Raw genomic sequence first — 57671 nt, forward strand, 5'->3', positions numbered from 1 at the left:
GCGTGCCGGAGGCGTGCAGCCGCCCGTCCGTCAGGGCGAGGACGTGGTCGGCGTACCGGGCGGCCAGGTTGAGGTCGTGGAGGACCATCACGACGGTGGTGCCGCGGGTGGCGTTCAGGTCGGTGAGGAGGTCCAGCACCTCGACCTGGTGGCTGGCGTCCAGGAACGTGGTCGGCTCGTCCAGCAGCAGGACGTCCGTGTGCTGCGCGAGCGCCATCGCGATCCACACCCGTTGCCGCTGCCCGCCGGAGAGTTCGTCCACGGGGCGGTCGGCGAGCGCGGTGGTGCCGGTGGCCTCCAGGGCGGCGGCCACGGCGGCGTCGTCCTCGGCCTTCCACCGGGAGAACATCCCCTGGTGGGGGTGGCGGCCCCGGCCGACCAGGTCGGAGACGACGATGCCCTCGGGCGCCACCGGCGACTGCGGCAGCAGGCCGAGGGTGCGCGCCAGCTGCCGGGCGGGTATCCGGTGCACCTCCTCGCCGTCGAGGAGGACGCGGCCCGAACGGGGCGCCAGCAGGCGGGACATGGAGCGCAGCAGTGTGGACTTGCCGCAGGCGTTGGCCCCGACGATGGCGGTGATCAGGCCGGGCGGTACGGCGAGGTCGAGGGAGTCGATGACGACGCGGTCGCCGTAGCCGAGGCTGAGCCCCTCGGCGGCGAGGGAGTGTGCGGTGGTCACAGGGAGCCTCCCGTCCGGTTGGTGCGGATGATCAGATGGATGAGGTAGGGGGCGCCGAGCACGCCGGTGACGACGCCGACCGGCAGCCGGGTGCCGAAGGCGTGCTGGCCCGCGAGGTCCGCGACGAGCACGAGCAGCGCGCCGACGAGTCCCGCGGGCACCAGGAGCGAGCCGCCGGGCCCGACGAGCCGCGCCGCGACGGGCCCGGACAGGAACGCGACGAACGCGATCGGCCCGGTCGCCGCCGTGGCGAAGGCGATCAGCCCGACGGCGGCGACGATCACCGTGAGGCGGGTGCGTTCGGTGCGTACGCCGAGGGCCGCCGCCGTGTCGTCCCCGAGCCGCATCGCGGACAGGTCGCGGGACCGGCCGAGGAGCACGGGGCCGAGCACGGCCAGGGCGACGAGGGTGGGCACGGTCTCGTCCCAGGCCGCGTTGTTGAGGCTGCCGGTGAGCCAGCGGGTCGCCTCCTGGAGGTCCCACTCGGCGGCCTGCGAGAGGACGTACGAGACGAGGCTGTCCAGCATGGCGGCGACGCCGATGCCGATGAGGACGAGCCGGGTCCCGGCGACGCCGTCCTTGAACGCGAGGACGTAGACGAGCAGTGCCACGCCCAGCGCGGCGGTGACCGCGAGGACCGACACCCCGGTCTCGTCGAGGGAGAGGGTGACGATGCCGAGGACGGCGGCGGCGCTGGCGCCGGAGCTGATGCCGATGACGTCGGGGCTGGCGAGCGGGTTGCGCAGCAGCGTCTGGAACGTGACGCCCGCCAGTCCGAAGCTGAACCCGGCGGCGGCGCCGAGCACCGCGCGCGGCAGCCGCAGCCGCCCGACGGTGAACGACGCGCCCGGCACCCGTTCGCCGAGGACGACGCGGCGGACCTCGTCGAACGGGTAGAAGGTGTCCCCGACCATCAGCGACGCGGTGAACACGGCGGCCACGAGCAGCGCCAGCACGGCGACGACCGTACGGCGGCGCCGCGCGCGCCGTACGCGCCCGCGGGCCACGGCCACGGTCGACGGGGGACGGGGGAGGACGTCGGTGGTCACAGCGCGCGTACTTTCTGCCGGCGGACGATCCAGATGAAGAAGGGGGCGCCGATCAGGGCCGTCACGATGCCGACGTCGACCTCCGCCGGGCGCGCCACGACCCGCCCGACCACGTCGGCCGCGGTGAGCAGCGCCGCGCCCAGCAGCGCGGAGAACGGCAGCAGCCACCGGTGGTCGACGCCGACGAGCAGGCGGCAGGTGTGCGGTACGACGAGACCGACGAACCCGATCGGCCCGGCGACCGCGGTGGCCGCGCCGCACAGCACGACGGCGCCGAGGGCGGCCGTACCGCGTGCCAGGGCGACGCGTTCACCGATCCCGGCGGCCAACTCGTCGCCCAGGGCGAGGGAGTTGAGCGAACGGGCCGACAGCAGGGAGATCGCGGAGCCGACCGCGAGGAACGGCGCCACCTGCCCGATCCGGTCGAACGAGGCGCCGCCCACGCCGCCGATCTGCCACAGCCGGAAGCCGCCCGCGATGTCGTTCCGGGGGAGGACGACGGCGGTCACCAGCGAGGCGAACGCGGCCGAGCTGGCGGCCCCCGCCAGCGCCAGCGTCAGCGGTGTCGCACCGCCGCGGCCGAGGGAGCCGACGGTGTGCACGAACGCGGCCGCGAGCGCGGCGCCGCCCATCGCCACCCAGATGTAGCCGGTGGGGGAGGTGAGCCCGAAGAACGCGACGGCCGTGACGACGGCGAGGGAGGCGCCCATGTTGACGCCGAGGATGCCGGGGTCGGCCAGCGGGTTGCGGGTGATGCCCTGCATGACGGCGCCCGCCAGCCCCAGCGCGGCACCGACGAGCACCGCCAGCACCGTACGGGGAACGCGCTTGCGCGCCGCCGCCTCGCCGAGGGTGGTGTCGGCGCCGCCGAGCGCGGCCCACACGTCGGCCCAGGGGATGTCCCGCGAGCCGTACGCGAGGGACACCAGCGCCAGGGCGGCGAGCACCGCGAGACCGGCGAGCAGCCACAGGGCCCGTGCGCGCGCCCGCTCCCGTACGGTGCCCCGCTCGCGTACGGGCTCGGGCCGGCGTACGGGACCGGCCGCGGGGGAGGGCGCGGCGCCGGGCGCCGGGTGGGCGTCGACCGGGGTCACGCGCGGTGTCACGTGACCTTGTCCGCGGCCTTCGCGAGCGCCGCGACGTAGTCGTCGAGGACCCACGGGATGGACAGCGGCGTCGGGTTGGCGGCGGTGGCCAGCGGCGAGGAGTCGCCGGGCAGCAGGTAGGCCGAACCGCGCTCGACGGCGGGCATCTTGGACAGCAGCTCGTCCTCGCGGAGGGTCTTGAGCAGCTTGCCGCTCTCGTCGCCGTAGCCGGTGACGATGTCGACGTCGTCGAAGGTGTCGATCCGTTCGGCGCTCTGCGTGAGCGCGAACTTGTCGGTGCCCGCGGACGCCTTCGCGACGCTGCCGGGCGACTTGAGCCCCAGGTCCGCCAGGAACCGCACGCGGGTGTCGTGCGTGGTGTAGTAGCCGACCTCGCTGACGTCGCCGGGGTCGACGTGCGTCATGAACATCGCGGACTTCCCCTTCAGACCGGGGTGGCGGGCGACGGACTCGCGGATGTCGGCCTCCAGCTTCCCGACGAGGGCGTCCCCTTCGGCGGCGAGGCCGATGGCCCGGCTGTTCATCCGGATCATCTCGCGCCACGGCGTCGACCACGGGGCGTCGGGGTAGGCGACGACGGGGGCGATCTCGCTGAGGGTCTCGTAGTCCTTCTTCGTCAGGCCGGAGTACGCGGCGAGGATGATGTCGGGACGGGAGTCCGCGACGGCCTCGAAGTCGATGCCGTCGGTCTCGTCGTACAGCGTCGGGGTCTTCGCCCCCAGCTCCTCGAGCCGCTTCTCGACCCAGGGCAGGACGCCGTCCCGGTCGTCGTCACCGAAGTCGGCGGAGGCCATGCCGACGGGGACGACGCCGAGGGCCAACGGGACCTCCTGGTTCGCCCAGTTGACGGTGGCGACCCGTTCGGGCTTCGACTCGACGGTCGTCTTCCCGAGCGCGTGCTCGACGGTGAGGGGGAACTCCGTCGAGGAGCCGCCGCCGTTCTTGGCGCTGCCCCGGTCGCCGCCGTCCTTCCCGTCGTCGGAGGACCCGCCGCCGCACGCGGTGAGGGTGAGGAGGGCGGCCGTGGCCGCCGCGGCCAGCCGTGGACGATGTGCACGCATGATTGTCGAACCCCATTTGTCCGGATGCCGGAGGTGCCGGTCCTCGCACGCCTGGTCCCGGGACTGCCGTCGTGGAGTGCGCACCGCGCGGGCAGCTGCTCGATCGCAGCTACTTAGGTAAGCCTTGCCTTTGCATCCTAGGCAAGGCGTACGGGTGTCGCAATCGCCCCCTTGAGACACCGGATGTAGCGATCGGGACACATGGCCCGGCCCGAAGCGGCCCCCGGGGCGCGGCGGTTGGCCGAAAAGCGCGCGGCTTTCCGGGGAGCGGGACCGGGAGGCGCGCGCGGGATCAGGAGGAGCGGAACGTCCCCGGCGTGAGCCCCGTCGTACGGCGGAAGGCCGCGCCGAACGCGCTCGCGGACCCGTAGCCGACCTCCTCGGCCACCGCCTCCACGTCCCAGCCGAGGGCGAGCAGCGCCACCGCGTGCTGGGCGCGTACCGCCGCGACCCAGCGCGCGAAGCTGGTGCCCGTCTCGGCGTTGAAGGCGCGCGTCACCGTACGGGCGCTCACGCCCAGTTCGGCGGCCCAGTCCGCGAGCGTCCGCCGGTCGCCCGGATCCGCCCGCAGCGCCTCGGCGACCGGGCGCAGGAACGCGGACGTGGGCGCCTGCACGAGCAGTTCGCGCGGGGACGGCTCGATCGCGTCGAGGACCATCGCCTCCGTGGTCGCGCGTGACGCGTCGGACAGCCCCGGCTCCCCGAGCCGTTCGAGCAGCAGCCGCAGCAGCGGCGTGATCTCGACGGTCACCGGCACGTCCGGTACGGACGGCGGGGTCCGGTCGAAGCCGAAGAACCCGGCCCGGAACCACGTCCCGGCCACCGCCGAACCCGAGTGCAGCGTCCCGGCGGGCATCCACAGCCCCAGCGACGGGGTGATCGTCCAGACGCGCGCGCCGACCACGGCGGTGGACGCGCCGCGCCCGTTCCAGAGCAGCTCGTGGAAGGCGTGCGAGTGCTCGCCCCAGGTGGTGTCGCGGGTGACGACCTCGTCGTAGCCGTGGATGCCGAACGGCGTCTCCACGGCGCCCGCGGCGACCACGGGCAGCGTACGGACCTCCCTCACCGCGCCCGCCCTCCCCTCGCCGCGTCGCGCGCTCCGACGGGACGATTATGCCCGGGTGCGCCCGTACGACCGCCGCCCGCGCCCCCGCCGCGGCCCGCCCGCGCCCCGCGTCAGGGCTCGATGAGTCCGGCGCGGATCGCGTAACGCGTCAGCTCCAGGCGGTCCTTGAGGCCCAGCTTGTGCAGCAGGTTCGCGCGGTGGCGCTCGACCGTCTTGACGCTGATCACGAGGAGGTCCGCGATGCCCTTCGACGTGTGGCCCTCCGCGACGAGCTTCAGCACCTCCTCCTCGCGGTCGGTGATCGCCTTCGCGGGCGGCGCGGAACCGTCCCGCGCCCGGTCCAGGTAGTTGCGGATGAGGGCGTCCACGGCGCCCGGGTAGAGGAACGGCTCGTCGCGCATGGCCGCGCGGCACGCCTCGACGAGGTCGCGGTCGGCGACGGACTTCAGCACGTAGCCGGACGCGCCCGCGCGCAGGGCCTCGAAGAGGAACTGCTCGTTGTCGTACATGGTGAGGATCAGGATGCGCACCTCCGGCAGCAGGCGGGCCAGTTCGCGCGCGGCCTGGAGGCCGGTGAGCCGGGGCATGGCGATGTCGAGGACGGCCAGGTCGGGGCGGACCGCGCGGGCCCGCTCGACGGCCTCGGCGCCGTCACCGGCCTCCGCGACGACGGTCAGGTCCGGCTCGTTGTCGAGGATGTAGCGGACGCCGCGCCGGACCAGCGCGTGGTCGTCCGCCAGCAGGATGCGCGTCCGCGGCGTCCCCCCGGCGTCCGCCGCCGTCCCCGCCGTCCGCTCGTGCTCCGCCATGTCAGCCCTCCCCGCCCCGTACGGGTACGGACAGCCGCACCTCCGTACCCCCGCCGGGCCCCGGCCCGACGGAGAGCCGCGCGCCGATCAGCAGCGCCCGTTCGCGCATGCCGCGGATGCCCGCGCCCTCGGGGGCGCCGCGCAGCCCCCGGCCGTCGTCGCGTACGCGCAGGTCGACGGTGTCCTCGCCGCGGTTCAGGGCGAGTTCGAGCCGGGTGGCGCGCGCGTGCCGTACGGCGTTGGTGAGGCTCTCCTGCGCGACGCGGTAGAGGACCAGCTCGGCCTCCTCGCCCAACGGGGGCAGGTCCGCCGCCAACTGCCGCCGAGTGGTGAGCCCGTCGTGCGCGGGGACCTCGTTCGTCAGCGAGGACAGGGCGCTGACCAGCCCCAACTCCTCCAGTACGCCCGGCCGCAGGCGGCGGGCGATCCGCCGGATCTCGTCCAGGCTGTCCCGGGTGCTCTCCTGCACGAGCCGCAGCTCGTCCCGTACGGGGGCGGGGGAGGCGTCCGCGACGCGCTTGAGTTCGAGGAGCACGGCGGTGAGCGTCTGCCCGATCTCGTCGTGCAACTCCTGCGCGATGCGCCGCCGTTCGGCCTCCTGCGCGGACAGGGCGCGCGCGGTGCTGGTGGCCCGCTCGGCCTCCAGCCGGTCGAGCATGCTGTTGAACGTGTGGATCAGGTCCGCGATCTCCCCGTGCCCCGCCGCCGCCGTACGCGGCCCGGGGCGCAGCAGGTCGGTGGTGGCCATGGCGCGGGTCAGGCGCTGCAACGGGGCGAGGCCGAGACGCAGCAGCGCCGCGTTCGCGATGATCATGACGGCGAGGCCGACGCTGAGGATCAGCGCCTCCGTCAGCAGCACCGGAGTCGACACGGTGACCGGCCCGAGCAGCAGCAGGGCCGCCGCGGCGCACAGCACCGCCGCGTTGAGCAGGAAGATCCGCCAGAACAGGGACACGGAAGTGCGGCCTCCTCGCTCACCGGCGCGGCGGTGCGCGCGTACGTACGGTCGTGCTTCCACCCTTACTGCCGGGCCCGCCGCCCCCGCGCGGCCACCGGCCGTACGCGCGCGGCGCGCCCTCCCGCCAGCCTGCCGTCCGCCGCCCGCCGCGTCCATCCGTGCCGACACCCATGTCCGGGGTGGGGGCGCGGCCCGCGTACGGGTCGGGTGACCGGGGAAATGGGTGCCGGTGCCGATGGCCGCGGCCGGGGCCCGGAGGCGAGGCTGGAGGCCGTACGGGGCGGGGTCCGGCGGCGTACGAGGGGGTCCGCCGCCGGGTCCCGCCGGAGCGGCGCGGCGGACACGGGCCGCGGGCCGGACCGTACGGGACGCCACGGAACGGGAGGAGAGCGATGCGCGACTTCGAGAACGACCGCGTCGGCGACGACGACCGCCTCGGCGACCTGGAGGAACGGCTGCGGCTCGACGACCCGCGCTTCGCCACCGCGCTCGCCGCCGGGGAGCCGACCAGCCCGCGCGAGTACCGGCACACCTCCGCCTGGTCGACGCTGGCGGTGGCCGGGGTCGTGCTCGGTACCGGCGTGCTGCTCTCCCACGGGCTGCTGCTGGCGACCGGGCTGGTGCTCGCCGGGGCCGCCGGGCACCTCTTCGACCCGCAGCGGCACGACGTACGCCGTCGCCCCCGCTCCCCGGTCTGACCCCCGTGGCGCGCGCACGCGCCGGGCCGGGCGGGCGCGCGTCCGTACACTGGGGCGGTGGAACGGGCGCGCACCGCCCGGCCGTACGGGGGAGGGGGCGCGCATGGCGGACGGGGTGCCCGCGCGTCAGCCGCTCCGGGAGAAGCCGCCGACCATCTGGGAGGTCGCCCGCCTCGCCGGGGTCTCCCACCAGACCGTCTCCCGCTTCCTGCGCAAGGACGCCGCCATGCGCCCCGAGACGGCCCGCAAGGTGGCGGCGGCCGTCGACGAACTGGGCTACCGGCCGAACCAGGCCGCCCGCACCATGCGCACCCGCCGGGCGAACCGGCTCACGGCCCTCCTCCCCGGCTCCACCGACCGCCTGTCGCCGGAACTGCTGCGCGGCGCCGCCGCCGAGGCCCACGAGGCGGGCTACACGCTGGACGTCGTGAGCCTGGAGGGCGACGCCGCCGCCCGCGCGGCCCGGCTCGAGGCGCTGCTCCAGCCGGAGAGCACCGACGGCATCCTGGCGTTCGCGTCCCTCGGGGAGACCGCCGGCGGCGTGACGCTCGCGGACGTCGAGGTGCCGTTCGTGACGGACGGCGTGTACGACGACAACATGCGCTCGCTCGGCGCGTTCGCGGACGCGTCACCCGCAGCCGTACTCGTACGGCACCTCGCGGACCTGGGCCACCGGCGGTTCGCGCACGTCGCCGGGCCGCCCGAGTGGGCGTCGGCGCGCGGGCGGCGCGCGGTGTACGAGGCGACCGTCGCGGAGCTGGGTCTGGAGTCGCGCGCCGTGGTCGAGGGCGACTGGAGCACCCGTTCCGGCTGGGAGGCGGCGACCCGGGTCGTCGGCGGGTCCGGGGCCACGGCGGTCGTCGCCGCCTCCGACCAGATCGCCTTCGGCGTGCTCACCGGCCTCCAGAGCCTTGGCCTCCGCACACCGGACGACGTGAGCGTCTGCGGCTGGGACGACTGGGAGGTCGGGCGCTACTTCCGGCCGACGCTCACCACCGTCGCCGTCGACCGCGAACTCCAGGGGCGGCACACCGTACGGCGGCTGCTGGCCCTGCTGCGCGGGGAGCCGCCGGTGGGGCCCGTCGCGGCGGCGGACCTCAACCGCGTCATCCTGCGCGAGTCGACGGGCCCGGCGCCGCGTCCGCCCGCCACCTGACCGCTCCGCGCCGCATCGCACCGGCCGGAGCCTTCAACCGCCCTCATGTGCGCGTTTGCGGCGATCGCCCGCCGTGCCGCCGTACGACAGCCGAACGGCCGCGCCACACGGACAGTAACCGCTTTCTTTCCCTGCGGGAAAAGCGGCGCAAAACCCTTGTGTGATCGATCACCCGAAACCTAGGGTCACGCACCACCGGCCCTCTCCGCCGTCGCGGACGCGAGCCGGGCGCCCGCGCGCAGGCACCCCCGTACGCGCGAGCACCGTCGTACCCGGGAGGAGATGGGCCTTATGTGTGCGAAGACGCTCCACGAGGCGGTGCGGGCGGCGCCGCCCGGCGGCCGGGACCGCGTCGGATGAGCGCGCTCGGGGAGTTCCGGACGCTCCGGCGGACGCGGGTGCGGCGGGGGTCCGGGGCGAAGCGTGAGGAGACGCCCGACAACAAGGCCGCCGCGCTGTTCCTCGCCCCCTGGCTGGTGGGCCTCGTCGCCATCACCGTCGGGCCGATGGCCGCGTCCCTCTACCTCGCGTTCACGGACTACAACCTGCTCCAGGACCCGCAGTTCACCGGCCTCGACAACATCCAGCGGATGCTGTCCGACGACCGGCTCGCGCAGTCCCTCCAGGTCACCTTCGTCTACGTGGTGGTGTCCGTCCCCCTGCAACTGGCCGTCGCCCTCGGCCTCGCCGTCCTGCTCGACCGCGGCGTACGCGGCCTCCCGCTCTACCGCTCGATCCTCTACCTGCCGTCGCTCCTCGGCACGAGCGTCGCCATCGCCATCCTGTGGCGGATGATCTTCGGCAACGAGGGGCTGGTCACCCGCTTCCTCGCCCACTTCGGCTACGACGGACCCGGCTGGGTCTCCGACCCGGACACGGCGCTGAGCACGCTGATCATCCTGCACGTGTGGACGTTCGGCGCCCCGATGGTGATCTTCCTGGCCGGGCTGCGTCAGCTGCCGCGCGAGCTGTACGAGGCGGCGTCCACCGAAGGGGCCTCCCGTACGCGCCAGTTCTTCTCCATCACGCTGCCGCTGCTCACGCCGATCATCTTCTTCAACCTGGTGCTCGGCATCATCGGCAGCTTCCAGTCGTTCACGCAGGCGTTCATCGTCTCGAACGGGATCGGCGGGCCGAGCGACTCGACGCTGTTCTTCTCCCTCTACCTCTACCAGGAGGGTTTCACGAGCTTCCGGATGGGCTACGCGTCGGCGCTCGCCTGGCTGCTGCTGATCATCATCGGCGCCTTCACCGCGCTCAACTTCTGGGCCTCGAAGTATTGGGTTTTCTACAATGACTGACGCCTCGCGGACCACGCCGCGTCCCGCGCCCCCGTCGCTGCCGGACCCCGCCCCCGCCTCCGACCCCGACCCCGTACGCCGTTCCGGGCGCTCCGCGCGCGGGCGCGTCTCCAGCGTCCTGAAGCACACCGGCCTGGTCGTCGTCTGCTTCCTGATGCTGTACCCGCTGCTGTGGATGGTGGCCAGCTCGTTCCGCCCGAACGACGACATCTTCACGGACTTCGGCCTCTTCGTCGACACGTTCGACTTCGACCACTACCCGACGGGCTGGGACGCGCTGGGCCACCCGTTCGACACGTACCTGGTGAACTCCCTGCTGGTCGTGCTCGGTTCGGTGATCGGCAACCTGGTGTCGTGCTCCATGGCGGCGTACGCGTTCGCGCGGATGCGCTTCCGGGCGAAGCCGGTCGCGTTCACGGTCATGCTGATCACGATCATGCTGCCGATCCACGTGCTGATCATCCCGCAGTACGTCGTGTACGCGCAGATCGGCTGGATCAACACGTATCTCCCGCTGATCGTGCCGAAGTTCCTGGCCACGGACGCGTTCTTCATCTTCCTGATGGTCCAGTTCATCCGCGGCATCCCGCGCGAGCTGGACGAGGCGGCCCGGATCGACGGGGCCGGGCACGGCCGGATCTTCGCGCAGATCATGCTGCCGCTGATGGTCCCGGCGCTGGCGACGACGGCCGTCTTCACGTTCCTGTGGACCTGGAACGACTTCTTCACGCAGCTGATCTTCGTCACCGATCCGGCGAAGTACACGGTGCCGGTGGCGCTGCGCTCGTTCATCGACGCGCAGATGACCTCGGACTTCGGCGCGATGTTCGCGATGAGCGTCGTCTCGCTGGTGCCGGTGTTCCTGGTGTTCCTGTTCGGGCAGCGGTTCCTGCTGCGCGGCATCGCCACGACGGGCGGGAAGTAGCCGTGCGGGGCGCGAGGGACGTACGGGGTGCGGCGGGCGTACGGGGCGGCGCGGCGCGTACGGGCGCGGGCGGACGGGCGGGACGAGAGAGCGGGAAAGGGACGACCATGACACTGCGTGTGCCACGGGCCGCGCGCGCGGCCACCGCCGCGCTGGCGGCCGGGCTCCTCGTCAGCGCCTGCGGCGTCGGCGCCGAGCCGGTGCGGAACCCGAAGCTGTCCGACGGCAAGGTCACGCTCACCATGAACTGGTGGGGCGCGGGCGAGCGGAACGAGCGGACGCTGAAGGCCGTCGAGCTGTTCGAGAAGGAGCATCCAAACATCGACGTCAAGCCCGTCTACGCCGACTGGAACGGCTACTGGGACCGGCTGGCGACCAGCACCGCGAGCGGCGACATGCCGGACGTCAACCAGTTCGACGAGGTGTACCTCGCCTCGTACGCCGACCGCGGCGCGCTCCTCGACCTGTCTACGGTCACCCGCTACCTGGACACCTCCGAGCTCGACGCGAAGATCCTCGACTCCGGCCGGGTGGGCGACACCCTGTACGCCGTCCCGGTGGGCGCGGCGCCCAACGCGATCCTCCTCAACACCTCGCTGTTCGAGAAGTACGGCGTCGAGGTGCCGGACACCTCCGACTGGACGTGGGAGGAGTTCGACGCCGCCGCGCAGCGCATGTCGAAGGCGTCGAAGGGCGAGGTGCGCGGCGTCGCGCCCTGGGGTGGCGACGCGTTCACGCTCAACGTGTGGGCGCGGCAGCACGGCGACGAACTCTTCGACAGGGACGGCGAGTTGACGCTGGACCCCGCGACGCTCGCGTCGTACTGGCAGCGCACCATGGACCAGGTGCGCAGCGGCGCCGCGGCCCCGCCGGAGCACCATCTGGAGATGCAGGGCGTGCCGTTGGACCAGATGGACGTCACCACGGGGAAGGCGGCGATGGGCTTCATCCCCGGCGGGCAGTTCACCGCCTTCCAGCAGGCGTCGCCCGACGACGAGTACGCCGTCGCCAACTGGCCGACGGACAGCCGCACGAAGAAGGGCTTCCAGTACCTGAAGCCCACCATGTACTGGTCGGGGGCCTCGACCTCCGCGCACCCGGCCGAGGCCGCCGTGCTCATCGACTTCCTGACGAACGACACCCGCGTCGCGAAGATCCTCGGCCTCGACCGGGGTGAACCCGCCAACCCGGCCGGGCGGGAGGCCGTACGGCCCACCCTGGACGAGAGCGGGAAGAAGGCGCTGGCCTTCACCGAGGCGGCGGCGCGGTACCTCGGCAGGCCCGCGCCGATCACGCCGAACGGCGCCAGCGACCTCCAGACCGTGGAAGTCCGCTACTACCAGCAGTTGCTCTCGGGCGAGACCTCGCCGAAGAAGGCGGCGGAGGACTTCCTCGCCGAGGTGGGCGACGCCATCAACGCGGCGGGCTGACGTCCGGAAACCGGGCGTCCGCACCGTCGTGAACCACCCCAAATGCCTTGTGTGATCGATCACTCCGACCTACAGTCGAAGACGCTGCAAGCGCTTTCCCCCCGCTGCGAGGAGCACCGCATGCCCCCTACGCCCGCCCGTCTGCGCGTCGCCGCCGTCGGTACCGGCGGCATCGCCAGCGGCGCCCATCTGGCCGCCCTGAGCGCGCACCCCGACCGCACGGAGCTGGTCGCGGCGGTCGACGTCGACGCCGCCCGGCTCGCCGCCTTCCAGGACGCCGCCGCTGCCGCCGACATGGCCGGGGTGGAGGGCTTCGCGGACCTCGGCGCGATGCTCGACGCCGTACGCCCCGACCTCGTGCTGGTCGCCACCCCGCCCGCGCTCCACCGCGAGCAGACCGTCCAGGCGTTGAAGGCGGGCGCCTGGGTGCTGTGCGAGAAGCCGCTGTGCCTGTCCCTGGAGGAGTACGACGAGGTCGCCGCCGCCGAGGAGGCCGCGCCCGGCTACGCGTCGGTCGTCTTCCAGCACCGCTACGGCTCGGGCGCCGTCCACGCCCGCGACCTGCTCACGGGCGGCGCGCTCGGCGCCCCGCTCGTCGCGCACTGCCAGACCACCTGGTACCGCGACGCGGACTACTACTCGGTGCCGTGGCGCGGCCGTTGGGCCACCGAGGGCGGCGGCCCGACCATGGGCCACGGCATCCACCAGTACGACCTCCTGCTGCACCTCCTCGGCGACTGGACGGAGATCCACGCCATGGCCGCGCGGCTCGTGCACGACGTGGAGAGCGAGGACGTGTCCACCGCGCTGGTCCGCTTCGCGAACGGCGCCGTGGCCACCGTGGTGAACAGCGTGCTGTCGCCCGACGAGGTCAGCCGCCTCCGGATCGACTGCGCCGACGCCACCGTCGAGTTGACCCACCTCTACGGGCACACCAACGACGCCTGGACGTACACCCCGCGCCCCGGCCTCGACGACGACGCCCGCGTCACCACGTGGCGCACCCCGGCGGCCGACCTGCCCAGTTCGCACGCCGCCCAGCTCGGCGCCGTCCTCGACGCGTACGAGCGCGGCGAACGGCCGCCCGGCAGCGGCGCCGACGCCCGGCGCACCCTCGAATTCGCCGCCGCCCTCTACAAGTCGGCGTTCACCGGCCGCCCCGTGCGCGCCGGGGAGATCACCGACGGCGACGCCTTCCACCGGTCCATGCACGGCGACCGGTCCGCCCCGGCCCTCGGGGGCCCGCAGACAGCCAAGGAGCCGCAGTGACCGCGCGTCTGACCACCGTCCACACCCTCGGCGACCGGATCGACGTCCGGGCGGGCGAGGCGCCCCTCCTGTCGTACGTCTACCGCCCGGACCCGGACGCGTTCGAGGCCCCGAAGCCGTACTTCCACCCCGTACGGACCCTCGCGGGGCGGCTCGTCAGCGGCTACCGGCCGAACGACCACCGTTGGCACAAGGGCCTCCAGATGACCGCGAGCCATCTGTCCGGCCAGAACTTCTGGGGCGGCGTCTGCTACCTCGGGCCCGAGCGCGGCTACGAGCGCGTGCCCGAGCGTGTCGGCTCCATGCGGCACGACGCGTTCACCACGGTGGCGGGCGCCGACGACCGGTTCGAGCTGGGCGAGCGGCTGACGTGGGTGGCGTACGGCGGCGAGGAGTGGGCCGCGGAGGAGCGCGGCGTCACGGTGCACTCCGTGGACACCGAGTCCGGGTCGTACGCGCTCGACTGGTCGATCCGGCTCACCAACCTCCGCGCCGAGCCGCTGCGTTTCGGCTCCCCGACCACGGCGGGCCGCGAGATGGCCGGGTACACCGGGCTCCAGTGGCGCGGCCCCCGCGACTTCACCGGCGGGCAGGTCCTCACCCCCGACGGGCCCGCCACCGACGAGGCGACGATGGGCACGGCCGCGGCCGACGCCCCGTGGCTCGGCTTCACCGCCGAGCACGACGACGTGGACGCGCACTCCACGCTGCTGTTCGCGCACGCCCCGGAGAACGGCGGCCCGGACGCGATCCACCCGTCGCACTGGTTCGTACGGTCCACGCCGATCCCGTCGGTGGCGTTCTCGTGGGCGTTCTTCGAGGAGTTCGCGCTGCCGCCGGGGGAGTCGTTCGCCTACCGGTACCGGATCGTCGTCGCCGACGGCGCCTGGGACCACGAGCGGGCGGCGGCCCACCTCGCGGGGCTCCCGTGGTGAGCGCCGACGGGCCGGGCGCGGGGGTGAGCCTGCCGCACCCGCTGCCGGGCGCGGTCGGCATGTCGCACCTGTCCGCGTACGACTGGGAGGCGGCGGACGGCGTCTGTGGCGGCAGCCCGCACCTGCACCTGGTGTGCACGGAGGCGTACGTCGTCACCGCGGGCCGGGGGGCGGTGCAGACGCTGTCCCCGGACGGCTACCGCGACATCCCGCTGGAGGCGGGCGCGCTCGCCTGGTTCACGCCGGGCACCGTGCACCGGATGGTGCAGGGCGGCGGATTGCGCGTCACCGTGCTGATGCAGAACAGCGGCCTGCCGGAGGCGGGCGACGCCGTCTTCACGTTCCCGCCGGAGGTGCTCGCCGACCCCGAGCGGTACGCGGCGGCGGCCCGCCTCCCCGCACGCGGCGGTCCGGAGGCGGAGGCCGCCGCCCGCAGGCGGCGCGACCTGGCCGTCGAGGGGTACCTGCCGCTGCGCGAGGCGCTGCGCGCCGGGGACGACGGGCCGCTGCGGGACTTCCAGCGGGCGGCGGCCGGACTCGTACGGTCGAGGGTGCCGCGCTTCCGCGAGCTGTGGGAGGCGGGCGCGCTGGCCGCCGCGCGGCGCACCGGGGAGCAGCTGGACGCGCTGGAGGCGGGCGACGCCGGGCACCTGGCGGACGCGACGGCGCGTACGGCCGGGCCCACGCACCACGGCGGGTACGGCATGTGCGGGCGCCGCGAGGAGTACGAACTGCCGGGCGCCACGCTGCCGTACGAGACGTCGGACCCGTCGGCCGCGACCGGGCCGCGCGGCGCGTAGGACCGCAGAGGAGGGCGCGGGCCGGGGACCTGGTCAGTCCCCGGCCCGCGCCGTACGCGCCCGTACGCCCGTGGGCGTGCGCGCGTGCTGGCAGGATGGCCGGATGCGCTACTCGCTGAACGTCCCCAACTTCGGTGAACTTCAGGACCCGCGCGTCGTCGCGGACCTCGCCCGTACCGCGGAACAGGCCGGGTGGGACGCGCTGTTCGTCTGGGACCACGTGCTGCACGTGCGCCGCGAGGAGCGCGAGATCGCGGACCCCTGGGTGTTGCTGACCGCCGCCGCCCTCGCCACGGAACGCATCCGGCTCGGCGCGATGGTCACGCCGGTGGCCCGCCGCCGACCGGCGAAGCTCGCCAAGGAGCTGACGACCCTCGACCGGCTCACCGGCGGGCGCATGGTGTGCGGCGCCGGTCTCGGGGCGCCGCTGGAGGACGAGTTCGCCCGCTTCGGCGACCCCTCCGACCCCCGCGTGGTGGCCGCCGCGCTCGACGAGGGGCTGGACGCGCTGGCGCTGCTGTGGTCGGGCGAGGCCGTGAGCTACCGGGGCGAACACGTCACCCTCGACGACGTACGCCTCCTGCCGCCGCCCGTGCAGCGCCCCCGCATCCCCGTCTGGGTCGCGGGCCGGTGGCCGAACAAGCCGCCGATGCGGCGCGCCGCCCGCTGGGACGGCGTGATCCCGCTGCTGCCCGGCACCGAGGAGGGGCGGCTGCCGGACGTCGCGGACGTACGGGACCTGGTGGCGTACGTGTCGGCGCGGCGGGCCGAGGCGGGCGTCGCGGAGCGGCCGTTCGACGTGGTGATCGGCGGGACGACGCCCGCGTCGCCCGCCGCCGCCGAGCAGGTGGCGACGTTCGGCGCGGCGGGCGCGACGTGGTGGGACGAGCGGATGCCCTTCGACGAGCGCCTGGACCGCGTGGGACCGATCCTGCGGCGCGCCGAGTACGGGCCGCCGCGCGCCTGAACCCGGCGGGCCGCGCGCCCGCCGCCCGCCTCCCGTTCCGTACGACCCGCTTCAGGAGCACCCGTGCACGACACCGCCCAGCCGGACCCGTACCCGCACCGCTACCCGTACCCCGACGCGTACGCGCCCGGCGGCACTCCCGCGCCGCACCCGCTGGTCGCGCCGCTGGCCGCGCTCCTCGGCACCTGGCGGGGGCGGGGGAGCGGCGGATACCCCACGCTGGACGGGGAGTTCGGCTACGAGCAGGAGGTCGTGTTCCGCCACGACGGGCGGCCGTTCCTCCACTACGAGGCGCGCGCCTGGCTGCTCGGCCCGGACGGCGCCCCGCTGCGGCCGTCGGCGCGCGAGAGCGGCTGGTGGCGGCTGCTGCCCGAGGGGCGCGTCGAGGCGCTGGTCACGCAGCCCACCGGGGTCGCGGAGATCGCGGTCGGCGGTGTCACGGCGGGCGACGGCACGGACGGGAGCGACGGGGACGGGGACGTGCTCTTCGTCGACCTCGTCACCGGGCACGTGGCACTCGCCCCCACCGCCAAGCAGGTCGACGCCACCCGCCGCCGCTACACGCTGACGGCTTCCGGCACCCTCGACTTCACGCACGACCTCGCGGCCGTCGGCCAGCCGCTCCAGCACCACCTCACGGCGCGGCTGCGGCGCGTGGGCGACGACGGCTGAGCACGTACGGCGGCTGCCGTACGGCCACCGGGCGCGCGACCGTACGTACCCGCCCGGCCGTCACGACTCCGGGCCGTGCTCCAGCAGTTGCCGTATGACCGAGTCCATGTCGAGGTGGTCGCCCTCCTGGCCCGGCGGCACGATGTGCTCGGTCCAGCGCAGGAACGCCTCCACGTCGGAGGTCTGCGCGCGCAGCAGCGCCGTGTCCGTCTCGCCGGAGTCGTCGTGCCCGGTGAGGAGGAGGTACGTGCTGTCGGCGTCGTCGCCGTGGCCCGGGTAGACGATCACGGCGCCCGCGCCCGCGCGGCGCGTGGTGCCCGCCGTGAGGAGTTCGCGGGACAGCTCCCAGGTGACGGGCGAGTCGCTGTCGGAGTGACTGTCGAGGTAGATCGCGTACGGGTCCTCGGCCGAGTACGCGAGGCAGGCCGGTACGGGGTAGCTGCGGCCCGCGGTGACCGCGTGCAGCATCAGGTGCGCGGTGCAGAGCCACGCGGTGGAGCGGAGCGGTGGGGTGGCGGCGGGTTCCTCGTGGCTCATCCGCGGCCCCGCCGCCGTTCCCGTACCGGGGCGGCGGACGGGGGAGCCGTACGGCAACTCGGCGCCGTACGCGGTGAGTCGGGTGTGTGGGGCTGCGTGGCGCCGCTGTGGCGGATCGTCATCCCGGGTGCCCCCTCCTGCTATCGGTCGTGCTGTGCGGTGGGTCGGCGCACGTGTCGAGCGGACATATGTGACGCGTCACGCGCATTCCAGCAGATAGTGGGTGACGCGTCAATCAAATCGCGTGACGCGTCACTGACGGGTCGTTAGAATCCGCCCGTGGACCCCGACACCCCCTGGCTGAGCACCGAACAGCAGCGCGTGTGGCGCAACTGGCTACGGATGAACACCGAGTTGTCGGCGGCGCTCCACCGTCGCCTCCAGGCCGACTCGGACCTCTCCCTGCCGGACTACGACGTGCTGGTCCAGCTCACCGACACCGCCGAGGCCCGCGTCCGCGTCCTGGACCTCGCGCGCGCCCTGCGCTGGGAGCGCAGCCGCCTGTCCCACCACGTCAAACGCATGGAGGGCCGCGGCCTCGTCCGCCGCGAGGAGGTCCCCGGGGACGGGCGCGGCGCGTACGTCGCCCTCACGTCCCACGGCCGTACGGTCATAGAGCGCGCCGCGCCCGCCCACGTACGGACCGTGCGGGGGCTCGTCGTGGACGCCGTCACCGACGCCGAACTGGCCGCGCTCGGCGCGGTCGTGGACAAGGTCCTCGCCCGGCTCGCGGCGGCCGAGGAGACCGCGCCACCCGAACGGTGCTGACGGGGTGGCGGGTTGACGCCGCCGCGCCCGTACGTCCCCAGCCGTCCCGCTCAGTCGTCGTCGGCGTCGAACCGGAAGCCGTCGCGCACGTGGTCGAAGACGCCCTTCTCCCGGTCCCAGTCGGCGCTCGGCGCCGAGAGGTAGATCGCGTACTCCTTCTCGCCCGGCTTCCCGAACCCCAGGTCCTGCGCGTGGAACTGCCGCGCCCGGCCCTCCCACGTGAACTCCCAGATGGCGGCGGGCATGCCGCGGTAGAGCGTGTCCTGCATCCGCAGCCGGTGGTAGCCGGGCAGCTTCCCCGCCTCCACCGACTCCTTCTCGTCCGTCCTCCACCGCTGCAACGGGTCCTTGCTGGCGAAGTCGAGGGCGGCCACGCGCAGGCTGACCATGCCCGCCGGGTCGATGTACGCGACGCCCTCCGCGTCGCCCTCCAACTCCTTGCGCGTCCAGTCCTCCGGCACGGGGAAGGCGACGCCGAACTCCTTCTCCCTGGCCAGGCGGTAGCCGTCCGGGACGGGGGAGGGCGAGGCCGTGGGGGCGGTGGGGCTGCCGGTCGGGCCGCCGCCGGAGCCGCCGCCCGTGTCGTCCCCGCCGTCGTGGCGGAGTCCGACGTACGCGCCGCCCGCCGCCAGCGCCGCCACGACGACCACGGCCGCCGCCCACAGCCCGGCCCGGCGGCCCCGGCGGGCGGAGGCGCCCTGGCCGGTGGGCGCGGTGGCGGTCGGGCCGGTCGGGCCGGTGGCGGCCGGGTGCGTCGCGGACACGGGCGCGGGGACCGCCGCTTCGGGCCCGCCCGGCGCCGCGGTGGCGCGCGGCGTCGTGGCGGGGGGCGTCGTGGTGTGCGCGGGGGCGGTCGGTGCCGCCGTGGCCGGTGTCGCGACCGGCCCGGGGACGGTGGGGCCCGTACGGGAGCCCGGCTCGTCGCGCTGCCCCGGCAGCCCGGTGACGACGCCGGTGTCCGCGATCTCCCGCAGACACCGCTCCACCTCGGCGGCCGAGGGCCGCGTCTCCGGCTCCTTGGCGAGGAGCCGCTCGATCAGCGGGCCCAACGGCCCGGCCGCGGTGGGCGGTTCGAGGGGATCGGCGGCTATGGAGTACGCCGTCTCCAGCGCGGTCGGCCGCCGGAACGGGGGGCGCCCCTCCACGGTCTGGTACAGCGTCGCGCCCAGCGCCCACAGGTCGGAAGCGGGCCCGGGGGTGCGGCCCTTGACGCGTTCCGGGGCGCAGAAGTCGATCGAGCCGATCATCTCTCCCGTACGGGTGAGCGTGGAGGCGTCGGTGAGGACCGCGATGCCGAAGTCCGTGAGGACGACGCGCCCGTCGGCGCCGAGGAGGACGTTGCCGGGCTTCACGTCGCGGTGCAGTACGCCCGCCGCGTGCGCGGCGGTCAGCGCGGCGAGCATGCCGACACCGACGCGGGCCGCCTCACCGGGAGTTCGCGGGCCGTCCTCCTTCAGGATCTCGTCGAGCGCCCGCGAGGGGACGTGCTCCATGACGATGCAGGGCACCGGGGTGCCGTCCACCAGGTCGTCCACGACGTCGTGGACCACGACGACGTTGGGGTGGGTGATACGGGCGGCGCTGCGGGCCTCACGCCGGGTGCGTTCGAAGAGGGTGGCGCGTTCGGCGTCCGGGAGGTGCGGGGGGAGGTGGAGCTTCTTGACCGCGACGTCCCGGCCCAGCACCTCGTCCGCGGCCTGCCAGACGGTGCCCATCCCGCCGCGGCCGACCCGCGCCAGCAGGCGGTAGCGCCCCGCGACCAGCCGTCCCGGCTCGTCGACCCCCGTGCCGTCCCACACTCCGCGCTCCTCACGCCGCGCCGCGCCCCGAACATGGTCTGTGTGTCGTGGCCTTGACACGATAGCCGCCGGAACCCGGTCCGCCGCAGGGGGCGTCGGCGGCTTCCGCCCCTCCGGAGCCGCGCGCGGCGGTACGGGGCGGGGCCGGAACGGGGTCGCGCCGCCGAACGCGGCGCCGCCGGGGCCGACTTGGGCCCCGGCGGCGCGTGCCCCCGCCCGGCGGACGTCAGCCGCCGGTGCCGCCGGTGCGCCGTACGCCGCCGGTGTCCTCCGCCGTGTCCGGCCGCCGCAGCTTCGGGGCGTCCGGCGGCGTCCCCCACGCGGTCTGCTTCAGCTCCATGCGGGCGGCTGGCGCGTCGGGGAGCGTCGTCCAGTACGGGTGCGTGGTGATCCGTACGGACAGCCGCAGCAGTTCGCGCCGCAGTACGGCGGTCTGCGTGCCGTGGGAGTCCGCGAGCCGGCGGTAGGTCGCGTACCAGTCGCGCTGGGCCTGTACGAGGTCGGCGGGGAAGGCGTGCGTCGTCATGCCTCCGATGATGCCACGTGTTCGAACGTGTGTGCGAGTCCCTTTCCGGTGGGCGTGCCGGACGCGCCGACCCCCGCGCGTTCCGCGCCCTCCGGACGGCCCGCGCCGCCCCCGGCGGCCGGTGGCCGCGCCCCGCCCGTGCCGCCGCCGGGTCGCAGCAGCAACGCCGAGACCAGCGCCGCGAGCAGCGTCAGACCGGCGGCCACCAGCAGACACGTACGCAGCCCGTCCAGGAACGAGTCCCCGACCGCGCCCAGCACCGGCCCCGTCGCCGCGCCCAGCCGCAGCTGCGCGACCGCGCCCAGCCCGCCCGCGTCCGCCGCCGCCACGACCTGCTCCCGCGTCGCCCCCGTCACCCCCGCGTCCGCGAGGTGGCCCGGCAGCGCGGCGACCGCCCGCGTGGTGAGCAGCGTGCCGAGCACTGCGGGCCCGAGCGCGCCCCCGACCTGCCGGAACGCGTTGCTCCCGGCGGCGGCCATGCCCGCCAGCGGGCGCGGTACGGACGCCACGGCCGTCGCGGTCATCGGCGTCACCACGGCGCCCATCCCCACCCCGAGCAGCGCCAGCCGCCAGGCCACGCCCGCGTACGACGTGTCCGCCTCCAGGCCCGTCAGCGCCAGCAGCGCCGCCGTCACGACGAGCAGCCCGCCGGTGATCATCACGCGCGCCGGGACGCGGTGCATCAGCAGCCCGACCGGCTGCCCGGCCACGATCGCCGCCACGGTGACCACGCACATCCGCTGCCCCGCCTCCAGCGTGGGCAACTGCTGCACCAGGCCGAAGTACAGGCTCAGCAGGAAGAAGAAGCCGATCAGCGCCAGGAACATGATCAGCGCCACGAGCGTCGTCGCGACGAACGCCGGGCTGCGGAACAGCGCCAGGTCCAGCATCGGACTCGTACTGCGCCGTTCCACCAGCACGAACGCGACACCGGTCACCACGGCCACGCACAGCGCCGCCACCACGGACGGCTCGGTGAACGAGTGCGCGCCGCCCTCGATCACCCCGTACACCAGCGTCGTGATCGCCAGCGTCGCGGTGATCTGACCCGGCCAGTCCAGCCGCTGACCCGGTACGGGCGCGGAGGCGGGCAGCAGCCGTACGGCGAGCGCGGCGGCGACCAGCGCGACCGGCACGGGAAGCGCGTATATCCAGCGCCAGTCGGCGTGTTCGAGGACCACCCCGGCGATCAGCGGGGCCACTGCCAGCGCCACGAGCAGCGACGTCGCCCACAGCCCGATGAACCGGCCGCGCTCCCGTACGTCCGGGACCACGTCGTTGATCAGCGCCAACGTCGTCGGCAGCAGCGTCGCCGCGCCCAGCCCGGCGACCGCCTGCCCGGCCCACAGGACCTGCACGGAGTGCGCCGACAGCGCGACGGCGGCGCCGGCGGCGGAGAAGAGCATGCCCGCCACGTACGTCCGCTTGCGCCCGTGGACGCTGCCGACGACCCCGGCGGTGAGGATCAGCGCGGCCATCGGCAGGATGAACGCGCTCTGGACCCAGGTGAGTTGGGACGTCGACGCGTCGAGCGCCGCCTGGATGGCGGGCAGGCTCGCGGCGACGCCGGTGACCGGCAGGTACGCGACGAAGACGCCGACGCAGGCCATGACGAGGGTGGCGGTCCGGCGGTCGCGGCCGAGGGGGCCGTTCGCCGGTGGGGTGACGTTCACGGGTGGCTCCTTCGCGGCACGTCGCGTGACGGCGTACCGCGTCCTGTACGGGTGTGCCGACCGGTGCGGTCGGCGCGGTGGTCTTCCGCCGCGCCCGGGGCGGTGCCACGGGCGGCGCGACGGGTTCGGCCCCGGCGGCTTCGTCGCCGTCGGTGGCCGGTGGCTCGTAGAGGGGTGGCGCGTTGCCGGGGGCTCGCCAGGGGGCGGCCCGCCGCCGGAGGCACCGCGTCGGGGACGCGGGTGGGAACGGCCGGGCACCAGCCTCTCCGACACCGCCAGCACCCACCAAGGCCACGGCCCGCAACCGTGCCAAACCTCCGGCGGGACGTGCGGGCTGGCACACTTCCCTCATGTTCGACGCCACCGACGCGCAGATCCTCCGCGCGCTCCAGTGCGCCCCGCGCGCCTCGTTCCGGCGGATCGGGGAGGTCGCCGGGGTGTCGGAACAGACCGCCGCCCGCCGCTACCACGCGCTCCACCGCGACGGCGTCCTCCGCGTCGTCGGCCTCGTCGACCCCGCCGTGCACGGGCAGGCCCGGTGGGTCGCCCGTATCCGCTGCCGACCCGACCGCGTACGCCCGCTCGCCGACACGCTCGCCCGCCGCCCGGACATCGCGTACGCCGCGCTCGTCTCGGGTGGCTCGGAGATCGTCTGCCTCGTACGCTCACCCGCGGACGCGGCGGGCGACGACATCCTGCTGCGGCGGCTGCCGCGCTCGGCGGCCGTCCTGGACGTACGGATCGACCTGCTCCTGCACGCGTTCGGCACCCCCGGCACCGACGACTGGACCGGCTACGGCGGGCACCTCACGCCCGCCCAGACGCGGCGGCTGACCGGCGACGACCCGCCGCCCGCACCCGCCGGACGACTCCCCGCCGGACGCCTGCTGCCGCCGACCGCCGAGGACGCGCCGCTGCTGGACGCCCTCGCGGAGGACGGCCGTACGACACACACGCGGCTCGCCGAACTCACCGGCTGGACCAAGCCGCGCGTCGCCCGCAGACTCGACGCCCTCGAACGCTCCGGCACCCTCTACTGGGACCTCGACCTGCTGCCCGAATCCCTCGGCTTCCACTTCAGCGCCACGCTCTGGCTCCGCGTCGCCCCGTCCCGCCTCGCGGACGTGGGGCGTGCGCTCGCCGGGCACCCGGAGATCCCCTTCGCGGGCGCCACCAGCGGCGACCACAACATCATGGCGAGCGTCACGTGCCGCGACACCGAGGACTTCTACCGCTACCTGACCACCCGCGTCGCCGCCGTACCGGGCATCGACGGCTACGAGGTCAGCATCCGCGTCCGCCGCCTGAAACAGGCGGCCTCGCTCATCTCGCGCGGTCGCCTCGTACACCCGGCGCTGGCGTAGGGCGTAGGGCGTACGGGGGCTGTCACGGGCTGGGGGTCGGCTGCGGGGTGGCGGCCCGCTGGAGTCGGAGCTGCCCGATCTCCGCGACGTTCTTCATGAGTTCGGCGTTCACCCAGGCCACCATGTGTGCGACGGTGTGCGCGGGGTCGTCCTGCCACGGGAACGGAGCGGTCGCCTCCAGATCGGCGGCGGTCAACCCGTCCAGGGCCGCCAGCCAGTCCCCGCGCAACGCGCGCAGCCACGCGACGGTCGGCTCCCCGGCACCGGGCCAGACCACGTCGTTCCGCCCCCGTGGCTCCCGCCCGTGCGCGTGGTCGGCGGCCACGCCCCACCACCAGCCGATGTGCCAGGTCAGCCACGCGGCGGTCGGCACGGGCACGGGATCGGGCTCGCTGTCGGCCCAGTCCGGCACCCACGTCCCGTCCTCGGCACGGCGTACGGTCCAGCAGAGCGCGGCGGGCTCCCACAGGAAGTCGTCGGGGCCGATCCGCTCCAGGTGGTACTCGAACAGCGACCAGGTCAGGTCGAACTGCCACCGCAGCAGACCGAGTTGCTGCGACGGCGGGCCGGATGCGTCTGGGGGCGTCTCCACGGGGCGACCCTGACACAGCCCCGCCGCACGCGGGTACCGGTTTTCCCCGAGCCCCGCACGGGCCACCGAGCTGGTGCGTACGCTTCGTGGGTCGTGGCGCGCGGGGGTGACCGGTTGGGGGTGGTGGGGAAATGTCCGAATCTCCAATAGTTGCTCAGAAGGCCCCCCGGCCCGCAAGAACGCGCAGGTCACCGAGACTGCTCCCCGCGCACGCGGGGATGGACCCGACTCGTACGTGCCGCTGAGCTTGGTGGAGGGCTGCTCCCCGCGCACGCGGGGATGGACCCTTCGGCTTCAGGCGGTTGTCGGCGACGGTCCCCTGCTCCCCGCGCACGCGGGGATGGACCCGAGCTCTTGCGCGGCGACAACAAGGCAGGCAACTGCTCCCCGCGCACGCGGGGATGGACCCGAGCTCTTGCGCGGCGACAACAAGGCAGGCAACTGCTCCCCGCGCACGCGGGGATGGACCCTGGGCTTGAGGGTGGGGGGTGTCGACCTCGATCTGCTCCCCGCGCACGCGGGGATGGACCCCTGGCCGCCGCCCTCGTCGAGCGGGGCCACAGCTGCTCCCCGCGCACGCGGGGCTTCAGGTCACGGACGGGTGGTCGTCGGTTGGGGCGGCCTACGGGGTTGCCCAGGCGTCGAAAGCGCTCACCCCCCGACCGTACGGCCGGGGGGTGAGACGAGGGGTGCTCTACGGGCTCAGGCGTTGGGGTCGAACGGGATGTCCGACGGCTTCGCCTTGGCCAGGTTGTCCGCGAAGTGGCTGTCCCGGATGGCCAGTTGGGCCGCGCCGAAGTCCGCGCCCATCAGCTTGTCGCGGATGCCCTCGGGGTAGCCGTCCCAGCTGACCAGCGCCGGGCGCTGCCACGCGCCCTTGTGGTTCTCCGGCGGCTCGTCCGCGCTGGCGAAGCGGAACGCGTGGGTGCTGATGCCGTCCTTGTGGTAGACGACCTTCGGGTGGGTCTCCTCCCACGCGATGTCGCCCGCGGCCTTCGTCTCGTAGCCCTTGTGCTGGGACACGGAGACGTACTTGGCCTCGCCCCCGTTCACCCACACCACGACGTGTTCCCAGTCGTGCTTGTGCCCGGCGGAGCCGGGCCCGAGGGCGGCCTGGTCCTTCTCGAAGTAGAGGCCGTACATGTACGCGCACCAGTCGTTGTTGCACTTGGAGCGGGAGTACGAGTTGGTGTTGTCGAGGTCGCTCTCGTCGTGGCAGTTGCCGTTGACGTCCCCGCCGAGGTTCAGGCCGGGGTTGAGGGTGCCGTCCGCCGAGATGGCGGGGGTGGGGTAGCAGCCGTCGCCGTCGTAGTCGAACGACGGCTGGAACGTGCCGTCCGGGTCGGTGACGTTGGACGGCAGCGCCGGGGGCGGGTCGGCCCAGGCGGGGGCGGCGGCGAGGCCGAGGACCGCGGTCCCGGCCAGGGCGGTGCTGAGCAGCAGGCGTCTGCCGGTACGCCGCTTGCGGGAACGGTTCGGCGCGCTGTCCGCCGGCGTCGTGGCCGACGTGCGCTCGTGGTCGTCCGTGTGGGGGGTGGGCACTGCGATCTCCTTCGTGGCCGGGGGTTGGGCCCGCCGGCCGGGGCGGCTCGCACAGGGGAGGGCCCGTCGCCGTCGACGGGCCGTTGTGGTGCCGGGGGAGTCGGAGAACTCCCGGACGGCTGCCTGAGGTTACACACGGCCGCTCCGCGCGGTCGAGATGCGGGTGCGCGCACCCCGCCCCCGTACGGTCGTCCCGCCCGCCCGCCGCCCCCTCCGCCCGGCGGACACGCGGCCGTTCCTCGGGGGAGACCCTTGCCCCTTCGGGTGTCGCGGCAGTAGAACGGCTGCTCGGGGCGTACGGAACCGGAGTACGGAGGGACGCGGGTGTCGGACTCGACGCGGGACCAGGGCAGGGGACAGGACGGCGGCGCGGCGCGCGCCGCAGCGGACGCCGTGGACGCGGTGGGCGCGACGGGCGCGCCGCCGAGCCGCCGCGCGGTGTCGGCGGCGCTCGTGTCCGGCCTGGTCGGTGCGGCGCTGGCGGCTGCCACGCCCTCGGCGTGGGCCGACGGCTGGGAGGCGCCGCGCCCGCGTCGCGGCCCGCGCGGTGCGCGCGGACCGGCGCACAACGACGCGCTGTTCGTGGGCGCTCATCCGGACGACGAGCACGGGAACTTCTCGACCTTCGGGCAGTGGCACGAGCGGTACGGGGTGAGCACCGGTGTCCTCACCGTGACCCGTGGCGAGGGCGGCGGCAACGCGGTCGGCCTGGAGGAGGGCGCCGAACTGGGCCTGATCCGGGAGGACGAGGAGCGGGCGGCCACCGCCCCCGCGGGCATCGACCACGTCTTCTACCTGGACAAGCCCGACTTCTGGTACACGCTGTCCGCGCCCCTGACCGCCGGGCTCTGGGACGAACGGGACACGCTGGAGCGGACCGTACGGCTGATCCGCGCCACCACGCCGTACACGGTGGTCACGATGGACCCGCGCCCGTTCAACCAGCACGGCGGCCACCAGCTGTCGGCGCGGCTGGCGATCGAGGCGTTCTTGCTGGCGGGCGACCCCGGCGCGTTCCCGCACCAGATCACCCGCGAGGGGTACCGGCCGTGGCGGCCGCGTCTGCTGCTCGCCCAGAACCACGCCTTCGCGGACCTGCTCGGCCCGGACGCGCCGCGCCGCCGCCGTACGGACCCGGACAGCGGGCTGCCCGTCTTCGGCGTGTGGTCGGGGGTGAAGTCACGTGAGCACGGCACGAGTTGGGCGCAGGTGGAGCGGAACGCCGCCCGGGAGTACCGCAGTCAGGGCTTCGGCGCGCTGCCGCCGGAGGTGCCGACGGACCCGGAGCAGCTCGGCTCGGACTGGTTCACGGTGCTGGCCGCCGACGGTCGCCCGGTACGGGCCCGGGTGCGGACGCAGCCCGAACTGCGGCCGTTGTACCGGGAGTTCCGCGACTGGGCCGCGCGCACCGGCATGCCCTGGCTGGCGAACGGCGCGCAGCCCGACTACCCGGAGGCGCCCACGACCACCGTCCCGGAGGTCGCCGAGGCGCCGGTGCTGGACGGGGTGGAGCGGGACGGCGAGTACCCGGGGCCCGAACTGCCCCTGCGCCACTGGGAGGGCGACGAGGCGGAGCCGGACGACGTGTCCGCCACGGCGAAGCTGGCCCGGCACGGCGAGGACCTGTACGTGCTGGTGCGCGTCACCGACGAGCGCCGGGGCGCGGCCCTCGGCGGCGGCGACCTGAAACGCCACTGGCGCACGGACGCCGTGGAGATCGCCCTCGACCCGCGCGGCACGGCCGACGACACCTCGGTCACGTTCAAGACCGGCATCTTCCCGTTCACGGCGGACGGCGGCCCGGCGGCCGAGCGCGACGGCGACAACCGGCAGGGCCCGGCGGAGGACACCGCGCCCGGCATGCGCGTCGCGGCGGTCGTCACCGAGCCGTACACGGGCTACGTCGTCGAGGCGCGCATCCCGCTGGGCGAACTCCCGGCGGCGGCCGACCCGGAGGCGTTCGCGCTCAACGTCCTCGTCTACGACTCCGACACCGACGACAAGACCGGCCAGACCCGGCTGGCGTGGTCGCCGTTCGGCAGCGCGCAGGCCGACCCGTACGTCTGGGGCACCGCCCGGCTCGACGGCTACACCCCGCCGCCCGACCGGCCCACCACCCCGGCCGAGCCGGAGATCCCGCACGAGGCGGCACGCAGCGCCGACTCGCCCGCGTCGGTGGCCCAGTCGCGGCGTACGGGCGTGCCGTTGGCGGTCGGGCCGCGCGAACGGCCGTAGCGCCGGGGGCGGTTGGCACCCGCGCGCCGGGGCTACGCCCAGCCCGGCGCGACCAGCACCAGCCACACGGCCGCCGGTACGACGGCGACCACGACACCGCCGTAGACCATCAACTCCCGGAAGAAACGGTCCCGGTCGACGTCCGTGGCGGCGGCGAGGACGAGTGCGCCGTTCGTCGAGAACGGGCTCACGTCGACCACCGTCGCGGACACCGCCAGCGCCGTCACCATGCCGACGGCGCCGATCTCGCCCTGCGCGAGGAACGGCACCGCCAGCGGGATCAGCGCGCCCATGATGCCGACGGAGGAGGCGAACGCGGAGATCAGCGCGCCGATGTAGCAGAGGACGACGGCGGCGAGCAGGGGCGCCCCGATGTCCCCGACGCGTTTGCCCGCCCACGTGATGGTGCCCATCTCCTCCAGCACGCCCACGTACGTGAGCACGCCGCAGATCAGCAGCACGGTCGGCCAGGCGATGGCGCCGACCGCCTGCCTGCTGTCGTCCGGCCAGCAGGCGCTGAGCAGCACGGCCAGGGTCATCGCGCACAGGCCCACGTCGAGGTCGAGGACGAGTACGGCGGCGACGAGCGCGACGAGGGCGGCGAGCGTCGCCGTACGGGCCGGGGTGAGGCGCCCGCTGTCCCCGTCGCTGTCACCGTCCTCGGCGTCGTCGTCCCCGCCGTCCTTCTCCGTGGCGGTCGTGCCGGTCGTGCCGGTTGTCGCGGCGGCGTCCCGGCCCCGCAGTCGGAGCCCGCCGAGGACGACGAAGAGGACGGCGGCGATGAGGAGGTTGACCAGGAGGGAGGCGAGGAAGAGGAAGACCTCGTTCCCGGCGAGGTCCTCGCGTTCCACGATGCCGTTGACGATCGAACCGTAGATGCTGATGGGCGAGAACCCGCCGCCCTGCGCGCCGTGCACGACCATGCCGCCCATCAGCAGCGGGCTGATGCCGTGCCGGGCCGCGAAGCTCAGCGCGATCGGCGCGACGATCGCCACGGCCGCCGGGCTCACCGCGCCGATGGCCGTGAGCGCGCAGGTCAGCGCGAACATCACCCAGGGGATGAGCACCACCCGGCCGCGTACGAGCCGGATCGAGGCGTGCACCAGCCAGTCGGTGGTGCCGTTGGCGCGGGCGAGGGCGAAGAGGTACGTCACGCCGACCAGCACCACGAACAGGTCGCCGGGGAAGCCCGCGAAGATGCCGTCCGCGTCGAGGTCCGCGACGAGTTCACCGACGGCGAAGGCGGCGGCGAACGCCAGGGCGCCCATGTTGATGGAGCGGGTGGTGGCGACGAGGAAGACCACCGCGAGGACGAGGATCGAGACCAGTTCTGCGGACACGGGCGGGCTCCCGTCCCTGGGACCGTGCGGGCGCGGTCGGTTGGGCGGCGGCAGCCGGGCGGCCACCGCCGGATGGCCGAGTGGCTGGGCCACCGGTGCGGTCCGGCGCCCAACAGACTCCGGCGTGCGCCCGTGGGCGTCAAGGGAACGGACGTGAACTGGCTCAGCCACTCGGCCGGTCCGATTGCTAGCCTTCGCACCCCGGGACCGCCCCCGGCGGCCGTACGGGCCCGCGCGGGGCGGCGGGTACGGGTACGGGGGAGGGGCGCGCGGCCCCGACGGGCCGCAGGGGGCAGGGGGCGGGGATGGGTGACGCGCTGCGACCGGTGGGCGGACGTACGCGGCTGCACGAGCGGGTGCTCGACCGGCTGCGCGCGTACGCCGTGGAGAACGGGCTGCGCGCGGGCGACCGGCTGCCCGCCGAACGCGAACTCGCCGCCCGGCTCGGTGTGTCCAGGGCGTCGGTCAAGCAGGCCGTCGTGGTCCTGGAGGTGCGGGGACTGGTCGAGGTGCGGCACGGCGGCGGCACGTACCTGCGCGGCGACAGCCTGGACGCCGAGCCCGTCGAACGGTTCGTGGAACGCCGCCGCCGACTCCCCGACGTACTCGACGCGCGTGAGGCCCTGGAGACCAAGCTCGCGGAACTCGCCGCCGCCCGCCGTACGGAGGACGACCTCGCCGCCCTCCGCGCCGCGTTGGACCACATGGAACGGGAGATCGCCGGTGGCGGCCACGGGGAGGAGGGCGACCGGCGCTTCCACGAGGCGGTGACGGCGGCGGCGGGCAGCGCGCTGCTCGCGGAGTTCATGCGGTCCCTCGCGGACCAGATCGCGGAGAGCCGTCACGAGTCGCTGCGGCAGCCGGGCCGTACGGGTCGCTCCCTCGCCCAGCACCGCGCGATCCTGGACGCGATCGAGGCCGGGCGGCCACGGGCCGCGTCGGCGGCGATGCGCCGCCACGTCCGCACGGTGGCGAAGGTCCGCCTCCTGGACCGGCCACCGGACCCGGACCCCGGGCGAGACCCCGGGCGAGACCCCGAGCCGGACCCCGAGCGGGACTGAGCCGCGAGGGGGGCGCGTACGGGGCCGGGGCGGGGCCGTCCACCGTTCCGGAGCGCCCGTTCCGGAGCGCGCCGCCCGCGTCGCGCGCCCCCTCCGCCGAGGGCGTGGGACGGCCCCGTGCCGCCGGTGTGCGTACGACCGGTGCACGACCCGGAGGTGGTCTGGAGGTTGTGCAACGAGTCTGTGTGCAGCAGGACTTGTGTGAAACGATGCGGTCAGTGATCGAACGTCAGCAGCTTGCGATCGCGATACGGTTCACCCTGCTCCGTCAGCGGGGCGCGTCGTCCGCCGGGGGCCGCGGACGCGCCCTCCCCTCTGCGTGCCGCGCGTACGCCGGAGCACCGTTCCGCGCGTGGCCGAGTGCGCGCGCGTACGGCCGCGCCTTCGCTCACCGCCCGCTCACCCCACCGTCATTGAGGAACGCCGATGCCCCCCGCCGGTACGTCCCCCGAGGTCCGGGTGCCCTCCACCGCGCCCACCTGGCTCGTCCCCCCGGCGTTGCTGGGCGCCGCCGCGACCGCGGCGCTCGTGCTCACGCCCGACGACGCCGCCGAGGCCGCCGCGTGGACCGGCGCGGGCGTCGGCGTGCTGACCGTCGGGTTCCTCGCGCGGCTGGCCGCGCGCCGCAGGGCCGAGACCCACGCGCTGCGCGCCCACCACGCCGAGCGGGAAGCGGAGTTGCGGCGGCGGCTGCGCGTGCAGGAGGCCGAGACCGTACGGCTCGCCGCCGAACTGCCCGTCGCCGTCACCCGGCTCCAGGAGGGCGCCCTCGTCGACGAGGCGCTCGCCGGACTCGCGACCGGTTCGGGTCTGACACCCGAACTGGAGGAGGCCCACCAGGTCGTGCTGCGCTCGGTGATCGAGGCGGTCGAGGCCGAGGAGGGGCTGCGCGACTCCGCGCAACGGGCCTTCGTGAACATCGCCCGCCGCGTGCAGGCCATCGTCCACCAGCAGTCCCAGGACCTGCGGGAGATGGAGGACAAGCACGGCGACGACCCGGACGTCTTCGGCGACCTCCTGCACCTCGACCACGGCACCGCGCTGATCGGCCGCCTCGCGGACAGCATCGCCGTCCTCGGCAGCGCCCGCCCGGGACGCCAGTGGCAGCAGGACGTACCGCTGTTCAACGTCCTGCGCGGCTCCATGTCCCGCATCCTCGACTACCGCCGGGTCGACCTGCACTCCGTCGCGGACGTCGCCGTCGTCGGCCCGGCCGTCGAGCCGCTCATCCACGCCGTCGCGGAACTCCTCGACAACGCCACCCGCTACTCGCCGCCGCAGACCCGCGTCCATCTCACCGCCGTCGAGGTGCAGTCGGGCGTCGCCGTCGAGGTCGAGGACGCCGGGATCGGCCTCACCGACGAGGCCCGCGGCCGCGCCGAACGCGCCCTCGCGCACGCCTCCGCCGGGCTCGACCTCGACGACCTCGGCGAGACGCCGCGCCTCGGCCTCGCCGTCGTCGGTCGGCTCGCGCAGGCGAACGGCTTCACGGTGTCGCTGCGCCCCTCCGCGTACGGCGGCATCCGCGCGGTGCTGACCGTCCCGCAGCGGCTGGTCACCGTCACCAGCGCGCCCGGCGGGCAGATCGCCAGGGCCGCCAGCCTCCCCCCGATCCGGCAGCGCCCGTGGCCCACGAGCAGCGACCCGGCCCCCGGGGCCGCGCCCGGCACCCGTACCGGCGCGGCACCCGTACCAGCCGCCGACCCGGACCTCCCCGCGCGCGCCCCGAAGCGGCCCACCGGGCCGCGCCCGTCGCCCGCGGAGGAGCCGTCGGCCGCCGACCTGCCGCGCGCCGCCAACGGGCTGCCGCAGCGCCGCCGCCACCCCAACGCGCAGCCGCCGCGCGGCATGCGGCCCGCGGCGCCGCCGCCCCCGTCGCCCGCGGCGTCGGACGGGCCCGCCGAACCACGAGTGGAGCCGGGGATCTGGCTCGCCGCTTTCCACAACGGCGTCTCGGGTGAGCCCGCTGCCGCCGATCCCAGTCGTCGTGGCGATGACGAGCCGTCGAGTGAAGGTGAGTAGGGACGTGTCCCAGCAACGACTCAACATGGACTGGATCCTCAAGGACCTGGCGGTCAGCGTCCCCCAGACGCGGCACGTGGTGGTGCTGTCGGCGGACGGCCTGTGCATGGCCCAGTACAGTCCCGACGGCAGCGACGACGGCGCCACCGACCGGCTCGCCGCGGCCTGCGCGGGGCTCCAGAGCCTGTCGGCCGCCATCGCCGGGGAGTTCCCGGACGGCGACGGGCAGATGCGGCTCGTCGTCATCGAGGTCACGGGCGGCTTCTTCTACCTGATGGCCGCCGGTTCCGGCGCCTATCTGGCGGTGCTCGCCGACAGCGGCGTGGACGCGGGGCTGATGGGGCAGTGCATGCGCGATCTGGTGGCGCGCATCGGTGAGCACCTCAGCACACCACCGCGTTCCGCCGAGCAGGACACGTGAGCGGACCCGACAACGTACGGCACCCCGGCTGGGCCGACGGCGTCGAGGGAGGCCCCGAGCGGCTGTACGTGGTCACCGCGGGCCGCAGCAGCTCGTCCGCCCCGGTGGTGCTGGACCTGGTCACGCTGATCGTCTCCCGTGGCCGCCCCGAACGCGCCACGCAGCCCGAGCACACCGCGATCCTCCGGATGTGCGCCAGCCCGCTGTCCGTGGCGGAGATCTCGGCGTACATGGGTCTCCCCGCCAGTACCGTCACCGTCCTGCTGGCGGACCTGGTGCACGGCGGGCACGTGGAGGCGCGGGCGCCCGTCCCGGTGGCCCAGCTACCCGATGTGGAACTTCTGGAAGCGGTGATGCATGGACTTCGCAAACTCTGAGGCGCAGGCCGGCCCTCAGGTCCAGGACGCCCTGCCCGCCTCGGCCAGATCGGCCGTGAAGGTCGTCGTCGTCGGCGGCTTCGGCGTCGGGAAGACGACGCTGGTCGGCTCGGTGAGCGAGATACGTCCGCTCACCACCGAGGAGACCATGACCCAGGCCGGCGCCGGGGTGGACAGCCTGGTCGGGGCGGAGAACAAGACCGAGACCACCGTCGCCATGGACTTCGGGCGCATCAGCATCGACGAGAACCTGGTGCTGTACCTCTTCGGCACGCCCGGTCAGGAGCGCTTCTGGTTCCTGTGGAAGGGGCTGTTCGAGGGCGCGCTCGGCGCGGTCGTGCTGATCGACACGCGGCGGCTGGAGGTCAGCTTCAGCGTGATCAACCGGCTGGAGGAGCGCGGCGTGCCGTTCGTCGTCGCGGTCAACGCCTTCCCGGACGCCCCCGTCCACCCGATGGAGGAGATCCGCTCCGCGCTGGACCTGCCCGACTACGTGCCGATGGTGCGCTGCGACGCCCGCGAGCGCGCCTCCAGCCGGGACACCCTCCTGGCGCTGATGAGCTACCTCCACTCCCTGACCACCGCGCCCGCCCCGGAGCGACCGTGACCGAGACGCCCCCCGCCGGAGCCCCGCGGCCCGGCCCCGTACCCGGCCCGGACCTCGGCGGCGCGCCCGGCCCCGTACCGGACCCCGGTCCCGTACCGGACCCCGACCCCGTACCCGCCGACGGGCCCGCCGCCGCGCCGCCGCCGGGCTGTCCCGCGCACGGCGCGGCCGCGCCCGGGACGGCGGGCGGTACGGACGAGGGGGCGGTCAACCTCTTCGCGCCCGAGTCCGTCGCGGACCCCATGGCCACGTACGAGCGGCTGCGGGCGCGTCACGGGCCGGTGGCACCCGTACGGCTCGCCGACGACATCGAGGCGTGGCTCGTGCTCGGCTACCGCGAGAACCTGGAGGTCGCCCGTACGCCCTCCCGGTTCAACCGCGACTCCCGCAACTGGCGGCCGTTCGTGGAGGACCGCGTACCGGCCGACTCGCCGCTGCGACCGCTGACCGAGTGGAAGCCGGTGTGCCGCTTCTTCGACGGCGAGGACCACCGGCGGGTCCGCTCGGCGCTCAACGACAGCATGGCCCGCTTCAACCGGCGCGGCATCCGCCGCCACGTCAGCCGGTACGCCGGGCGCCTCGTCGACGGCTTCGCGGGGCGCGGCGAGGCGGACCTCATCGGCGAGTTCGTCGAGCACCTGCCGATGCTCGTGATGACGCAGCTGTTCGGCCTGCCCGACGAGGAGGGCCCGCGGCTCGTCGCCGCCTGCAAGGACGTGATGGACGGCGCCGACACGGCCGTCGACAGCAACGCGTACATCGTGAAGGTGTTCCAGGAACTGGTCACGCGCAAGCGGGCCCAGCCCGGCAACGACCTGGCGTCCTGGCTGATCGGCCACGAGGAGGGGCTGAGCGACCTGGAGGTCGTGCAGCACCTGCGGGTCATCCTGGTCATCGCGAACGAGACCACGATCAGCCTGATCGCCAGCGCGCTGCGGATGGTGCTCACCGACGCGCGGTTCCGCGCGACGCTCGCGGGCGGCCACATGACGTTGCCCGACGCGGTGGAGCAGGTGCTGTGGGACGAGCCGCCGTTCCTGACGCTCGTCGGCCGCTGGGCCACGGGGGACACCGAGTTGGGCGGCCAGCGCATCCGGGCGGGCGACCTGATGCTGATGGGCATCGCGGCCGGGAACGCGGACCCCGCGATCCGGCCCGACCTGACCGTGCCGATGCTGGGCAACCGTTCGCACCTCGCGTTCGGCGGCGGCGCCCACGAGTGCCCCGGCCAGGACATCAGCCGCGCCATCGCGGACACCGGGGTGGACACGCTGCTGTCCCGCCTGCCGGACCTGCGGATGTCCGTGGCCGAGGACGAGCTGCACTGGAACAAGGCGTGGGTGACCCGCCATCTCGCCGCCCTGCCGGTGGAGTTCACGCCGGTGCGCCCCGCGTCCCGTACGGGTACGACCACGGGTACGGGCGCGGCCACGGGCCTGCTCCCGGAGGCCGCCGCGCGGGCCGGGGCCCCGGTACCGGGGCCGCAGCCCCAGCCCGAGCCGGTGGCACCGGCGCCGGAGCCCGCTCCGGCACCCGCCGCCCCGGCGGGCCTGCGGGGCCGGGTGCGGCGGCTGCTGCGCCGCTGAACGGCGGCGGCCCGCCGGGCCCGAGGGGCCACGGGGGCGACCGGAACGACGCGGCCCGCGCACGCAGCGCGCGGGCCACGGGTGCGTGACGCGCGCGCCGGGCATGCCGACGCGCGCCGAGCCGAGTCGAGGAGGAGGCAGGAAGATGGGACGCAAGGTCCACCTCGTGGGGAGCTTCCCTCCGGAGATCACCGACCGCGAGCCGCGTGCGGCGTGGGAGTGGGTGCGCGAACAGATAGGCCCCGACGCGGAGTTGACGGCACTGCCGTTCGACGGCGACCCGGACTGGCTGGTCCGCTACCTCCAGGGCCTGGGGGACAGCGGCGCCGTTCGGGCCATCCGGGAGGGGGACTGCTCCGACTACGACGCCGTCCCCATCTACCGGCTGTCCGGCGGCGCACCCGACCCGGCCGCGCTCCGCGACGGCGCGCGGGTCGATCGCGCCCGCGAACTCCTCGTGGCACGACGCGAGTTGGTCGACGAACGGGCGCCGCTGCAGCTGTCCCGGCCGAACCCGCTCGACGTGGGGCTGCTCAGCATGGTCGGGCGGCCCCAGTGGCGGCACCCGGTGCGCGTGGTGCGCGGAACGGTGCTGCTGGCGGGACAGTTGCGCACCCTCAGCCGCGCGGCGCGGGACGAGACGGCCGACGCGGCGCGGCTCGCCGCCGAGCAGGACGTGCCCGTGGTCTGGCAGTTGGAGACCCCGGCCGTGCTCTACGCGCTCAACCTGCTGCCCGCACCCCTGCGGCCGCTCGCCGCACGCCTGTTGGCGCGGCAGGTCGCGGCCGTACTGGCGCAGATCCCGGCCGGGGCGGCCGTACTGCACCTGTGCTACGGCGCGTTGGCCCGTACGGAGCTGATCGCGCCGCACGACACGCGTCCCGTCGTGCTGTTCCTCAACGCGCTCGCCGAGCGGCTGCGGCGGCGGGGCGCGGAGCTGCCGCCGGTGCACGTGCCGTTCGCGTACGGGACGCGGCCGCCGCCGGTCGACGAGGCGTACTACGCGCCGCTCGCCCGGCTCGACCCCGGGTGGCGGCTGATCGCGGGGGTGGCCGACGAGCGGGACGCCGAGGCGTCCCGGACCGCGCTCGCCCTGGTGGAACGTTCCGCCGTACGGCGCGCGGAGGGCGTCGCGACGGCGTGCGGCCTGGGGCGGCACGACACCGCCGCGGCGGCCCGCGCGCTGGCCCTGACGGCCGAACTGGCCTCGTCACCGGACCCGGGGAAGGACGCCGGTCCGGTGGGCGGCGACTGACCGGACTGCGGGACACGCCCGGCGGAACGATCCGGCGGAACCGCCCGGCGGGCCCAACAGGCCCCCGGGCGGGGCGGTTCGGCGGATTGGGCAACGCCTCGGAACGGGTCCCGGGGGGTGTACGGCATCATGCTGTAGGGAGAACCTTCGTGCGGGACCGGCGCGGGGGAGAGCGACGCGGGGAAGGGGGACGCGATGGCGGAGCGGCATGCGGGGAACGTGATCGCACCGGGCGGTACGGCGCTGGCGCGCGCGGGCACGGCGACCGGCGGCGGAGGCACGGGCACGGGAACGGGCGTCACGGGGACGGGGCGTACGGGCACGGGCGTCACCGTCGCGGGCGCGGCCGTGAGCGGCGCGGCCGTCCCCGGCGGCGCGTGGCAGCGATGAACGGACCCGGTCCCGACGCGGCGCCCCCCGGCGAGGGCGCGGCCGCCACCCCCCGCGACACCCCCTGGAACCTGCACGCCATCCTGTCCCGCAGCGCCGCCAACGGGCCCGGCCTGCGCTGCGTCATCTGGAGCCAGGGGTGCGCGCTGGCCTGCCCCGGCTGCTTCAACCCCGGCACCCACCCGGCGGGCGGCGCCCTCGGCGGCCCGGGGCACGTCCGTACCGCCGGTGACGTCGCCGACCAGGTGATCTCCGACGCCGAGGCGCTGGAGGGGGTCACGCTCACCGGTGGCGAACCCCTCGAACAGCCCGCCGCCACCGCCGCGTTCTGCGCGGAGCTGAAGGCGCGGACCCGTCTCGGCGTGATCCTGCTGACCGGCTTCACCCGCCGGGAGATCGAGACGGACCCGGCGCGCGCCGCGGCCGTCGCGCACGCCGACTCGGTGCTCGCCGGGCGCTACAACGAGCGGCTGCGTCTCGCGCGCGGCCTGCGCGGCTCGTCCAACAAGGACCACTGGTCGCGTACGGGGCGCTACTCCGCCCGGGACCTGTGCGAGGTGCCGGACCTGGAGTTCGCGCCCGCGTTCGGCGGGACGGTGCCGATCACCGGCGCGCCGTCGCGCCGGGGCGACTTCTGACCGTACGGTCCCGCACCGGGCCGTACGGTCCCGCCACCCGTCCCCGCCCCTGACCCGTGGCGACGTGCGCCCGGCCTATGCCATCGGCATGTTCACAGATATCCGCTGTCGACATCTGTTCAGCACGCGGGGACCGTGACTAGGCTCCAGTCTCGGTCGGAGGCAGTCGGACGGGGGTCCGTATGGACGACATGGCTGAGGTGTACGCCGAGGTCGACGCGGTGCGGCGGACGCTGGGCGAGCGCGCCTCGTTCCGCGAGCCGGGCACCCTGCGGGAGCTGACGCGGCGGATCGAGGGCACGACGGCGCTGCGGCGGACGCCCGCGGCCGAGGCGCTGCTGGCGGACCTCCGCGCGTACGAGCCGGGCAAGCGGTTCGACGCCACCAAGGCCCACATCAACGGCCGCCGGGACGGCCACGTCTTCTCCCTCTTCGACGCGAGCTACTTCCCGAAGCTCTCGCTCGACTACCTCGCGTACAGCGAACTGCCCGCCGACGCGCACCTCGTGGAGCGGTACGCCAGCCCCACCGTGCCCGTGACCCTGACGGGCCACTCCGCCGGCTTCGGCTCGCGGGTGGTGGTCGCGCTGTTCCCCGAGAACCACCTCGACGGCATCCAGCGCCCGGACGACCTGGTCTTCTACTTCATCGACAAGTTCGTGGAGCGCCACAACCGCGTCACCCGCCGGATGATCCCGGCGGTCACGGCACCGGGCAGCTTCCCGCTGATCGAGGGCGCCTCCGACGCGTGCGTACGGCAGGCGTCGTCCTGGTGGGTCAGGCTGCACGAATACCACCACCGGCAGGGCGACATGCCCATACCGGAATTCCTCCCGGCGAAGAAGTACAAGCCGCTCGCCGGACTGGAGGAACTCCGCGTCGACGTCTCCGCGATGCTGGCGCTCTTGCACGACGACGCGCTGCCGCGTGAAGAGGCGCGTACGGCGTACGAGTACGTGCTCGCCGAACGGCTGCTGCGCTACGCGGTGGAGGGAATTCCGCGACCGAATTACGACGCGGTCGCCTCTCAGCTCCTCTTCGGTTATCTGCGGGAGCACGAAGGCATACGCCTCAATGGTGACACGATCGAACTGTCCCCGGAAATCCCGGCCGTTCTCGCCGCGTTCCTGGAGGAGATCCGGCGTATCGAGCACCTGATCCACGAGGAACCCGTCGCGGAGGTCCGCCGCCATCTGATCGAATTCACCGACGCGTACACCGACTTCGACCCGGTGGCGCGCGACTACCGTTACCTGCCCTTCTTCGCCGACGTCAAGAAGAAACTGGGCGTCTAGGCGATGTCCCGGCCCCTGGAGTGAATCCCATGAGCGCACCCGACACCCGGACTCCCCTCTCCCCCCTGCCCGCGGTCGCCCGCGCCGAGCTGGACGCGCGGACGGAGCGCGAGATCGACCGCGCCCGGCTGCGCCGCGCCGACAACGGCTTCTTCCGCTCCGCGCGCGACGTGGAGTCCGTCTCCCCGGCGGACGGTCACGCCGTCGCGGTGTGGTGGCGGCAGATGACGAAGGCGTTCATGTTCACGACCCTCGCCGGGCTCGGCGCCCTCGCCCGCGACTACGCGCGCCGGGACGCCGACCGCGAGCTGCTGGGCGCGTTCCAGACGGTCTACCAGGTCATCGGGGACGACCTGGACAACGCCGCCCCCGAGTTCTCCGCCGTCGCGCCCACGGGACCGGCCGGTATCCACTACGTGTGGTGGGACGACACCATCGTCGCGCCGCTCGCCGCGCACGTCACCGAGGCGGACCGGCGGGCGGCGGAGGAACTGCCCGCGCCCGTACGGGAACTGCTCGCCGCCATGGACCGGCTGGCCGCCGAACCGCTCGGCTCCGCCGTGCAGTTGCGGGTCGTGGAGACGATCGCGCTGGACATCGCGGTCGGCTTCCGGCGCGTGTACGGCAAGGTGCTGGCGGGCGGGGAGCCGGTCTTCGGGGAGAAGGACCAGTTCGCCTGGATCGACGCGCACATCAAGGCCGAGACGGTGCACGCCGCGCAGGTCAGCGACGACGAGACGGGCATGACGGGGCTGGTCACGGACGCGGAGCGGGGCGAGGAGTTCGTGCGTCTCGTCGAGGAGTACGCGGGGCTGTGGTCCGCCGCGCTGGAGTGCTTCGGGGACCGACTCACGGGCGCGGAGGCCGCCGTGCCCGCCCCCGCCCCCGCGACCGCCTGACGGCGGCGCCGCGTTGGAGATCCAGGACCTGCACGGGCTCGCCGTCGCCCGCGTCACCCCGGCGGAACTGGCCGACGAGCCGTGGCTCCGTACCGACCGCCGGGTGGACGTCGTACGGCTGCCGGACCCGCCGGTGGCGCTCTGGGACGAGCTGGCTGCACGCGGCTTCGTACGCAAGCCCGCGCTGCTCACCTGGGTGGCGGAGCTGGGACCGGACGAGGACGCGTACCTCGCCGGGCTCGGCCGCATCGCCCGCCAGGACGTGCGGCGGGCCCAGCGGCACGCGGCGGACGCGGGACTGCGGGAGGTGGTGGAGGACCCCGTCTCGCCGGAGACGCTGGACCGCTTCCTCGCGCTGTACGCGGAACGGGTCGCCGGGATGCGCTTCGGCGTGCCGTTCGCGCTGGACCACCGGGAAGCGGTGCTGCACGGGCCGCGCCGCTTCTTCGGCGTGTTCGCGTACGAGCCGGGGGCGTACGAGCCGGGTGCGGGCCCGGTGTCGGGTGCCGGGCCGGGCGCGCTCGTCGGCGGCACGCTCGTGCTGGAGGCCCCCGCGGTGGACACCGTCGTGCTCCGCTTCTCCGCCGTCAGCGAGCGGTGGCGCCGCTCCAGCCTGGCCCGCCACCTCTACCTCGCCGCGCTCCGCGCGGGCCGGGCCCGCGGCTACGGGCGCGCGACCCTCGGCAACGAACCGAACCTGCTCGGCCACCTCACCCGCCCCGGCCTCCTCCGTTTCAAGGCGGGCCTGGGCTTCCGCGCGGTGCCGTCGCACGAGTGCGGCGACCCGCACGCCGCCGACGAGGCGGACCTGGTGCTGCGCCTCGACGCGCTCGACGACCCGACGCTCATCCTCGGCTACGCGGGCCGCGACCCGGTGGCGCGCGGACGGCTCGCGGGGCGGCTGATCAGCCGTACGCCGGTGGACACCGCGCCGTACGCCGTGCCGTTCCTGGAGTCGGTGACCGTACGGCCGCCCGCCCTCGACGCCCCCGGCACGGACGCCCGCGACGACCCGGAGCCCGACGACCCGGGCCCCGGCGGCCGTCTCACGGCACGGGAGTGACGGGTGGTACGACCCGCCCCGCGTCGCCGCCGAGCAGGGACTCCGCGACCAGCGCGGTGATCTCGTGCGGGCTGCCCGGCTCCACGGCGCTGGCCGCGTCCAGCCGGGCCAACTGCTCGTCGGTCAGGGTCAGTTCCAGCGCGGCCAGGCAGTCCGCCAACTGCTCCTCGCTGCGCGGCCCGAGGATCGGCACGTACGCCGTGGTGGCGCGGGCCGCGCGGGCGCGCAGCCAGGCGAGGGCCACACGGGTGGGCGGCACCCCGTACTCCTCCGCGACGGCGAGGACCTCGGTGACGACGGCGGCCACGCGGTCGGTGTCGTTCCGCGGGTGCCGCCGGTCCTCGCCGCTCACCCAACCGGCTTCCGTACGGCGGTACTTGCCCGTGAGCAACCCGCCGCCGAGCGGCGACCAGAGGGCGGCGCCGAGGCCGAGGGCCTCGGCCATGGGCAGCAGTTCGCGCTCGGCGGTGCGGTTGAGGAGGTTGTGCTCGGTCTGCACGCCGACCAGCGGCGCCCAGCCGCGCAGGTCCGCGAGGGTGGCGGCGCGGGAGACGCGCCAGGCGGGGAAGTTGGAGAGGCCCGCGTAGAGGATCTTGCCGCCGCGCACCAGGTGGTCGAGGCCGAGCATGATCTCCTCGGTGGGGGTCAGCGCGTCGGGGAAGTGCGCCCAGTACAGGTCGATGTGGTCCGTGCCGAGCCGCCGCAGGCTGTCCTCGACGGAACGGACCATGTTCTTACGGCTGTTGCCGGTGTCCGAGACGCCGGGGCGGGTGGAGGCGCTGTTGGTGTACTTCGTGGACAGCACGAAGTGGTCCCGGTCGGCTGCCACGAACTCGCCCACGAGCCGTTCGGCCTCCCCGAACTGCGCGCTGTCCGCCGTGTCCACGAACGTGCCGCCCGCCTCCGCGAACCGGTCGAACACCCGCCGCGCCTCGGCCCGTTCGGCGCCGTCGCCGCGTCTGCCCCACAGCAGCCGCTTCGCGTCCGGGCCGGAGCCCGTGCCCGCGCCGAAGTTGGAGGTGCCGAGCGCGAACTCGGACACGCGCAGTCCGGTGCGCCGCCCGAAGGCCGTGTACCGCATGGTCCTCCCCGCTGCCTGTCCCGTACGCGCACCCGTCGGCGTACGCGATCCCGTGCCGTGCCGTGCCGTGCCTGTCGCCGCGTCGTGTCCGGCGCCCGTCTCACGTGCCCGCCCGCGCCGCCGCCTCCGTCCTCTCCTCCACCCAGTCGAACACCCCGTCCAGCACCTGCCGGTGCTGCGCGCGGCCGAGGATGCTGAGGAAGCCGGGCACCTCGTTGACCTCCAGGATCTGGTAGCCGCCCGCGTGCGGGAGGATGTCCAGGCCCGCCAGGGTGAGGCCGAGCGCCCGGGTGGCGCGGACGGCCAGGTCCACCAGCTCGTCGGGCGCGTCCAGCCGTTCGAACGTGGCGCCCTCCAGCGTCTTGCAGCGCCAGGAGCCGGGCCGGGGCAGCTTGAGGATGTTGATCGGGGTGGCCTCGCCCGCGACCGTGATGCGGTACTCACCGCCGGACGTCGGGTAGTACGGCTGGCACAGCAGCCGGGGCGTCCGCGACAGCAACTCCGCCACCAGGCCCTTCTCGGCGGGGAAGTCGGCGATCCGCTCCACGTCCGTACCGGCGTAGCCGTGCGAGGGCTTGACGATCACGGTGCCCCACTCGGCGCACGCGGCGCCCACCTCGTCCACCGAACCGACCGAGCGGACCGGGGGAGTGGGCAGCCCCGCCTGGGCCAGCCGCTGCGCGGTGAGGAACTTGCTGCTCGCCGTCTGCCACGCGTCGGCGGGCGCGAAGACGGGGACGCCGGGCAGGGAGCTGAGCATGCGCATGCGCTCGACGCGTTCCTGCCCGTCCGGGCCGAAGACGCGGGAACGGTTGAGGAACGCGTCGAAAGAGGCGGCCCGTTCGCCTTTCAGCATCACCTCGACGCCGTCGCGTCCCGGCGCGTACCCGACTTCGTCGAGCGTCGCGAAAGTCATTTCGTGGCCGCGTTCCCGACCGTGTTCCACCAGACTGAATCCGTCCGGGTCGATCCCGGAGTAGTCCCACCCGAGCAGGCCGATCTTCACAGCGCCTCCAGAGACGTTCTCGCCGCCGGGCGCGAACCGGTGGCGATGGCGCAGCCTCGCCCTGTGGAGACTGGCTTGTCAAGAGGCGGAAAAGGCTTCAGGAAAAGTGTCATTAAGCTGCCAGGAGCGTCAATAACCGGGCCGCCGCGTTCCGTTACGAGTGCTCTCCGTGTGGTCGTCATCGACGAATCCGGGGTGTATCCGGACGCCTTCCCACCACTTCATTTCCGACCCCTGTCGCGACCTTCCGTCATCCTCTAGGCTCTGCTGCCGGATTCGCGCTCAAGTGCGGCAGGCATGTGCGGCAGGCAAGTGCGCGAGGCTCACGAGAGGCAGCGGTGCGTATGTGGGAGACGCTGGTCAGGCCGGAAGCGGACCGGGCCGCCGGGTTCCACGCCGGGGGATGGTGGCGGAATGCGACGTTCCTCGACGACCTGGCGGACGCCGCGCGGGAACGCCCCGACCACCCGGCGGTCATCGCGTACGAGGGACGGCGGCTCGCCCGCACCCTCACCTACGCCCAACTGGACCGGCTCGTCACCCGGTTCGCCGCCGCCCTCACCGAACTCGGCGTCGGCCCCGGCGACGACGTCGCCGCCTACCTGCCGAACCGCTGGCAGCTCACCCCGCTCTACCTCGCCTGCCACCGCGTCGGCGCCGTCGTCACCCCCGTCATCCCGGTGCTCGACGTGCGCGAACTGTCGTACGTGCTGCGCACCGCCCGTTCCAAGGTGTGCGTCACCGTAGACCGGATCGGCGACGCCGACTACGGCGCCCGCCTCGCCGAGGCCGCCCCCGACACCCTCGCCCACCGGCTGGTCATCGGGGACGCGGCGGCCAGCGGGGCGGTCGACTTCGACGAGTTCTTCGTCCGCACCCCCTGGGAGGAGACGCACACCGTCGACCCGTCGGCCGCGCTCGGCCCCGACGACCCGGCGCTGCTGCTCTACACCTCCGGCACCACCGGCCGCATGAAGGGCGTGGTGCACAGCCAGAACACGCTGTACGCGTCCGTGCTCGCGGTCAGCGGCCCGCACCGGCTCACCGCCGACGACGTCGTCTCCATCCCCAACTTCCACACCCACATGGCCGGTCTGGCCTACGCCTGCTACATGCCGCTGCTGCTCGGCGCGACCGACGTCGTGCAGGACGCCAACACGGACATGGAACTGCTCCTCGACCTCGTCGCCACCCACCGTGTCACCTGGGCGTACGCCTCACCCGCGTACCTCGTCGGGATGCTGGAGGCGCAGCGGAAGCAGCCGCGCGACACCTCCAGCGTGGCGCAGGTCGTGTCCGGGTCGGCGCCGATCCAGCCGAGCCTCATCACCGACATGCGCCAGGTCTTCGACCTGCCCGTACGCGCCCTGTGGGGCATGACGGAGAACGGCGCCGTCACCGTCACCCGGGCCGACGACCCCGAGGGCTGGGCGGGGCACAGCGACGGCCGCGCCGAGCCGTCCATGGAACTCCGCGTCGACGCGCCGCCCGGTGCCGACGAGGGGCGGCTGCTGGTGCGCGGCGCCTCGCAGTGCCTCGGCTACCTCGGCCAGCGCGACGTGTACGAGGCGTGCCTCGACGCGGACGGCTGGTTCGACACCAGCGACCTCGCCCGCGACGACGGCCGCGGCGGCATCCGGATCACCGGCCGCACCTCCGACCAGATCACCCGCGCCAGCGGCATGAAGGTGTCCACGCTCGACGTCGAGTCGGTGCTGACCCGGCACCCGGGAGTACGGGAGGTGGCCCTCGTCGGCTACCCCGACCCGCGCGTGCCCAGCGCCGAACTCGTCTGCGCCGTCGTCGTGTACGACGGCGAGCCGCCCACCCTGGAGGAGCTGCACGCGCACCTCGCCGGGGAACGCGTGGCGCGCACGCTGTGGCCGGACCGGCTCCAGTTCATGTGGCAGCTGCCGAAGAACTCGCTGGGCAAGGTGCTCCGGACGCCGCTGCGGGAGCGTCTGGAGACCGAGTTCGCCGAGGGCGCCCCGCACACATGACGGCCTCCTCGCAGCCGGCGGCGGAGTCCGCGGCACCGGGCCCGTCCACCGGGGGCGCGGGCCGACGGCGTGCCGTGGCGCTCGCCGTGCTCTCCGCCGCGCAGCTGATGTTCCTGCTGGACGCGACCATCGTGAACGTGGCGCTGCCCGCCGTGCAGCGCTCCCTGGAGCTGTCCGGCTCCGACCTGGAGTGGGTCGTCGCGTCGTACTCGATCGCGTTCGGCGGCCTGCTGCTGCTCGGCGGGCGCCTCGGTGACCTCCTCGGGCGGCGCCGCGTGTTCCTCGCCGGGCTGCTGCTGTTCACCGTGGCGTCGCTGCTCGGCGGCCTGGCGCAGGAGCCGTGGCTGCTCGTGGCGTGCCGTACGGCGCAGGGCGTCGGCGCCGCCGCCGCGTCCCCGGCGGCGCTGGCGCTGATCACGGTGACCTTCCCGGAGGGACCGGAACGGGAACGGGCCGTCGGCTGGTACACGGCGGTGGCCACCGCGGGCGGCGGCGTCGGGCTGCTCGCGGGCGGCCTGGTCACGGCGTACGCGTCGTGGCGCTGGGTGATGTTCGTCAACGTGCCGCTGGGCGTCCTGCTGCTCGCCGCCACGCCTCGCGTCCTGCCCGAAACCCCGCGCAGGCGCGGCGCGTTCGACACGGCGGGCGCCCTCACCGGCACGCTCGCGGCCCTGCTGCTGGTCGGCGCGCTGATCAACGGGTCAGGGGAGGACGGCAGTTGGACGGCGCCGCCCGTGCTCGCCGGGCTCGGCGGCGCGGCCGTGCTGCTGCCCGCGTTCGTCCTGGCCGAGCGGCGCGGCGCCCGACCACTGGTGCCGCTGCGGCTGTTCGCGGACCGCGCGCGGCTGGGCACGTACGCGACGCTGGCGCTGATCAGCACCGCGATGTTCGGCGTCTTCTTCTTCCTGACGCTGTTCCTGCAACGCGTCTGGGGCTACAGCGCCCTGGACACCGCGCTCGTCTACCTCCCGCTGACCTGCCTGCTCGTCGCCGGTGCCCGCTACGCCGCGCCGCTCGCCGCCGCGTTCGGCGCGCGCCGCCTGGTCTGCGCAGGGCTGCTGGTCGCCGCCGCCGGGATGCTGTGGCTCTCCGGCATCGACGGTTCCGGCGGCTGGGCCACCGGCATGTTCGTGCCGAGCGTCCTGGTGTACGCCGGACTCGGCGTCACCGGCGTGCCGTTGACGCTGGCCGCGCTGGCGGGAGTACGGGAGGAGGACTCCGGCGCCGCGTCCGGGCTGTTCAGCATGGCCCGGCAGATCGGCGGCGCCACCGGGCTCGCCGTGCTCGGCACCGTCGTCTGGTCGACGGTGCGCGCGGCGGACGGTACGGGTGGCGCGGACGCCACCGGCGGCGCGGAGGCGGCGCTCGCCGACGGCATCGGGCGCGGCCTGGTGGCCGCCACCGTCGTCACCCTCCTCGCGCTGCTCGTCGCGGCCGTCACCATGCCCGGCCGCCGGGCCGTGGCGGCCGCCGCCACGGGCACGGCCGCGCCACCGGGGAGACGGTGAACGGATGGGCGGCACGGGGGAGTTGCGGGAGTTCCTGGTCGTGGGCGGCGGTATCGCCGGGGCCTCGGCGGGCTGGCACCTGGCGCGCGCCGGGCACCGCGTCACGCTGCTGGAGGCCGAACGCGCCGTGGGCGCGCACGCCACGGGGCGTTCGTCGGCGCTGTTCTCCGAGTACTTCGGGAACGCCGCCGTACGCGCCCTGACCCGCGCCTCCCGCGCCTTCTACGCCACGCCGCCGCCCGGCTTCACCGGCACCGCCCTGCTCGCCCCGCGCGGGGTGCTCGCCCTCGAAACCCCCGGCACCGAGGCGGAGTTCGAGGCCGCGCGCGCGTCCGGCGCGGACGCGCCCGAACCCGCCGTCGAGGTCGACGCCGTACGCGCGCGGGAGCTGTGCCCGGCGCTGCGCCCCGACGCGTTCCGCCGCGCGCTCCACAAGCCGGGCGCCCGCGACATCGACGTGGACGCCGCCCACCAGGGCTTCCTCCGTGGGGTGCGCGCGGCGGGCGGCGCCGTTGTCACCGGCGCCCGCGTCGTCGCGCTGGCGCGACGCGGCGGCCGGTGGCACGCGACGGCGGCCGGGCCGCGCGGGCGCGCGGCCGGGGGCGGCGAACCGGCGGGCGCCGTACGGGAGTTCACCGCCGACGCGGTGGTGAACGCCGCCGGGGCCTGGGCCGACGAGGTCGCCGCCCTGGCCGGGGCGGGCCCCGCCGGGCTGGTGCCGCGCCGCCGTACGGCCGTGCTGGTCGCCGTACCGGAGATCGGCGGCGCCACGGGAGCCGGTACGGGCGGGGGTCCGCCCGGGGGTGCGTCCGGCGCCCCGCGCGGCGGCCCCCGCTCCGGCTTCCCGCCCGCCGCCGTCGCCCGCTGGCCCCTGGTCACCGACGTGGCCGACACCTTCTACGCCAAGCCCGAGTCCGGCGGCCTGCTGCTCTCCCCGGCGGACGCGGCGCCCGCCCCGCCCGGGGACGCCCGCCCCGACGACCTCGACGTGGCCCTCGCCGTCGCCCGCTTCGAGGCCGTGACCACCCTGCGCTTCCACGGCGTCCGCGCCCGCTGGGCCGGGCTCCGCACCTCCACCGCCGACGACACCCCCGTCATCGGCCCGGACCCCGAGGTGCCCGGCCTCCACTGGCTCGCCGGACTCGGCGGCTACGGCATCCAGACCGCGCCGGCGGCGGGCGCGCTCCTCGCCGCACGCGCCACCGGGGGCGGACCGCCCCACGGGCGCGACCCCGCTGACCCGGGCACCACCCCGCCCGGCGCGGCGCTCCCGTACCCACGCCACACCCGGACACCAGGGGAGAGTACGCAGACATGTCGGTAGCGACCTGGCAGTTCACCGGCGGCCGCGTCGACCACGGCCCGTACCGGCCGGTGGCCGCCCTCATCGAGCGGCAGACGGACCTGACCCCGGACCGGCCCGCGCTGACGCATCCCGGGGAGGGCGGCGGAGCCGGTACGACCCTCACGTACGCCGAGTTCGACGGCCTCGCCAACGGGCTGGCCGCCGAGCTGGCCGCCCGGGGTGTCGGCGCCGGTTCGGTGGTGCCCGTGGTGACGGGCAACAGCCTCGAACTGCCGCTGTGCATGGTCGCGTCGCTCAAGGTCGGCGCCGCCTTCACCCTCTGCGACCCGGCCTGGCCCGAGGAGCGGCTGCGGGCCGTGCTGTCCGGCGCGCCGCTGGTCCTCGCGGCCCGCCCGCTGCCGTACGCCGCCCGCCCTGCGCTGGTGGTGGCGGCGGGCGCGGTCGAGCCGCGCACCGTACGGCCCGGGGCCGCGCCCGGACCGGACGCGCCCGCGTACGGAGTGTTCACCTCCGGCAGCACCGGCACGCCCAAGTGCGCGCTGAACACGCACGGCGGGTTGGCCAACCGGCTGCGGTTCATGTCCCGTTGGTTCCGGGCGACCGGCGACGAGGTGGTGCTCCAGAACAGCAGGCACACGTTCGACTCCGCGATCTGGCAGCTGCTGTGGCCGCTCACCACCGGGGGCCGCGCCGTCGTACCCGAACAGGGCGAGTTCCTCGACCTGGAGCGCACCGTGGCGGCGATCCACCGCCACCGGGTCACCGTCACGGACTTCGTACCGGCGATCCTCGGCATGCTCGTCGCGCTGCTGGAGGCCGAACCCGCCGCCCTCGACCGGATCCGCTCCCTGCGGCACCTCGTCGTCGGCGGCGAGGAGATCATCCCGCACGCCGTGCACCGGCTGCGGGAGATGCTGCCGGGGCTGGAGATCACCAACGGCTACGGGCCGTCCGAGACCGCCATCGGCATGGTCTTCCACCGCGTCACCGGCACGGAGGGCGACCACATCCCGCTGGGCCGCCCCATCGACAACTGCTACGCCGTCATCGCCTCCGACGACCTGGGCCCGCTCCCCGCCGGGTCGGTCGGGGAGATACTCGTCGGCGGCGCCTGCCTCGGCGCCGGATACCTCGGCGACCCGGAGCGCACCGCCGAGGTGTTCGTGCCGAACCCCGTACCCGGCGTCCCCGGCGACCGGCTGTACCGCACCGGGGACCTCGGCTGGTACGACGCGGACGGCCTGTTGCGCTTCTCCGGGCGCCGCGACCGGCAGGCGCAGGTGGACGGCGTACGGATCGAACTGGCCGAGGTCGAGACCGCCGCCGAGAGCCGGGCGGGCGTCGTCCAGGCCAAGGCGCTGACGCTGCGGCGCGGCGGCCGTACCCGCCTGGTCCTCGCCGCGTCCGCCGAGGGGAACCTCGCGCCCGCCGCGCTCCGCGCCCACCTGGCGTCCGTGCTGCCGCGCCTCCAGGTGCCCTGGCAGTGCTTCGTCCTCCCGTCGCTCCCGCTGTCCGACAACGGCAAGGTCGACCTGCGCGAACTGCGGCGCCTCGTCGAGGAGAAGCTCGCCGCCGACGCCACCCGCCGTGCCCCACCGGCCCCGGCGGACGCCTCCCCGGCGGCGCGGATCGCGTACGAGATGGGGGCCGTCCTCGACCTGCCCGGCTTCGGCACCGGCGACGACTTCCTCGCCCGTGGCGGCGACTCGCTGGCCGCCGTGGCCGCCGCCATCCGCATCGGCCGGGTGACGGGCACCGGTGTCGGCATGTCCGACCTGTACCGGCACCGCACGCCCGCCGCGCTCGCCGCCGCCCTCCTGGAACGGCCCGCCGCCCACGGCGACGCCGCCGCCGAACGGGCCGCGCTGGAACGGGACTCCGCGCTCCCCGCCGAACTGGCGGCGCTCGCCGCCGGGGCCCGCCGCGCGGACGACGACCCGCGCACCCCGCCGTACGCGATGCCGGAGACCGTCCTCGTCACCGGCGCCACCGGCTTCGTCGGCGCCCGCGCCGTGCACCGGCTGCTCTCCGCCACGGGCGTCCGCGTCGTGTGCCTCGTACGGGCCCGCGACGACGACCACGCCCGGCACCGCGTGCTGCGCGTGCTCCGCGCGCAGGGCCTGTGGCGGGAGGCGTGGGCCGACCGGTTGGCGGCCGTCGGCGGCGACCTCGCGGCCCGCGACTTCGGCTGGCGGCGGCCGGTGTGGGAGGCGTACGCCCGCTCCTGCGACGCCGTCCTGCACGCGGGCGCCCTCGTCAACTTCCTCCTGGACTACGACGCGCACCGCCCCGCCAACGTGCTGGGCACCGCCGAGGTGCTGCGCTTCGCCCTCGCCGTACGGCCCAAGCACCTGCACCACGTCTCCACCCTCGGCGTCCTCGACCGGCACGCGGAGCACACCGGGCAGCGCCTCGACGAGGACGCCGATCCGGCGGCGGCCACCGTGCCCGCCAGCGGCTACAGCCGGTCGAAGTGGGTCGCGGAACGGCTGCTCGCCGCCGCCCGGCGGCTGGGCGCGCCCGTCACCGTGCACCGCCTCGGGGAGATGATGCCCGCCGCCGACAACGGCGTCCCCAACGAGAAGGCGCTGACGCACCTGCTGCTGACCGCGTTCGTACGGCTCGGCGTACGCCCCGACGTGCCCATGCCGTCGGACTGGACGCCTGTGGACGAGGCGGCCGCGCGGCTCGTCGCCGCCCTGGGCGAACCCCCGACGGGCGCCGTCTACCACGTGTACCGGCCCGGCAGCGTCGACTTCGCCGCCGTGGACGTGGGCGCGGGCCCCCGGCGGGTGCCCTGCGGAGACTTCCTGGCCGCCGTACGCGCCGGGGCCGAGGGCGCGGCCGGAGGCGGGACCGACCCGTCGGCCGCCGCGCTGCACGCCCTGCTGGCGGAGCTGCCGCCCACCGGGCCCGGCGGCCTCCCCGACCTGCGGCGGCTGCTCGCGGACAACCCGGCGCTGTTCACCCGCCGCCGCTGCGCCGCGCTCGACACCCGGCACGGCGTACGCGGCGGCCCCCTGGACGCGGCCGTCGCCGCCTACCGGGGGACACTCACCGGCAGCACACCCCGCGCGACCCGCACCACCCGTGCACCACGGCCGCGCGCCACGCGTACCTTCCGCGACCCCGCGCACCGCGACTGAGAGACGAGGACGACGTGCACTACCGAACGATGGGCCGGCTCGGCTGGCAGGTCAGCGAGATCGGCTACGGCATGTGGGGCATCGGCGGCGGCCCCGGCGGCTTCACCGGCTGGGACTACGGCACCGCCCCCGAGTGCCTGGACCTGGCCGTCGAGCAGGGCTGCACCTTCTTCGACACCGCCTGGGTCTACGGGCGCGGCGTCAGCGAGCGGATGCTCGGTGACCTGCTGCGCCGCCACCCGGGTCGGCGGCTGCGCGTCGCCACCAAGGTGCCGCCGCTGAACCGCGAGTGGCCGCCCGGCCCGAACGACACCCTCGACGACGTCTTCCCGCCCGGCCACATCCGGGAGTACGTGCGGCGCAGCCTGGAGAACCTGGGCGTGGAGCGGATCGACCTGCTCCAGTTCCACGTGTGGGAGGACCGCTGGGCCGCCGACCCCCGGTGGCAGCGCGCGGTGGAGGACCTCAAGTCGGACGGGATCATCGACGGCTTCGGCATCAGCGTGAACCGCTGGGAGCCCGCCAACTGCCTGCGCGCGCTGGACAGCGGCCTCGTCGACGCCGTCCAGGTCATCTACAACGTCTTCGACCAGGCCCCGGAGGACGAGCTGTTCGACCGGGCCGCCCAGGACGACGTCGCGATCATCGCCCGCGTCCCCTTCGACGAGGGCGGCCTCACCGGGAGCCTCACCCGCGACAGCGTCTTCCCCGAGGACGACTGGCGTGCCGTCTACTTCGGCCCGGAGAACCTGGGGCCGACCGTCGACCGCGCGGAGGCCCTGGCGAAGGCGCTGCCCGAGGGGATGTCCCTGCCCGAGGCGTCGCTGCGGTTCATCCTGCACCACCCCGCCGTGGCGTCCGTGATCCCCGGCATGCGCAAGCCGCACCACGTACGGGCCAACCTCGCCGTCTCCGACGGGAACGCGCTCGACGGCGACCTGCTGCGCGAACTGCGCGCGCACCGCTGGGACCGCGTCCCCACGGAGTGGTCGATGTGACCGTCATCGCCCTCTGGGCGCACCCGCGTTCGGTGTCGACCGCGTTCCTGCGGATGATGGTCGAACGCGGGGACGTCACGGTCGTCCACGAGCCGTTCGTCCTCCTCACCGACCACGGCGAGGTGACCCTCCCGCGCCCGGAGGGCGGCAGCGGCGCGGTCCGCACGCCCGGTGATCTCCTCGCGCGGCTCGCCGAACTCGGCGCCGCCGGGCCGGTGTTCTTCAAGGACACCCTGGAGTACCACCACCAGTACCTCTTCGACCACCCCGAGCGGATCGCGGGCCTCACCCACACCTTCATCGTCCGCGACCCGGCCCGCGCCCTCGCCTCGCACCACGCGGTGAAGCCCACCATGGAGTGCCGGGAGGCGGGCTACGAGCACCAGTGGGCGCTGTACGAACTCGTCCGGCGCGTCACGGGGGTCGACCCCGTGGTCGTCTCCGCCGAGCGGCTGCTCGCGGACCCGCCCGGCCAGGTCGCGGCGTACTGCGCGCGGGTCGGCCTGCCGTACCTCCCGGAGGCGCTGACCTGGGAGCCGGGGGAGCGCCCCGAGTGGCGCACGAACCGGCCCTGGCACCTGGACGCGAGCGCGAGCGCGACGTTCCGGGCGCCCGAGCGCGCGTACGAGGTGACCGTCGACAACGACGCGCGGCTGCGGCGCTTCCACGCGCACCATCTCCCGTTCTACGAGCGGCTGGTGGAGCACGCGATCTGACCCCGACCCGTACGCGCGGGGCCGCCGTACGCCCGTACCGTCCGCCACCCGACAGGAGGCACCCCCCATGACCGCCACCGACCCGGCCTTCGGGCCCGCCACGGCCGGACCGCCCGGCGCCACCGTCACCGCGCACGGGCCCACCCAGGGCGAGCGCTTCGCCGCGGCCTTCCAGGAGGACCCGGAGAAGGCCGAGGTGCACTTCGGCTTCACGCTCACCGACGCCTTCCAGGCGGGGAAGGACCGGCCGCGGCTCACGGCGCGGAACCTGTTCAAGAAGCGGCACGCGGAGGGCGACACCGTGCGCGGCTGGTCCGAGACCCGGCCACCGGACTCCGCCGCGCTCCCGGAGTCGGGGCTGCGCGAGGACGCGTACCGCTTCGGCACCGCCCTGCACCACGTCCGCCCGGTCACCGCGTGGGTGCGGATACCCGACGAACTCGCGGGCCACGAGGAGGCGTTGGCCGCGTTCGTCGACCACCGGCTGATGGTCCGCCTCGGCACCGCCGAGAACCGGGCCCTGACGTACGACGTGATCGACCACCCGGACGTGGCGCGACTGCCCTACCGGGGCGGGGCGTACGTACGCGGGCTGCTCGCCGCCTTCGACGAGATCGAGCAGTCCGGCGGCACCGGGCACGCCGTGATGGTCAACCCGCGCGACTACTACCGGGAACTCGTCGGCGCGGGCAGCCTGTTGGGCGATCTGGCGCGGGAGCGGGTGATGGTCTGCCGCCACCGCCAGGTGGCGCCCGGCTGCGCGCTCGTCGGGGACTTCGCCATGGCGGCCCGGTTGTTGGACGGCGCCCGTTCGGTCATCCGCGTCGGGGAACCGCCGGCGGGCGTGTGCGACGGGCCGGGCACGGCCGTCTCCGCGACGGTCCACGAGTCGGTGGCGGTGCAGCTGCCGACGCACTTCTTCCACGTGGTCCCGGGCTGAGGCGGTCGCCCGCCGGGGGCGGGGCGCGGGGTGGTACGTACGGTGCGCGCGTTTCGTACGGGAGTCGCCCGGCGATTCCGGTTACGGCCGTTCCCGCCGCCCGCCACGCTCGCCTCGCGCCGTCGGACGTCCGGCGGAGGGTCGGACTCCGGTGCGCGGCACGGCGATTCGGGGCGAAGGCGGACAACGGCGGAGGACCGCCCCGATTCGCTTCCGCGTGATTCACGCCACGCCGGTGCGGCCGTTCCGGACGGGACACCCCGCGTGTGGGATCGATTCCACTGTGTGCGAATCTGGCCTGAGCATGCCCAGTTGAGCAACTCGCTGGCGTAAACGAAGCCACGAGTGAGTTTCGGCTGGTAGAGGCAGTCAGATGTGATCAAAACGTTGCAAGATTCTGCATATTCGACGCTGAACTTGTCGCGCTGCACGCCAGGGGCCCCTAGCATTGGGCCCGCATCAGGAGGCCCACCGGTCACTTCCCTCACGTGGCCGAAGTCGGACCTCCTGTTTCCGACTAACCGATCTGCAAGACAGGTGTCTCCGTGTCGCAGAAACCCCGGCTCCGACCAAGCAGGGGACCACAGCAGGGCGCTCGTGCGGTAAGGATCACCCGCAGGCTGATCCTGCTCATCACGGTTCCGCTTGTGGTGGCCGTCGCCTTCGCGGCGCGCGCCCTCACTCCCGCAGCAAGTCAGGCCATCCAGGCCGACCGACTCACCACCATGGTGCAGGCCGCCGCGGCGGCCAGCGATCTGACGTACAAGCTCCAGAACGAACGCGCCGCCGCCGCCGTACTCATGGCCACGCAGGGAGACCCCGCGCAGCTCCAGTCGACGTCCAAGGACACCGACGAGAGCGTGCAGCGCTACAAGGAGCGCCGCGGCGAGCTGTCGAAAGTCCCCGCCAACACCGAGGCGACGCTCGACCGCATCGACCGCAGCCTCGACGAGCTGCCCTCGCTGCGCGCCCAGGCCCGTTCGGGCGCCAGCTCGCTCTCCTCGATGGCGTTCGGCTACCGCATCGTCGTCGCGGACCTCATCGCGTACCGCGACGGCATCTCCCAGGCCGACGGCGTGGAAGCGGACGTGGCCGACCACATCCGCGCCGCCGCCGCGCTCTCCCGGGCCACCGAGTACGTCGGGCAGCAGCAGGTGACGGTCGTCCGCGCGATGGCGGACGGCGGCTTCACCCCCGCCTCCCAGCGGTCGTTCGACGCCACCCTCCTCGGCTACACCGAGTCGACCGGCGTCGTCTCCGCCCTGGGCCCCGCCAGTTGGCGCTCGTGGCTGGACCAGACCCTCTCCGGGCCGCAGGCCCTCGCCGCCCAGCGGCTGGAGGACGAGGTCGGACGCAGCACCCCCGGCGAGTCCCTCGGCATCGAGCTGGACAAGTGGCAGAAGGTCACCGCCGACCGCATGACGCTGCTCCACTCCGTCGAGAAGCGCGTCGACGCCGACATCATCGGCAACGTGAAGGACGAGCGCACCACGAACATCTGGTGGGCCGTGGGCGAGCTGCTGATCGTGCTCCTCACCCTGGTCGGCGCGCTGTTCATCGCGCTCCGTCTCGGCCGCGTGATGATCCGGCGCCTGCACAACCTCCGCAACGTCGCCCACGAGGTCGCCCACGAGCGGCTGCCACAGGTGATGCGGACCCTCGCGGAGCCGGGCGCCGTCTCCGGGTCCACCCCGGACGAGATAGCCGAGCAGGCGGGCAAGCCCCTCGAATCGCTGGGCCAGGACGAGATCGGCGAGGTCGGTGAGGCGTTCAACGCCGTGCACTACGCGGCCGTACGGCTCGCCGCCGAACAGGCCGAGGCGCACGTACGGTTCGCCGAGACGCTCGTCGGCGTCGCCCGCCGAGGCGCGCAGCTGACCTCGGTCATGACCTCCGAACTCAGCACCGTGCAGCGCGAGGAGCTGGACCCGGAGCGGATGGAGGTCCTGTTCGCCCTGGACCACCTCGCCATCCGCATGGAGCGGAACGCCAACAACCTGCTCGTACTGGGCGGTTACGGCCGCGGCCGGGTCCGTACGGCCGACGCGCCCTGCACCTCCGTCATCTACGCGGCGGCCCAGCAGATCGAGCGCTTCGGCCGGGTCAGCCTCGGCCACGTCGACCCGAGCATCGGCGTCGCCGCGCGCGTCGTCGACGACGTCGCGCACCTCCTCGCGGAACTCCTCGACAACGCCACCCGCTTCTCGCCCCCCGAGACGCAGGTCGGCGTCGCCGCCTGGCACCTGTGGGACCGGGCCGTCGTGCAGATCGTCGACGAGGGCGTCGGCATGAGCGACGAGCGCCGCGACGAGCTGAACAAGAAGCTCGCGGAGCCGCAGACGGACGTCGGCGGTGTCCGCTCCATGGGTCTCCAGGTGGCGGCCCGGCTCGCCGCCCGCCACGGCATCGTGGTGGAGATGCGCGCCTCGTCCGGTCCGGGCACCATCGTCGAGGTCACGCTGCCGAGCAGCGCCCTCGCGACGCTGCCCAAGGACGACCTGCCGCTGCCCCCCGACGTACCGCGCGCGGTCACCCCGTCCGGTGTCGACAAGGCCGCGCAGCCGCAGCGTCCCACGCCGCCCGGCGACCCCGTACCCCCCGGGGGCGGCCGTCGTGCGGTCGCGCCGCCCGAGCCGCCCTCGCCCTCCGCGGGCACCCCGATGCGGCTCCGCGGACGCGGCACCGACGACCGGGTCGTCACGCAGAACGGCCACGACGGCCGCCGCTCCGCGTCCGCCAAGGGGGCCGCTCGGCCCGCGCCGGTGGACGAGGGTTCCGGGGCCAGCGAGCACGGTACGGAGCGGCGCGCGCCGAGTTGGGCCGCGCAGCCCCCGCCGGAGCCGCGCGTGGCCGGGATCAGCGCCGCGGGCCTGCCGGTCCGTCAGCGCCGCGGTGCCGGTGGTGCGGCCGGGGCCGACACCACGGAACACCGTCCCGGACCGAAGGCGAAGAAGGCGCCGAAGCGCCGTGACTCGCGGCAGGTCTCCGACGTGCTCGCCGCGTACGCCCAGGGCATCAACAGGAGCACCGGTAAGAGCGGTGGCCCCTCCTCCACAGCAACGACCGGACCCGCCGACGACAAGACACAACGGAGCACGTGATGAGCACCCCACCGTCCGCCGGTTCGCTGAGCTGGCTGCTGAGCGACTTCGCCCGACGCATGCCCGAGGTCACCCAGGTGATCGCGGTTTCCGTCGACGGCCTGGCACTGGCCTACGCGGGCATGGACCAGGACGACGCCGACCGCCTCGCGGCCATCGCGTCCGGTGTCGTCAACCTGCTGTCGGGTGCCGCCCAGTTGATCGAGGCCGACCCGGTGGAGCACAGCCTCACCGCCATGGAGGGCGGCTACCTGTTCTCCATGGCGGTCTCCAGCGGCGCGTCCCTGATCGTGGCCACGACGCGGGACGCGGACATCGGAGAGGTCAGCTACATGATGGCCGAGCTGATCAACCAGGTCGGTGACGCCCTGTCCCCGCAGAACCGCGACGCCGGCTCGCCGTTCGCCTCGCGTCCCCTCTAGACCGCGGCCGTACCCCGAGCCGCGTCCGGCCTCATGACCCGAGGCCCTGACAACCCCCCATATCGGTCGAAGCCCCCCGCACTGAGTATCCCACCAGGCAAGCCGCCACCCCGTTGGAGACCCCCGTGACTGAGAGCATACACACCGATCGTTTCCGTAAGCACCGGAGAAGGCGGGCGGTGGGAGCCGCGGCCGTCACCCTGGCCATGACCGCTGCCGCCGGGTGCGGCGGCGACAGCGACTCGGGCAGCGGCGACACCATCAAGGTCGGCCTGCTGGCCTCGCTCTCGGGCACGTACAAGCCGGTCGGCACCGAGCTGCGCAGCGGCTTCGAGCTGTATCTCGACACGCACGACAACAAGTTGGGCGGCAAGAAGGTCGAGTTCTCCGTCGGTGACGAGGGCGACGGCCCGCCCACCGCGGTGCCCGCCGCGACGAAGCTCATCAAGAAGGACAAGGTCGACGTCCTCACCGGCATCGTCGCCAACGGCTCGTACAACGCCGTCCTGCCGCTCGTCGAGAAGGCCAAGATCCCCCTGGTCTCCTCCAACGGCCGCCCCGAGGTGAAGAACGTCG

The 57671-nt window shown here is 74.5% G+C and carries 51 protein-coding genes and 1 CRISPR repeat array (2 of these 52 running past the window's edge); of the genes, 35 read left to right on the forward strand and 16 right to left on the reverse strand.

Going from position 1 to position 57671, the window contains the following annotated elements:
* The 7 genes from D7M15_RS25540 to D7M15_RS25570 form a co-directional block, all read right to left on the reverse strand.
* Positions 1-679, reverse strand: partial view of an ABC transporter ATP-binding protein gene (locus D7M15_RS25540; RefSeq protein WP_121519648.1) — the 5' portion only. 197 nt of this gene lie to the left of the window's left edge; the window shows 679 of its 876 coding nt (coding positions 1-679); its start codon is at positions 677-679; the stop codon falls past the left edge of the window.
* Positions 676-1728 carry an iron chelate uptake ABC transporter family permease subunit gene (locus tag D7M15_RS25545; RefSeq protein ID WP_121519649.1) on the reverse strand — a complete coding sequence of 351 codons (1053 nt, stop codon included), beginning with the start codon at positions 1726-1728 and terminating at the stop codon, positions 676-678. Before D7M15_RS25545 ends, D7M15_RS25540 begins: the two co-directional genes overlap by 4 nt.
* Positions 1725-2822, reverse strand: coding sequence for an iron ABC transporter permease (locus D7M15_RS25550; protein ID WP_121521385.1), 1098 nt, complete (start codon positions 2820-2822; stop codon positions 1725-1727). Before D7M15_RS25550 ends, D7M15_RS25545 begins: the two co-directional genes overlap by 4 nt.
* Before the next feature lie 8 nt (positions 2823-2830).
* On the reverse strand, positions 2831-3895 hold the full coding sequence (locus D7M15_RS25555; RefSeq protein ID WP_121519650.1) for an iron-siderophore ABC transporter substrate-binding protein: 1065 nt from the start codon (positions 3893-3895) through the stop codon (positions 2831-2833).
* 292 nt (positions 3896-4187) lie between these two features.
* Positions 4188-4961 carry an AraC family transcriptional regulator gene (locus D7M15_RS25560; protein WP_121519651.1) on the reverse strand — a complete coding sequence of 258 codons (774 nt, stop codon included), beginning with the start codon at positions 4959-4961 and terminating at the stop codon, positions 4188-4190.
* Positions 4962-5071: 110 nt separating this feature from the next.
* The gene (locus D7M15_RS25565) at positions 5072-5770 is read right to left on the reverse strand and encodes a response regulator transcription factor (protein WP_121519652.1); all 699 of its coding nucleotides are present in this window, start codon (positions 5768-5770) and stop codon (positions 5072-5074) included.
* A 1-nt stretch (position 5771) separates the two neighbouring features.
* Positions 5772-6725 carry a HAMP domain-containing sensor histidine kinase gene (locus D7M15_RS25570; RefSeq protein WP_121519653.1) on the reverse strand — a complete coding sequence of 318 codons (954 nt, stop codon included), beginning with the start codon at positions 6723-6725 and terminating at the stop codon, positions 5772-5774.
* 395 nt (positions 6726-7120) lie between these two features.
* On the opposite strand from D7M15_RS25570, the gene D7M15_RS25575 reads away from it, so the two are divergent.
* The 10 genes from D7M15_RS25575 (at position 7121) to D7M15_RS25620 (ending at position 16881) form a co-directional block, all read left to right on the forward strand.
* Positions 7121-7426: a DUF3040 domain-containing protein gene (locus D7M15_RS25575; RefSeq protein WP_121519654.1), complete on the forward strand. Its 306-nt coding sequence runs from the start codon at positions 7121-7123 to the stop codon at positions 7424-7426.
* Between the two features lie 103 nt (positions 7427-7529).
* Positions 7530-8582, forward strand: coding sequence for a LacI family DNA-binding transcriptional regulator (locus D7M15_RS25580; RefSeq protein WP_206337423.1), 1053 nt, complete (start codon positions 7530-7532; stop codon positions 8580-8582).
* Between the two features lie 356 nt (positions 8583-8938).
* Entirely contained in the window at positions 8939-9883 is a 945-nt protein-coding gene (locus D7M15_RS25585) for a sugar ABC transporter permease (protein ID WP_121519655.1), read from the forward strand.
* Entirely contained in the window at positions 9876-10808 is a 933-nt protein-coding gene (locus D7M15_RS25590; protein WP_121519656.1) for a carbohydrate ABC transporter permease, read from the forward strand. Before D7M15_RS25585 ends, D7M15_RS25590 begins: the two co-directional genes overlap by 8 nt.
* Before the next feature lie 107 nt (positions 10809-10915).
* Positions 10916-12238, forward strand: coding sequence for an extracellular solute-binding protein (locus D7M15_RS25595; RefSeq protein WP_121519657.1), 1323 nt, complete (start codon positions 10916-10918; stop codon positions 12236-12238).
* 120 nt (positions 12239-12358) lie between these two features.
* The gene (locus tag D7M15_RS25600) at positions 12359-13507 is read left to right on the forward strand and encodes a Gfo/Idh/MocA family oxidoreductase (RefSeq protein WP_121519658.1); all 1149 of its coding nucleotides are present in this window, start codon (positions 12359-12361) and stop codon (positions 13505-13507) included.
* A complete protein-coding gene (locus D7M15_RS25605) occupies positions 13504-14442 on the forward strand; it encodes a PmoA family protein (protein ID WP_121519659.1) in 939 nt (312 codons plus the stop codon). The genes D7M15_RS25600 and D7M15_RS25605 overlap by 4 nt, the downstream gene beginning before the upstream one ends.
* Positions 14443-14501: 59 nt before the next feature.
* Complete coding sequence (locus D7M15_RS25610) at positions 14502-15242, forward strand: cupin (RefSeq protein WP_121521389.1); 741 nt, start codon at positions 14502-14504, stop codon at positions 15240-15242.
* A gap of 103 nt (positions 15243-15345) precedes the next feature.
* On the forward strand, positions 15346-16209 hold the full coding sequence (locus D7M15_RS25615) for an LLM class flavin-dependent oxidoreductase (protein WP_121519660.1): 864 nt from the start codon (positions 15346-15348) through the stop codon (positions 16207-16209).
* A 63-nt stretch (positions 16210-16272) separates the two neighbouring features.
* A complete protein-coding gene (locus D7M15_RS25620) occupies positions 16273-16881 on the forward strand; it encodes an FABP family protein (protein ID WP_121519661.1) in 609 nt (202 codons plus the stop codon).
* Positions 16882-16941: 60 nt separating this feature from the next.
* Here the strand turns inward: D7M15_RS25620 and D7M15_RS25625 are convergent, their stop codons facing one another.
* Positions 16942-17418: an SsgA family sporulation/cell division regulator gene (locus D7M15_RS25625; protein ID WP_121519662.1), complete on the reverse strand. Its 477-nt coding sequence runs from the start codon at positions 17416-17418 to the stop codon at positions 16942-16944.
* Between the two features lie 279 nt (positions 17419-17697).
* On the opposite strand from D7M15_RS25625, the gene D7M15_RS25630 reads away from it, so the two are divergent.
* On the forward strand, positions 17698-18186 hold the full coding sequence (locus D7M15_RS25630) for a MarR family winged helix-turn-helix transcriptional regulator (RefSeq protein ID WP_240649484.1): 489 nt from the start codon (positions 17698-17700) through the stop codon (positions 18184-18186).
* A 50-nt stretch (positions 18187-18236) separates the two neighbouring features.
* On the opposite strand, the gene D7M15_RS25635 is transcribed toward D7M15_RS25630, so the two are convergent.
* From D7M15_RS25635 to D7M15_RS25645, 3 genes are all read right to left on the reverse strand, one after another.
* Positions 18237-19985 carry a serine/threonine-protein kinase gene (locus D7M15_RS25635; protein WP_276314475.1) on the reverse strand — a complete coding sequence of 583 codons (1749 nt, stop codon included), beginning with the start codon at positions 19983-19985 and terminating at the stop codon, positions 18237-18239.
* A gap of 226 nt (positions 19986-20211) precedes the next feature.
* Entirely contained in the window at positions 20212-20511 is a 300-nt protein-coding gene (locus tag D7M15_RS25640; protein WP_121519663.1) for a hypothetical protein, read from the reverse strand.
* Positions 20508-22184: an MFS transporter gene (locus tag D7M15_RS25645; RefSeq protein WP_240649485.1), complete on the reverse strand. Its 1677-nt coding sequence runs from the start codon at positions 22182-22184 to the stop codon at positions 20508-20510. The genes D7M15_RS25640 and D7M15_RS25645 overlap by 4 nt, the downstream gene beginning before the upstream one ends.
* Before the next feature lie 350 nt (positions 22185-22534).
* Between D7M15_RS25645 and D7M15_RS25650 the strand changes: the two genes are divergently transcribed.
* Complete coding sequence (locus D7M15_RS25650; protein ID WP_121519664.1) at positions 22535-23548, forward strand: Lrp/AsnC family transcriptional regulator; 1014 nt, start codon at positions 22535-22537, stop codon at positions 23546-23548.
* Between the two features lie 22 nt (positions 23549-23570).
* Here the strand turns inward: D7M15_RS25650 and D7M15_RS25655 are convergent, their stop codons facing one another.
* The gene (locus D7M15_RS25655; RefSeq protein ID WP_165906329.1) at positions 23571-24140 is read right to left on the reverse strand and encodes a DinB family protein; all 570 of its coding nucleotides are present in this window, start codon (positions 24138-24140) and stop codon (positions 23571-23573) included.
* Positions 24141-24337: 197 nt separating this feature from the next.
* A CRISPR array of direct repeats spans positions 24338-24732; the repeat unit is 29 nt; unit sequence CTGCTCCCCGCGCACGCGGGGATGGACCC.
* Positions 24733-24842: 110 nt separating this feature from the next.
* Complete coding sequence (locus D7M15_RS25660; protein ID WP_206337513.1) at positions 24843-25583, reverse strand: NPP1 family protein; 741 nt, start codon at positions 25581-25583, stop codon at positions 24843-24845.
* Positions 25584-26006: 423 nt separating this feature from the next.
* Here D7M15_RS25660 and D7M15_RS25665 point away from each other — a divergent pair, with 423 nt between their 5' ends.
* Positions 26007-27917 (forward strand): sugar-binding protein, encoded by a 1911-nt coding sequence (locus tag D7M15_RS25665; protein ID WP_240649486.1) that lies wholly within the window; start codon positions 26007-26009, stop codon positions 27915-27917.
* A gap of 32 nt (positions 27918-27949) precedes the next feature.
* Here the strand turns inward: D7M15_RS25665 and D7M15_RS25670 are convergent, their stop codons facing one another.
* Positions 27950-29257 (reverse strand): SLC13 family permease, encoded by a 1308-nt coding sequence (locus tag D7M15_RS25670; RefSeq protein WP_121519666.1) that lies wholly within the window; start codon positions 29255-29257, stop codon positions 27950-27952.
* A gap of 305 nt (positions 29258-29562) precedes the next feature.
* Here D7M15_RS25670 and D7M15_RS25675 point away from each other — a divergent pair, with 305 nt between their 5' ends.
* The 12 genes from D7M15_RS25675 to D7M15_RS25730 all read left to right on the forward strand — a co-directional run bounded on the left by D7M15_RS25675 (position 29563) and on the right by D7M15_RS25730 (position 40871).
* On the forward strand, positions 29563-30318 hold the full coding sequence (locus tag D7M15_RS25675) for a FadR/GntR family transcriptional regulator (RefSeq protein WP_121519667.1): 756 nt from the start codon (positions 29563-29565) through the stop codon (positions 30316-30318).
* Between the two features lie 426 nt (positions 30319-30744).
* Positions 30745-32340, forward strand: a complete 1596-nt coding sequence (locus D7M15_RS25680) for an ATP-binding protein (protein ID WP_121519668.1) — start codon at positions 30745-30747, stop codon at positions 32338-32340.
* Positions 32341-32365: 25 nt separating this feature from the next.
* Positions 32366-32761: a roadblock/LC7 domain-containing protein gene (locus D7M15_RS25685; RefSeq protein ID WP_121519669.1), complete on the forward strand. Its 396-nt coding sequence runs from the start codon at positions 32366-32368 to the stop codon at positions 32759-32761.
* Positions 32758-33138, forward strand: coding sequence for a DUF742 domain-containing protein (locus tag D7M15_RS25690; protein ID WP_121519670.1), 381 nt, complete (start codon positions 32758-32760; stop codon positions 33136-33138). The genes D7M15_RS25685 and D7M15_RS25690 overlap by 4 nt, the downstream gene beginning before the upstream one ends.
* Positions 33119-33745: an ATP/GTP-binding protein gene (locus D7M15_RS25695; RefSeq protein ID WP_121519671.1), complete on the forward strand. Its 627-nt coding sequence runs from the start codon at positions 33119-33121 to the stop codon at positions 33743-33745. The genes D7M15_RS25690 and D7M15_RS25695 overlap by 20 nt, the downstream gene beginning before the upstream one ends.
* 242 nt (positions 33746-33987) lie before the next feature.
* Positions 33988-35331 carry a cytochrome P450 gene (locus D7M15_RS25700; RefSeq protein ID WP_240649739.1) on the forward strand — a complete coding sequence of 448 codons (1344 nt, stop codon included), beginning with the start codon at positions 33988-33990 and terminating at the stop codon, positions 35329-35331.
* A 145-nt stretch (positions 35332-35476) separates the two neighbouring features.
* Positions 35477-36586, forward strand: a complete 1110-nt coding sequence (locus tag D7M15_RS25705; RefSeq protein ID WP_121519672.1) for a hypothetical protein — start codon at positions 35477-35479, stop codon at positions 36584-36586.
* 195 nt (positions 36587-36781) lie between these two features.
* Positions 36782-36976 carry a hypothetical protein gene (locus D7M15_RS25710; protein WP_121519673.1) on the forward strand — a complete coding sequence of 65 codons (195 nt, stop codon included), beginning with the start codon at positions 36782-36784 and terminating at the stop codon, positions 36974-36976.
* Complete coding sequence (locus tag D7M15_RS25715; protein WP_121519674.1) at positions 36973-37614, forward strand: 4Fe-4S cluster-binding domain-containing protein; 642 nt, start codon at positions 36973-36975, stop codon at positions 37612-37614. The genes D7M15_RS25710 and D7M15_RS25715 overlap by 4 nt, the downstream gene beginning before the upstream one ends.
* A 182-nt stretch (positions 37615-37796) precedes the next feature.
* A complete protein-coding gene (locus D7M15_RS25720) occupies positions 37797-38909 on the forward strand; it encodes a DUF6421 family protein (RefSeq protein ID WP_121519675.1) in 1113 nt (370 codons plus the stop codon).
* A 29-nt stretch (positions 38910-38938) separates the two neighbouring features.
* Positions 38939-39808, forward strand: coding sequence for a DUF6202 family protein (locus D7M15_RS25725; protein WP_121519676.1), 870 nt, complete (start codon positions 38939-38941; stop codon positions 39806-39808).
* Positions 39809-39821: 13 nt separating this feature from the next.
* Positions 39822-40871 (forward strand): hypothetical protein, encoded by a 1050-nt coding sequence (locus tag D7M15_RS25730; protein WP_121519677.1) that lies wholly within the window; start codon positions 39822-39824, stop codon positions 40869-40871.
* Here D7M15_RS25730 and D7M15_RS25735 read toward each other — a convergent pair.
* Entirely contained in the window at positions 40855-41952 is a 1098-nt protein-coding gene (locus D7M15_RS25735) for an aldo/keto reductase (protein WP_121519678.1), read from the reverse strand. The two genes, D7M15_RS25730 and D7M15_RS25735, sit on opposite strands and share 17 nt — an antisense overlap.
* Before the next feature lie 100 nt (positions 41953-42052).
* Entirely contained in the window at positions 42053-42958 is a 906-nt protein-coding gene (locus tag D7M15_RS25740; RefSeq protein WP_121519679.1) for an ATP-grasp domain-containing protein, read from the reverse strand.
* Positions 42959-43302: 344 nt separating this feature from the next.
* Between D7M15_RS25740 and D7M15_RS25745 the strand changes: the two genes are divergently transcribed.
* The 10 genes from D7M15_RS25745 to D7M15_RS25790 form a co-directional block, all read left to right on the forward strand.
* Positions 43303-44958: an AMP-binding protein gene (locus D7M15_RS25745; protein WP_121519680.1), complete on the forward strand. Its 1656-nt coding sequence runs from the start codon at positions 43303-43305 to the stop codon at positions 44956-44958.
* A complete protein-coding gene (locus D7M15_RS25750) occupies positions 44955-46466 on the forward strand; it encodes an MFS transporter (RefSeq protein ID WP_121519681.1) in 1512 nt (503 codons plus the stop codon). The genes D7M15_RS25745 and D7M15_RS25750 overlap by 4 nt, the downstream gene beginning before the upstream one ends.
* Before the next feature lie 4 nt (positions 46467-46470).
* Positions 46471-47790, forward strand: coding sequence for an FAD-binding oxidoreductase (locus D7M15_RS25755; RefSeq protein ID WP_121519682.1), 1320 nt, complete (start codon positions 46471-46473; stop codon positions 47788-47790).
* Positions 47781-50918, forward strand: a complete 3138-nt coding sequence (locus D7M15_RS25760; protein WP_121519683.1) for a non-ribosomal peptide synthetase — start codon at positions 47781-47783, stop codon at positions 50916-50918. Before D7M15_RS25755 ends, D7M15_RS25760 begins: the two co-directional genes overlap by 10 nt.
* A 14-nt stretch (positions 50919-50932) precedes the next feature.
* Positions 50933-51916 (forward strand): aldo/keto reductase, encoded by a 984-nt coding sequence (locus D7M15_RS25765; RefSeq protein ID WP_240649487.1) that lies wholly within the window; start codon positions 50933-50935, stop codon positions 51914-51916.
* Positions 51913-52632 (forward strand): sulfotransferase family protein, encoded by a 720-nt coding sequence (locus tag D7M15_RS25770; RefSeq protein ID WP_121519685.1) that lies wholly within the window; start codon positions 51913-51915, stop codon positions 52630-52632. Before D7M15_RS25765 ends, D7M15_RS25770 begins: the two co-directional genes overlap by 4 nt.
* A gap of 67 nt (positions 52633-52699) precedes the next feature.
* Positions 52700-53572, forward strand: coding sequence for a family 3 encapsulin nanocompartment shell protein (locus D7M15_RS25775; RefSeq protein WP_121519686.1), 873 nt, complete (start codon positions 52700-52702; stop codon positions 53570-53572).
* A 647-nt stretch (positions 53573-54219) separates the two neighbouring features.
* The gene (locus D7M15_RS25780) at positions 54220-56673 is read left to right on the forward strand and encodes a sensor histidine kinase (protein WP_240649489.1); all 2454 of its coding nucleotides are present in this window, start codon (positions 54220-54222) and stop codon (positions 56671-56673) included.
* Positions 56673-57095 (forward strand): roadblock/LC7 domain-containing protein, encoded by a 423-nt coding sequence (locus tag D7M15_RS25785; protein WP_121519688.1) that lies wholly within the window; start codon positions 56673-56675, stop codon positions 57093-57095. The genes D7M15_RS25780 and D7M15_RS25785 overlap by 1 nt, the downstream gene beginning before the upstream one ends.
* A gap of 206 nt (positions 57096-57301) precedes the next feature.
* Positions 57302-57671 carry the 5' portion of an ABC transporter substrate-binding protein gene (locus tag D7M15_RS25790; RefSeq protein ID WP_121521401.1) on the forward strand. 761 nt of this gene lie beyond the right edge of the window, so only the first 370 of its 1131 coding nucleotides appear in the window; the start codon lies at positions 57302-57304; its stop codon lies beyond the right edge, outside the window.

The organism is Streptomyces sp. Z26, assembly GCF_003665095.1.
GTDB classification, from domain to species: Bacteria; Actinomycetota; Actinomycetes; order Streptomycetales; family Streptomycetaceae; genus Streptomyces; species Streptomyces phytohabitans.

Excerpts from the sequence above, each read along its gene's own strand:
- D7M15_RS25555 (WP_121519650.1), bottom strand. The coding sequence starts at position 3,895 with ATGCGTGCACATCGTCCACGGCTGGCCGCGGCGGCCACGGCCGCCCTC.
- D7M15_RS25565 (WP_121519652.1), bottom strand. The coding sequence starts at position 5,770 with ATGGCGGAGCACGAGCGGACGGCGGGGACGGCGGCGGACGCCGGGGGG.
- D7M15_RS25575 (WP_121519654.1), top strand. The coding sequence starts at position 7,121 with ATGCGCGACTTCGAGAACGACCGCGTCGGCGACGACGACCGCCTCGGC.
- D7M15_RS25580 (WP_206337423.1), top strand. The coding sequence starts at position 7,530 with ATGGCGGACGGGGTGCCCGCGCGTCAGCCGCTCCGGGAGAAGCCGCCG.
- D7M15_RS25585 (WP_121519655.1), top strand. The coding sequence starts at position 8,939 with ATGAGCGCGCTCGGGGAGTTCCGGACGCTCCGGCGGACGCGGGTGCGG.
- D7M15_RS25590 (WP_121519656.1), top strand. The coding sequence starts at position 9,876 with ATGACTGACGCCTCGCGGACCACGCCGCGTCCCGCGCCCCCGTCGCTG.
- D7M15_RS25595 (WP_121519657.1), top strand. The coding sequence starts at position 10,916 with ATGACACTGCGTGTGCCACGGGCCGCGCGCGCGGCCACCGCCGCGCTG.
- D7M15_RS25600 (WP_121519658.1), top strand. The coding sequence starts at position 12,359 with ATGCCCCCTACGCCCGCCCGTCTGCGCGTCGCCGCCGTCGGTACCGGC.
- D7M15_RS25610 (WP_121521389.1), top strand. The coding sequence starts at position 14,502 with ATGTCGCACCTGTCCGCGTACGACTGGGAGGCGGCGGACGGCGTCTGT.
- D7M15_RS25615 (WP_121519660.1), top strand. The coding sequence starts at position 15,346 with ATGCGCTACTCGCTGAACGTCCCCAACTTCGGTGAACTTCAGGACCCG.
- D7M15_RS25625 (WP_121519662.1), bottom strand. The coding sequence starts at position 17,418 with ATGAGCCACGAGGAACCCGCCGCCACCCCACCGCTCCGCTCCACCGCG.
- D7M15_RS25640 (WP_121519663.1), bottom strand. The coding sequence starts at position 20,511 with ATGACGACGCACGCCTTCCCCGCCGACCTCGTACAGGCCCAGCGCGAC.
- D7M15_RS25650 (WP_121519664.1), top strand. The coding sequence starts at position 22,535 with ATGTTCGACGCCACCGACGCGCAGATCCTCCGCGCGCTCCAGTGCGCC.
- D7M15_RS25675 (WP_121519667.1), top strand. The coding sequence starts at position 29,563 with ATGGGTGACGCGCTGCGACCGGTGGGCGGACGTACGCGGCTGCACGAG.
- D7M15_RS25680 (WP_121519668.1), top strand. The coding sequence starts at position 30,745 with ATGCCCCCCGCCGGTACGTCCCCCGAGGTCCGGGTGCCCTCCACCGCG.
- D7M15_RS25685 (WP_121519669.1), top strand. The coding sequence starts at position 32,366 with ATGGACTGGATCCTCAAGGACCTGGCGGTCAGCGTCCCCCAGACGCGG.
- D7M15_RS25695 (WP_121519671.1), top strand. The coding sequence starts at position 33,119 with ATGGACTTCGCAAACTCTGAGGCGCAGGCCGGCCCTCAGGTCCAGGAC.
- D7M15_RS25700 (WP_240649739.1), top strand. The coding sequence starts at position 33,988 with ATGGCCACGTACGAGCGGCTGCGGGCGCGTCACGGGCCGGTGGCACCC.
- D7M15_RS25705 (WP_121519672.1), top strand. The coding sequence starts at position 35,477 with ATGGGACGCAAGGTCCACCTCGTGGGGAGCTTCCCTCCGGAGATCACC.
- D7M15_RS25710 (WP_121519673.1), top strand. The coding sequence starts at position 36,782 with ATGGCGGAGCGGCATGCGGGGAACGTGATCGCACCGGGCGGTACGGCG.
- D7M15_RS25715 (WP_121519674.1), top strand. The coding sequence starts at position 36,973 with ATGAACGGACCCGGTCCCGACGCGGCGCCCCCCGGCGAGGGCGCGGCC.
- D7M15_RS25720 (WP_121519675.1), top strand. The coding sequence starts at position 37,797 with ATGGACGACATGGCTGAGGTGTACGCCGAGGTCGACGCGGTGCGGCGG.
- D7M15_RS25725 (WP_121519676.1), top strand. The coding sequence starts at position 38,939 with ATGAGCGCACCCGACACCCGGACTCCCCTCTCCCCCCTGCCCGCGGTC.
- D7M15_RS25735 (WP_121519678.1), bottom strand. The coding sequence starts at position 41,952 with ATGCGGTACACGGCCTTCGGGCGGCGCACCGGACTGCGCGTGTCCGAG.
- D7M15_RS25745 (WP_121519680.1), top strand. The coding sequence starts at position 43,303 with ATGTGGGAGACGCTGGTCAGGCCGGAAGCGGACCGGGCCGCCGGGTTC.
- D7M15_RS25750 (WP_121519681.1), top strand. The coding sequence starts at position 44,955 with ATGACGGCCTCCTCGCAGCCGGCGGCGGAGTCCGCGGCACCGGGCCCG.
- D7M15_RS25755 (WP_121519682.1), top strand. The coding sequence starts at position 46,471 with ATGGGCGGCACGGGGGAGTTGCGGGAGTTCCTGGTCGTGGGCGGCGGT.
- D7M15_RS25760 (WP_121519683.1), top strand. The coding sequence starts at position 47,781 with ATGTCGGTAGCGACCTGGCAGTTCACCGGCGGCCGCGTCGACCACGGC.
- D7M15_RS25775 (WP_121519686.1), top strand. The coding sequence starts at position 52,700 with ATGACCGCCACCGACCCGGCCTTCGGGCCCGCCACGGCCGGACCGCCC.
- D7M15_RS25785 (WP_121519688.1), top strand. The coding sequence starts at position 56,673 with ATGAGCACCCCACCGTCCGCCGGTTCGCTGAGCTGGCTGCTGAGCGAC.